Source organism: Plantibacter sp. lyk4-40-MEA-4, assembly GCF_030209415.1.
Classification (GTDB): domain Bacteria; phylum Actinomycetota; class Actinomycetes; order Actinomycetales; family Microbacteriaceae; genus Plantibacter; species Plantibacter flavus_A.
In genome coordinates this window covers 54170-109637 of record NZ_JARVSA010000001.1, presented here as the reverse complement: position 1 = coordinate 109637, position 55468 = coordinate 54170, and the positions used below count along the sequence as shown (strand labels likewise).

The window sequence follows — 55468 nt, the reverse complement described above, 5'->3', positions numbered from 1 at the left end:
ACGCCCATCGTCGCGGCCTTGCGCATGAAGAACGCCTGGACGCCCCAGGCGATGCACACGAGGATCGCGATGATCAGCCACGGTCCTGACGCACCCTCAGCGGACCCGCTCGACACGCTGAAGAGCACGATCGCCGCGAGCGCCGCGACGAGCCCGACGACCGCGATCGCGTTCAGCCGCTCCCGCAGCAGGATGACGGCCATGATGACGGTGATCGCCGGGGAGATCGAGATGATCGGGAAGATCAGGTAGGCCGGGCCGGTCGACAGGGCGTTGAACAGCAGCAGCTGCCCGCCGGCGCCGGTGAGCCCGATCAAGAGTCCGTAGACGGCGGCTCGTGGTCGACGGTCGAAGGTCTGGCCGCGCAGCGCGAACACGGCGGGGATGATCATCACGACCGCCCAGATGACGTAGACCATCTCGTCCGGGTAACCGTACAGCGTGATGGGGAGCGAGGAGAACGCTCCCCAGACGCCCCAGAACAGCACCAACAGTCCGGCGTACAACATCCAACTCTGGGTCTTCTTCACGATGGTCTTCCTTGACTGCTGATTCGGGCAGGAGTGTGCACCCCGGGGTGCTGAGGTGGTGGTGATGGCGTCCGCGGATGCGGGCGGGGCCGAGCGTCAGCGGGAACCCAGGCGGTCCAGGGCCGTCGCGGCCAGTGGCGAGCCGTGCTGCTTCGCCGCGTACAGGGCGGCGCCGACCGCAGGACCGAACATCGGGACGCGGAGTTCGTACGCCGGTGGCAGCGTGTGGAGCGCCTGCTCGAACCCGACACGGATCGCGTCCGCCGTGAACATGCCGCCGGAATAGGACACCGGGACGACCTCGTCGTCCAGGAAGCCGAGCGCGACGCGGGTCGCCTCCACGATCTCGACCAGCTCCCCGCTCGCCTCCCGCAGGATGGTCGCCGACGCCTCGTCATCGTGGTCGGCGGCGTCGACGACCGTCTTGGAGAGGTCGGCGATCAGCGCACGCTGCCCCTTCCACTCGTTGACCACGACATCGATCACGTCGAGATCGCTCGAGATCCCGACCCGCGCCTTCATGAGGTCGTACAGCGGCCCGCGCGGCAGGCGGCCGTCGCTCATCCGCGTGAAGGCGTTCAAACCTCGAGCCGCGATCCAGTACGCCGACCCCTCGTCACCGAACAGCTCGCTCCAGCCGCCGACCCGGTGCCCGCGGCCACGGCGCTCGCCGTAGGTCATCGAACCGGTCCCGCTGATGACGTTGATGCCGTCGACGGCGCCGAGCGAGCCCGCCCAGCCGCACACCATGTCGTTGTCGCACGAGTACCGTCCGTGGCCGAGCACCTCGCCGGGGATCGCGTTCAGGCGGTCGAGGTCGGAACTGACCTCGCCGTATCCCGGCAGACCGAGGAACGCCTGATCGATGTCGGACGCCTCGACCCCCGCCCGCGACGTGACCGCCGCAACGCCCTCGGTGAGGATCCGACCGACGAGCTCGATGCCGTCGTCGAAGTAGTAACAGCTGGCCGTCTGTGCTTCAGCGACGACATGTCCGCCGTCGTCGAGGAGCACGAACGCGGTCTTCGAGCCGCCGCCGTCCACACCGAGGAAGAGTGACACGCCTACCGCTCCTCGGGTGCGGTGCCCGCAGCGCCTGCGGTCGCCGGGTGGATCCGGACCCCCTGCACGACGCGGTTCACCGTGCCGCTCGGGAACGGGTTGTCCGGGGTCGCACCGAGCTGCAGCGAGTAGGACAGGCCGAGCAGCTGCGCGACGAGCACGTAGCCGATCGCGAGCTGCGCGTCATCGAGGCCGGCGAGCTCGGGCAGCACCCAGTCGTACGCCGTCGCGTCGGCGACGGGCTCGGAGGAGATCGCGATCACGCGCTCCGGCGAGAGCGTCTCGCGCAGTTCGGCGACGATGTCGAGGTCGTACCGCCGCGTGTACGGATCGGACGACAGGTAGACGACGACGAGCGTGCTGTCGTCGACGACCGCCTTCGGTCCGTGACGGAACCCGAGCGCCGAGTCGTAGTAGGTGACGATCCGTCCGGCGGTCAGCTCGAGCAGCTTGAGCGCCGACTCCCGGGCCAGACCGGTGAGCGGGCCGCTGCCGATGTAGACGACACGTTCGCAACCCTCGTTGGCGAGCGCGCGGATGTCCACCTCGCGGTGGTCGAGGATCGTCGTCGCGCCGGCCGCGAGCGCCTGCACCGCGTCGTCGTCCGCGCCGCCGAGGATGAGGAGCACCGAGAGCAGCATCGAGCTGAAGCTCGACGTCATCGCGAAGCCCTCGTCGTTCGACCGCAGGGGCATGAGGACGGTGAGCGACGAGGCGCGGTCGTGGTGGCGTCGGTACAGCTCGCCGGTCTCGTCGCACGTGATCACCAGGTGGTGCACCTCGGCGAGTGACTGGTCGGCGAGTTCCGTGGCGGCCACGCTCTCGGGGCTGTTGCCGGAGCGGGCGAACGACACGAGGAGCAGCGGGACGTCCTCGGCGAACGACTCCTGCGGGTTGGAGACGATGTCGGTGGTCGCGACGGCGTCGATCCGGCGACGGAGCGTCCGGGTCAGGGCGGGTGCCGCGATCTCGCCGATGAAGGCAGAGGTCCCCGCCCCGGTCAGGACGATCCGCAGCTCGGGTCGGGCGAGGAGCGGTGCGAGGAACGCGTCGATCTCCTCGCGTCGGGCGGCGATCCCCGTCGACGCCTCGAGCCAGACGTCGGGCTGCTGGGTGATCTCGCGGACGGTGGCTTCCGAACCGACGATGGTGGTGATGGACACGGTTGCTCCTGGGGTGGGTCGAGGTGATGAGGGGACGTTGCGAGGTATCGGAGTTGGTTCAGCGTGTGACGTGCTCTCGCGGCGATGGAGGCGATCCTGCCACGCCGGGATCGGTGCCTACCCCTTGAGGCCGGAGAAGGTCATGGTCGCCACGAACTGCTTCTGAGCGAAGAGGAAGAACACGATCAGCGGGAGCGTGGCCACGACGTTGCCGGCCATGAGGAGCGCCCAGTCGGTGCGGCGCGCGCCCTGGAAGTTCGTGATGCCGAGCTGCAGCGTGAAGGCCTGGTCGTTGTTGATCGCGATGAGCGGCCAGACGAGGTCGTTCCACGAACCCAGCAGGGTGAAGATCGCGAGCGTCGCCAGCGCGGGCTTCGCGAGCGGCAGGATCACCCGGAAGAACACCTGCAGGCGGGTGCAGCCGTCGATGAGCGCGGCCTCCTCGAGCTCCGCCGGCAGCGACAGGAAGAACTGCCGCATGAGGAAGATGCCGAACGCCGACGCCAGCCACGGCACGATCGCCGCCCCGAGGCTGTCGATGAGCCCGATCCGGGAGAACAGGATGTAGGTCGGGATCATGAGCAGCTGCGTCGGGATCATGATCGTCGCGACGATCATGAGGAAGCCCATCGTCTTGCCGCGGAACTTCAGGCGCGCGAACCCGTAGCCGGCGAGCGAGCAGAGCACGAGGTGGGACAGGACCGCGACCGTCGACACGATGACCGTGTTGCCCAGCCAGAGCAGGATGTTCGACTCGGAGAAGAGCTTCGCGAACCCGTCGAAGGTGATGTGCGAGGGCAGGATGCGGGGCGGATAGGTGTTGATCTCCGACTCCGGCGTCACCGAGGTGATGAACATCTGCACGAACGGGATCGCGAAGATGATCGCGATCGGCGCGAGCACGAGGTGCCAGGGGCTGAAGCGGCGACGGGTGCGTCGTTCAGCGGGCGGGGCGGTCACGGACGGCTTGCCGGTGGCGGCGTCACCGCGCGGCGGGGTGGTCAGGACGGTCATCAGAATGCCTCCACGTTGGAGCGGCGGGAGTACAGGACGACACCGATCGTGGCGATGAGCGTCACCACGAAGAGCCCGTAGGCGACCGCGGAACCGTACCCGAACTGCAACTGCTTGAACGCCGCGTCCCAGAGGTAGAACACGATCGTCTGGGTGGCGCCGAGCGGGCCGCCCCTCGTGGTGGTGTACACGAGGTCGAACAGCTGGATCGCCTGGATGAACTGCCAGATGGCGACGAACACCGTGACCGGTCCGAGCTGCGGGAAGGTGATGCGCCAGAACGACTGCCAGGCGTTCGCGCCGTCGATCCGCGCCGCCTCGAGCAGCTCGGAGGGGATGTCCTGCAGGGCAGCCAGGTAGATGACGGTCGTGAACGCCGCCTGCCCCCAGAGCGACATGATCGTGATGACGACCATCGCCTGCCCCTGGTCCTCGAGCCAGCCCTGCGCCGGGAGTCCGAGGAACCGGAACACGGTGTTGAGGAGCCCGAACTGCGGGTTGAAGAGGTAGGTCGTGAGGATGCCGGTCGCGGCTGCTGAGGCGACGAAGGGGACGAAGATCGCCGTGCGGTAGACGCCGATGAAGCGGATCCGGCGGTTGAGGGCCACGGCGAGGAAGAGTCCGAGTCCGAGCGACGCCGGGACGAACAGGAGCGTGTAGACGACCGTGTGGACGACGGCCGCCTGCAGCTCGTCGTTGCCGATCATGCTGGCGTAGTTCTCCAGTCCGACCTGCTCCGGGTCGCTGAACCCGTCCCACTTCTGGAGTGACAGGAAGAACGCCCAGATCGCGGGGAAGATCGACAGGCCCAGCACGATGAGCATCGCCGGGGCGACGAAGCCCCACCCGGTGAGATTGTCGCGAAGTCGGTTCTTGCCTCGCCGAGACGGAGCCGCGAGACGTTCGGGTCGCTCCGGCTCCGTCCTGGGGGTCGTGTCGCGTCCTGTGACCGTGGACATCAGTCCTCCGTCAGGGCGTCGTCGGCGGCCTTCGCGGCATCCTCGAGTGCTTGCTTCGGGTCGCCCTGGCCCTGCAGCACCGAGGAGATCGCCTTGCCGATGGCCTCCGACAGGCCGACGTAGCCGGGCACGGTCGGGCGGGCCTGCTTCGCGTTCACGCCGTTCTCGGCCATCACGTCGAGGCCGGGTAGCTGAGCCACCTGCGCCTGGAACTCGGGGGTGTCGATCTCGCTCGACCGCAGCGGGAGGTTGCCGTAGGCGACGTTCCACTTGAGGTCCTGCTCCGAGTCGGTGAGCCACTTCGTGAACTCGTACGCCCAGTACTCGCGGTTCTTGTCCTTGTGGTCGAACAGCGCCCAGACGTCGGGCCCGGAGACGGTCTGGTGGTCGCCGTCGGTGCCGGGGAGGACGGTGACGCCGTACTTGGTGCCCTTCGTCTGCAGCGTCGACAGCTGCCACGGACCGGAGGTGATCATGCCGATGCGGTCGCTGGCGAACAGGTCGCCGAACTTCGTGTCGGTCTGGTCGAGGTAGACGCTCTTGTCGTCGACCGCCATGTCGCGGAGGAAGGTCAGTGCGTCGACGCCCGCATCCGAGGCGAACTCGGCCGTCTTGGCATCATCGGAGATGATCGACCCGCCGTTCTGCCACAGGTGCGGCCAGAACTGCCAGGTCGTCTCCTCGCTGCCCGACACCGAGTACGCGTAGCCGTAGGTGTTCGTCGACGGGTCGGTGAGCTGCTTCGACGCCTCGCGGAAGTCATCCCAGGTCCAGTCGGCCGTGGGGTAGTCGACGCCGGCCGCGTCGAACACGGTCGTGTTGTACAGGAGCGAGATGTTGTCGACCACGGCGGGGAAGCCGATCGTCTTCTCGCCGGTCGGCTGCACCGTCTTGCGGGCCGCCTCGGAGAACTCGTCCCACTTCACGTCTGGCTCCGCCACCTGGTCGGTGATGTCGAGGGTGCGGCCGGACGCCTCGAGCCGACTCGCCCAGGAACCGAAGGCGTACGAGACGTCGGGGTAGTTGCCACCCGCGAAGCTCGCGGAGAGCTTCTGCAGGAGGTCCTCCGTGGACGGCGCGCCCGAGGACACGTCGATGGTCACGTTGGGGTGCAGCTTCTCGAAGTCGTCGACGAGACCGGTGAGGATCTGCTGGGCCGCGTCGGCCTGCCCGGTCCAGAAGGTGAGCTTCACCTTCGCGTCCTTGTCGAGCGTCGTGGCACCGGACGATCCGCCGGCGCACCCGGAGAGCGCGAGCGCTCCGACGGCGAGGACGGCGGTCGCGGTGATGAGGCGACGTGCGCGGCGGGCGTGCGGGGAGTTGGAAGCGTGGATCGTGGAACGGGGTGGGAACATCGGTGGTCGTCTCCTGTGTCGATCGTTCGGGAACGGTGCGGGGCTGCGGTGCTTCGGGTCGGTCAGATGCGGTCGGCGGGGATGATCTCCCGCAGCGGCTCCGGCAGCAGCTCGCCGTGCGCGGCGACGAGGTCGTTGCACAGCTCCCAGATCTGCTCGGGCGTGAGGGTGGACGAGGCGTTCGGGTCCATGAGGACCGCCTGCCGGATGAGGGTCGGATCACCGGTGCGAGCGGCCTCGATCGTGAGTTCGGCGACCGAGACGTAGGGGCGGTTGAGCGCGGCGCATTGCACGGGCAGGGCGCCCATGGGCTGCGGGGCGATGCCGTTCCCGTCGACCTGGACGGGGACCTCGACGACGGCGCCCTGCGGCAGGTTGTCGATGAGGCCGCGGTTGACGACGTTCCCGTGGATGAGGCGCGGGGTGTCGGTCACGAGGGAGTGGATGAGCTGCGGGGCGTACTCGCTCGCCTCGTCTTCGAGGGTCAGCGGGGTCCCGGCCGCGAGGGCGGCCTTCGTCGCCTCGAACTCCGCGACGTTCTCCTCGCTGATGCCGAGGTACTCGAGCGGCTGGAGGCGGAAGCGCTCGACCTGCTCGGGGGAGCGGAGGAACCACGACAGGTACTCGGACGAGTGCTCGCTCGTCTCGGTGGGGTAGTAACCGATGCGGCGGAACATCTCGACGCGCACGCGGCGGCTGAGCTCCGGGTCCTCACGGATGCGGTCGCGCAGGGCCGGGTAGAGGTCGCGGCCCTCGTGGGTCCACTCGAGCAGCCACGACTGGTGGTTGACGCCGGCGGCGCGGTAGCTCGTGCCCTCGATCGGCACGCCGACGAGCTCGCAGAGGTCGTTCACCGTCCAGAACACGCTGTGGCAGAGGCCGATCGCGCTGATGTCGGGGGCGACGACCGACGCCCACCAGATGTTCATCGCCATCGGGTTGGTGTAGTTCAGCAGGTGGGCGTCGGGGCAGATCTCGCGCATGTCGGCGGTCAGGGCAGAGAGCAGCGGGAAGGTGCGGAGGGCGCGGAAGACGCCGCCGACGCCGGTGGTGTCGCCGATGGTCTGCAGGAGACCGCGCGCTGCCGGGATCTCGAGGTCGGAGACGGTCGCGCGGATGCCGCCGACCTGGACCATGTTGATCACGAAGTCCGCTCCGGCGAGGGCACGACGACGGTCGGACTCCGCCGAGATCGTCGCTCGGCCGTCGAGGCGTTCGTCGACGTGGCGGGCGGTGCCCTCGGCCACGGCGAGGCGTTCGGGGTCGATGTCGTGCAGGACGATCTCGAGGCCGGCGAGGTCGCGGTAGCGGAGGAGGTCGGCGATGAGTTGGCGGGTGAAGACGACGCTGCCCGCCCCGATGAAAGTCACTCGTGTCATGGAGTGATCATCGACTACAGTGATCGAACCGAGCAAGAACTTGATCGGAAATCGACTCAAATGCTCACTTTCGCTGAGCATCTGGTGCGGGATGCGGTGGGTGCGGCGGTCGAGCTCTGGCGAGTCGGTCGACGAAGCACCCGAGGACGGAGGCAGTGATGCGAGCACCCACAGCGGCGGAACTGTCTCGACACGCGCCGTCGGGCAAGCGCAGCCAGCGGATGCGCGACATCCTCGCACTGCTCGCCGTCGACGACGTCGTGGTCTCGATCGACGAGCTCACCGAGCGGCTCAAGGTCTCGGCGCCGACGATCCGGCGCGACCTGGCCGACCTCGACGACCTCGGACTCGTCCTCCGCACCCACGGTGGCGCTCGCGCGATCGAGGCACGCGACGAGGTGCCGGTCAGGTTCCGTGACACGCAGTTCCGCGAGGCGAAGCGGCGGATCGCGATGCGGGTGGCGGAGATGATCCCCGCGGGGCCGTACGCCATCGCCCTGAGCGGTGGCACGACGACCGCGGCGGTCGCGAAGGAGCTGTCGAACCGGTCGGAGCTGACGATCGTGACGAACTCGCTCACAACGGCGACCGAGATTGCCTCCCGGCCGAACCTGCAGGTGATCATGACCGGCGGGCTGGTGCGGTCGACGTCGTTCGAGGCGGTGGGGGCGCTCGCCGAGAACACCTTCAGTGCGATCAACGTGGGTACCGCGATCCTCGGGACCGACGGCATCAGTGCGCAGGGTGGTGCGACGACGCACGACGAACGTGAGGCTCGGACGAACCTGGCGATGGTGCGGCACGCGCAGCGGGTCATCGTGGTCGCCGACGGCTCGAAGGTCGGGTGGGTCACACTCGCGCGCATGGCCGACCTGGGGCAGATCCACGACCTCGTGACCGACTCCTCCGCCGACCCCGATGAGCTCGAGCGCCTCGCGGCCGCGGACATCGCGGTCCACGTCGTCGCCCTCTGACCGTTCCCTCCCTCCGCTGTGGCTGGTGCCAGCGCGGTGCGCTGACGTGAGCGCGGGTCTGCCGCGTGAGCGCGGATCTCCGGAGGGGCGCGCTCACGGTTGTGGGGTGCGCCCGCGCCGAGTGGCGCACACTCGCGTCAGCGCACCGCGCCGACCTCAATCCCACAGATGTCGCGGGCACAGGCGGCATTGTTCTAGTAGCATTGCAAACATGTTGTTCCGCGTCGATCCCACCTCCACGGTGTCGCTCGCCGAACAGATCGCGGTGCAGGTGCGCTCCGGTATCGCGACGGGCGCGCTGGCACCGGGCGAGCGCCTCCCGCCTGCCCGCGACCTCGCCCGAGCACTGCAGATCAACATGCACACGGTCCTCCGCGCCTACGGGGAGCTTCGCGACGACGGACTCATCGGCATGCGACAGGGCCGCGGCGCGTGGGTGAACGAGGACGCAGTCCCGGGCCTCGTCCGGGTCAACGAACTCGTCGCCCAACTCGTCACCGAGGCACGCAAGTTCGGGATCACCCCGAACGACCTCAGCCGGATGATCGAACGCACCTGACGATCGCCGACGCCACCGCACGACCACGTCGATCGGCGACACCGGCGATCAGACCACCTCAGCAGCTCAGGGGGAGCACATGCACGACACCACCACACCGCCACCGGCGGCATCAGCGCGCCGACGAATCGTCCTGGCCGGCCTCGCCATGGCCGTCCCGGCGATCGCGATCGCACTCACCCGGCTCGTCTGGGGCGATGCGATCCCGGCCGACGTCGCCTCGCACTGGTCGGGCACCGGGGCGCCGGACGACTCCATGCCCGCCGCGCGCGTCTTCCTCGTGACGTTCATCATCGCGTCCGTCGCCGCTATCGCAGCGGCCATCCTGCTCGCCCTCCCGCGGCCCGCCATGCGGACCAAGCGCATGATCATCCTCTTCATCGGTATCGCCGCCGGGTCGGCCGCCTCCGTCTGGGTCATCCCGACATGGCTCACGTTGCAGGCCGGCTCGGTCGACGGTGCCGTCCTCGGTTGGTGGGTCGTCCCCCTCGCCGCGTGCTCGCTCTGGGGCGTGATCCCCGCCATGATCCTGCCGGCTCAGCCGCTGCTCGCCGGGGCAGCCGCTCGGCCCGCGCCGATGGACCTCGGCGAGACCGAGGTCGGTGCCTGGAGTCGGAGCGTCACGGCCCTGCTGTTCCTCTGGCTCACCCTCGCACTCGTCGCGATCGGCGCCGTCGCCTACACGCCGATCCTGCTGCGCGGCGAGTCGGGCGTCGCGATGTTCGGTCTGTCGATCCTCGCCGTCGCGACCCTCCTGTGTGCTTCGTTCATTCGCCTCCGGATCAGCGTCGACTGGCGCGGCCTCCGCGTCGTCTCGCTCTTCGGCATCCCCATGAAGCGCATCCCCCTCGACCAGGTCGACGTCGTCGAGGCCACCGACATCCGCCCGATGGACTGGGGCGGCTGGGGCTACCGGATCATGCCCGGTCGCTCGGCCGTCGTGCTGCGCTCCGGGCCCGGACTCGTCGTCACGAGCACCTCCGGCAAGCAGTTCGCGATCACGATCGACGACCCTGAGGAACCCGCCGCACTCCTGCAGGCGCTCGTCGCCCGAGCCGGATCGCGCGCCTGACGTTGCACCGCGTGACGAAGCGGACGTCGAACCTGTCGTGAAGCCGTACGGTGAATCCATGAGCGAAGCGCCCCTGGCCACGGAGCCGACCACGACCGCACTGCCCTCGACCACGATCGGCACGGGTGACACCGCCGCGGAGGTCGGCGCCATCGGGTACGGTGCGATGTCCATCGCCGGTACCTACGGGGCGATCGCCGACGCCGAGGTCACCACCATCCTCGACGCCACCCTGGCGAGCGGCGTGAACCTCATCGACACCGCGAACGTCTACGGCGAGGGCAGGAGCGAGGAGCTCCTCGGCCGGTACCTGACCGGGCGCCGTGATGACGTCTTCCTCGCGTCCAAGGTCGGCATCGTCACCGGTGGCGGCATCGGCAAGCGAGGGATCCGCGGCGACCGTGCTCACCTCCACGAGCAGATCGACGGGACGCTCACCCGCCTCGGCACGGACCACCTCGACCTCTACTACCAGCACCGCGTCGACCCGAACGTACCGATCGAGGAGACGGTGGGAGCGCTCGCCGAACTGGTCGCCGCCGGCAAGGTCCTCCGCATCGGTCTGTCCGAAGCGACGGGCGACGAACTCCGTCGTGCGCACGCCGTGCACCCGATCGCCGCGATCCAGTCGGAATGGAGCATCGTCAGCCGCGACATCGAGACCTACGTGGTCCCGACGGCGGCGGAGCTCGGCGTCACGGTCGTCGCGTTCTCACCGCTGTCGCGCGGGCTGTTCACCGAGGACTTCACGGCCGAGACGGTGCCGCTCGGTGGGACGCGAGCGAACTTCCCGCGCTTCCAGCCCGAGCACCTCGCGGCGAACCTCGAACTCGCGGCACGCTTCCGGAGCCTCGCCCGCCGCATCGGGACGACCGCGGAGGCGCTCGCGCTCGCCTGGGTGCACGACCGCGGGCAGCAGCTCGGCGCACGGGTCGTCTCGATCCCCGGCACCCGGAGCGTCGCGCACCTGCACGCGAACCTCGAGGCGTTCCAGGTGGAGCTGACGGACGAGATCCGGTCCGAGATCGACACCTACGCCGACCAAGTCAGCGGTGCGCGGGCCGCCGACCCGAACTGGGTGTCGGGCGGCCGCGAGGGGCTCATCTGATCGGGACCGAGCTCGAGCACGTTCTCGGTCACGCGGTCAGCAGCCGATGGCGGGTTTGCCGGGTCGGCAGGGTTTGTCGACGCCGATGGTGGAGTTGCGGACGATCTGGACCGTGTGGGGTTCTTCGGTCGGGATCGGCAGGGTTCCGATGACGGGGAGCCACCCGCTGTCGCCGATGCGGTACTCGGCGGCGTACTCGACGTCTACGGTGATGGTCTTGGTTCCGACCGTCGTGTAGCGGTGACTGGTCGGGGTCTTGGAGAACTCCGCGAGTCCGAGGGCGGCCCAGCTGGATCCACCGGTCCGGACGGTCGCATGCTCGCCGTCGCCGTAGTCGAAGGTGAAGCCGACGGGGATGAAGTGCACCTCCGCGACCTGACCGAGGAGCGTGCCGGTGCGGGTGTGTCCGGAAGCACCTGCGATGACGTTCGTGTGGAGCCCACGGACACCCCAGGCGGCGGGTTCGGTGGTGACGGTCGGGGCGGCGGGGGCGAAGCTGGCGACGTCGCGGATCGTGACGGGCTGCGCGGCGGGTGCTGCTCCGAGGTCGGTGCCGAGGTCGCCGGGCGTGAAGGTGTAGCACTCGTCAGGCCGCATGAGGCTGCAGACCGTCCGCTCACCGTTAGGACCGTCGGTCACCCCGGGTGGCAACTCGGCCGAACCGCCACCTCCCCCTCCGCCCGTCCCGCCGCCGGAACCACCGCCTCCACCCGAACCAGGCTGCTCGACACTGCCACCGATGTCGACGGAGCCGTTGCCGATACAAGCGCCGTTCATGTAGTCCACCTCGGTGCAGTTGTTTGCAGATGCCGACGTGACAGGAGTAGTGAGCGATACAACGGCGATCAGAGCGAGCACTAGAGCGCCTCTTCTGATCATGAGCAGATCTCGCTTTCCAGAACAGGCTTCTTCGTTGATATCTGCAGTTCCCCGTCCGTTGCGATGAGCTGAAGCTCCGTTGACCGGAGTTGATCTCGCTCTGGATTGACGACTGAGGTTCCGCTGGAGTCCAGAACATCGACGCCGGTGTAGTCGATGCACGCTTGCGCAATTGCGATCACGCCGACAGCGTCCGGCCGAGGCCACCACTGGACGAGCTCAACGCGTTGAAGGGTGGCTTCGCCGGTAGTCCTCCAGCTCTTCGCAGCCATATCTGCGAATCCTGCAGTCTCTGCATCTCTCAGTTCGGGCGCGAGAAGGTGGTCGAGCCGTTCTGGTTCCTGTCCGCCTTCGGCACCAATTGTGTTCACGACAGTGACAAAGGAACCGACGGTCTCCGTCACCGCGGCCAGGGCCTGTTCCTCGTTCTCGAAGACTGGCGGAGTGCTCTTCGGAGGGGGTGCCGGCGCGGCTTCAGTGCACGCGGTGAGCGCGAGGAGCCCTATCGCGACAGCGAGAGCGGGGGCGATTCGAGGCAGGGAGGTCGTTGACATTCCTCGACGCTACGGCCGGTCGAGGAGGCCCTTCGGGTTATCCACAGAGCAGATATGCCTACACCGACATATGTCGCGAATGAGGCCTTCGCGTCAGCGCGGTGCGCTGACGTGAGCGCACCCCGGGGACGTGAGCGCGGGTCTCCGGAGGGGCGCGCCCACGTCGGTGACCCGCGCTCGCTTCAGCGCACCGCGCTGGCGTCGGACCCAGGGTCAGGAGCGGCCGAGCCACCAGGCGGGGGAGGCGGCGATGACCGTGCGGGCCGCCGCGTCGATGTCGTCGAGGTCTCCGGATCGCAGCCACTCCTCGATCGCTGCGACCGTGCCGGCACCGGCGTAGGCCACCAGCATCCGAACGTGTCGCTCGGGCGTGATGCCGTCCTCGCGGGGTGGCGCGATGTGCGGGTGTCGGTCGAGGTGGTGCGCGAGCGCCTGCTCGATCCGTTCGGTGAGAGCATCGCGCAGGGGTCCGATGAGCCGGGGGTGCATGGCGTTGCGGTAGATCGTCGCGTGCTCGGCGACGTGACGCAGGAGGTCGCGCTCGGACTCGTCGAAGACGCTCAGCGTCGAGTCGCTGTGCGCCGGCAGATCGGCGTGCGCCCGGAGCGTCTCATCCAGTTCCTCGCCGAGCACGTCGGCGAGCAGGTGGACGGGCGTCGCGGCGTGACGGTAGAAGGTGTCGCGCGTGATACCCGCCACCCGGGACACTTCCGCCACGGTCACCTGATCGATGCGCTTCGCCGCCGCGAGGGTGTGGATCGCGTCGCGGAGGGCACTGCGGGTTCGTGCCTGACGAGGGTCCATGCGTTCACTCTAGTGAGGCCCGACTGGGCGGCTCGTGCCGCAAGTTGCACCCCAGACCGGAGAGTGCAATACTGCACTTCGTGATGCAGAGTGCAACTTCGTCGAATCGGCTGTCCGACCGGATGGCCGCCACCGCTGCGCGGCTGACGACCGTGTCGCGTCGGCTCACGGCCACCCACGGGCTCAACGGCTTCACGATCGAGGAACTCTGCGAGGAGGTCGGCGTCTCGCGTCGCACCTTCTTCAACTACTTCCCGAGCAAGGAGGACGCCGTCCTCGGCGTCGACGAGACCGAGGAGACCGAGCGGTTCGCCACCGAGTTCCTCGCCCTCGGCTCGCGGGGGTGGCGCGCCGTGCTCGACGACTTCATGCTCATCGCGGCCGGTCATGCGGAGCGATCCGGGTTCGGTCTGGCCGAGCACGTCGACTTCCACGCCGCCCTCGAGCGCGAACCCAAGCTGCTGGTCCGCTTCATGGGCCTCAACCGTGAGCGGGAGCAACTGCTCGTCGAGCTCATCGCCACGCGGGAAGGCGTCCCGGCAGACGACCCGCGTGCCCGCGCCTGCGCCGACCTCTTCGGGATGGCGATCAAGACCACGATGACGCGCGTCTTCGGCAGCGGCGTCGCCGACCTCGGCCAGAGCGGCGAGTTCGACATCGTCGGCTCCATCCGCGACTGCCTGGCGACCTATCGCACCATCCTCGAGCCCGACGATCCCGACGCCGGACCTCCCGCCGCCGCGCCCCAGAACCCCCACACGAACCCCACTCCCCGAAAGGACCTCCAGTGACCGCCGCCACCGCCGCACCCACCGAGGGCCCGATGCTGCTCACCAAGCGCCGCATCTGGATCATCTTCGCCGCCCTCATCGCGGGCATGCTGCTCTCCAGCCTCGACCAGACGATCGTCTCCACCGCCATGCCGACGATCGTCGGACAGCTGGGCGGCGTCGACCACCAGGTCTGGCTCACCACCGCCTACCTCCTGGCGACCACCATCGTCATGCCCGTGTACGGCAAGTTCGGCGACGTCCTCGGCCGTCGTCGGCTCTTCCTCGTCGCGATCGCCCTGTTCACGATCGCCTCCGTCGGCTGTGCGTTCGCGGGCGACTTCACGCAGCTCATCGTCTGGCGTGCCGTCCAGGGCCTCGGTGGCGGTGGCCTCATGATCCTGTCGCAGGCGATCATCGCCGACATCGTGCCCGCCTCCGAGCGCGGCAAGTACCTCGGCCCGCTCGGCGCGGTGTTCGGTCTCTCCGCCGTCGGTGGACCGCTTCTCGGTGGCTTCTTCGTCGACCACCTCACCTGGCAGTGGGCGTTCTACATCAACATCCCGGTCGGCATCGCGGCCTTCGCGATCGCGTTCTTCACGCTGAAGCTGCCGAACAAGAAGGCGACCGCGCCGATCGACCTCCTCGGCGTGATCTTCCTTTCGGCGTTCACCACCTGCCTCATCTTCTTCACCGACTTCGGTGGCGACGCCGCGCACGGTTGGGGTGCCATCGAGACGTGGATGTTCGGCATCGGCATGCTGCTCGCCGCGCTGCTCTTCGTCATCACCGAGGCTCGCGCCAAGGATCCGATCATCCCGCTGTCGCTGTTCAAGAACCCGACGTTCATCAACGCGACCGCGATCGGCCTCACGCTCGGCCTCGGCATGTTCTCGGCGATCGGCTTCGTGCCGACCTTCCTCCAGATGTCGTCCGGCACCTCGGCAGCCGCATCGGGCCTCCTCATGATCCCGATGATGGTCGGCCTCATCGGTACCTCGATCGTCTCGGGGAACCTGATCACCAGGACCGGTCGCTACCGGATGTTCCCGGTCATCGGCACGCTCATCACCGCCGCCTCCATGGTCGCGTTCACGACGCTCACGGCGGACACCCCGATCTGGCTGATCTGCGTCTTCCTGTTCTTCTTCGGCGCCGGTCTCGGCCTGATCATGCAGGTCGTCGTGCTCGTCGCCCAGAACTCAGTGGACGCGTCGATGGTCGGAACCGCGACCAGCACGAACAACTACTTCCGCGAGGTCGGTGCGTCGCTCGGTGTCGCCGTGTTCGGCACGATCTTCACCACGCGGCTCACCGCGAACCTCAAGGATGTCTTCGCGAGTTCGGGAGCCAGTGCTGGGGACGCCTCCAACGCGGCGGCGACGATCGACCCGCAGACGCTCAGCCAGCTCCCGCCAGGCATCCGCGACGGTGTGGTCACCGCCTACGCCGACGCTCTGGCTCCGGTGTTCTGGTACCTGTTGCCGTTCATCGGCGCGGCCTTCCTGCTGTCGTTGTTCCTCAAGCAGATCCCGCTGTCCGACGTCGCCGGGCTGGTCGCCCGCGGTGAGGCCGTCGGTGGAGACGAGGCCGAGTCGCTCGAGGCTGCAGCGCGCGGCAAGGTGCCTGCCTCGACCAGCGGGGCGCCCTCGCCCGACCGGGCCTCGGGCGGCGACGGCGTCGGGACGGACGCCGATCGCGAGCAGTCGCCGCGGTAGGCCTCAGCGCCACCTGACGCCGGCCCTGGGACGCTTCGTCCCGGGGCCGGCGTCGTCATGCTGAGGGCCATCTGGAACTATCTGACATGTGACTTATAGATGCGTATGCTGGAGATGCTCGCCAGAGCCGGTGAGCAGAACGGAGTGGCATCATGTCGAGTGCATCAATCCAGGGCCGGTTCGCCGGCAAGGTCGCGATCGTCACCGGGGGCGTGTCCGGCATCGGGGCGACGATCACCCAGCGGCTGATCGCGGAGGGCGCCTCGGTCGTCGTCGCGGACATTAACGCCGAGCTGGTCGCGAGCGCCGCCGAGACCTTCGGTGAGCGCGTGTGGGGTCGGCGCACCGACGTCACCGACGAGGCGGACTTCTCCGCGCTGGTCGCCGAGACCGTCGAACGTTTCGGCACGCTCGACGCGCTCTTCAACGTCGCCGGTGGATCACGTGCCGGGACGATCACCGACATCTCCTTCGAGGACTGGGACTTCACGGTCCGGCTGAACCTCTACAGCGCCTTCAACGGCACGCGTCTCGCCGCCCGCCAGTTCCTCGCCGAGGGCAAGGCCGGCGCGATCGTCAACATCGCCTCCCTCAACTCGCTCGTTCCGATGCACTTCGGCGTCGGATACACGGCGGCGAAGGCCGGCGCGGTCATGCTCACGAAGCAGGCGGCACTCGAACTCGGCGAGCACGGGATCCGCGTGAACGCGGTGTCACCGGGCCTTGTCGCGACGCCGTTGACGAAGTCGCTGACCGACATCCCCGGTGTGCAGGCCGCGTACGACGAGCGCATCCCGCTCCGTCGTGCCGCCGCCCCCGAGGAGATCGCCGCTGCCGCACTGTTCCTCGCGAGCGACGACGCCTCGTACATCTCGGGCGACAACCTCGTCGTGGACGGGGCCTGGCAGACCACCGGCTATCCGGACCTGCGGCCGTTCATGAGCTGATCGGTCGCGCTCGCGGTCGTCATCTACCCGCTCGGGGAGACGACCTTGACGCGGGAGTGGCCCGAGGGCCCTCCGGTGGACTCGATGTAGGTCTTGAACGCCTGGAGGGTCCCACGCACGACCCGTCCGGCGAGGCCGAGCGCGGCCGCGGTGCGTTCCATCGCGTTGACCGGCTTCCAGTGCACCGTGACGTCCACGCGGGTCTGCTGCTTGTCGATCGCCTCGAACGCGGCGTCGCCGCTGAACCAGACGTCGCCCTCGATGGTGCGCCAGACCAGGCGCTCCTCCGGGAGTTGCTCCAGGATCTCGGCCAGGAACTGACGCGAGAGCTTGCCGATCGCGACGGTCCAGCGACTGTAGACCTCACCGGTCAGCTTCACCTCGCGCACAGCCGGCAAGAACTCCGGGTACGACTCGAAGTCGACCCACTGCTTGTAGACGGCCGCGATCGGCAGGTCGACGACGATGCTGTGCTGCACGGTCGAGACGCCGTCCTCCGCCGCCCGGGTCCGCTTCGTCGTCTCGTCGGTCTGGGGCTCGTTCGATCCGTCGTCGGGCCCGGCTGCGGTGCTTCCTCGTCGCTTCATTTATCCTTCTTGCCGTTGCCGTTGCCGTTGCCGTTGCCGTTGCCGTTGCCGTTGCCGTTGCCGTTGCCCTTGTCGCCGTTCTTACCCTTGTCCCCATTCTTCCCGGAGTCGTCCCCGTTCCCGTCATCCGTCGGCGTCACCGGTTCGACGGGGGTGACGGGATCGACCGAGCTGGGCTCGGCGGTCGGGGTCGGGGTCGGGGCGGGGGTGGCCGGTGTGAGATCGGCTCGCACCGCCGAGATGGCGGCTCGGATGGTCGTCGCGCGGGCCGCCGAGACAGCCCCGGACGCCTCCGCCTCAGCCAGCTTCGCTTCGAGTGCGTCGAGTGCGCTCAGTGCACCCGTCGTGTCGCCGGCGGCGGCCGCGTTCGCCACCCCGAGCACGCTGCTCTGCAACTGCTGACCGGTCGCGGGCTCGAGGTCGGCTGGCGCCCCGGCGCAACCGCTCAGCAGGGCGACGACGATGAGGGGTGTGGCGATCAACCCGAGTCCAGACCTCCGTCGGTGCCTCATGGCGTCACCTCCCGCAGGAGTTCATCCAGATGCGTCGACAACGGTTCGGGTAGGGAAGGCAGCGTCGGAGCGGGCGGTTGCGCCTGGGACACGAGGATCCAGACGACCGCGACGGTGATCACCAGCAGCACGGCCGCGAGGATCAGCCAGCGTCGAAGGCGCCGCGGCTGGCGCGCTGCGGCCTGGCGCCGTGCACCGCCGTCGAGACGTCGCTCCGAGCGGCGAGCGCCGTCGAGCACCGCGGTCGGGCCGGTCTCGGCGGGCGTGTCCGCCCTCGGCGCGAGCGGTGTCGTCGCCGTCAGGAGCCCCGTCGATCCCTCCGGTGCGGTGGCGGGCGGTGTCGCCGAGTCGAGCCGTTCGGTCGCAGCCGTGGGTTCCGGGTCTGCCGTCACCAGCGGTGCGGAGGTCGCGACGGTCGCATCCGCCGGGTCCAGCGCGGGATCCATGCCACGGACGGCCACCGCCACCTCGAGGGCGGTGGGGCGCTGGGCCGGTTCGGACGCGGTCATCGCGGTGAGGAGCGACTTCCACTGGTACCCGAGCTCGCCGGGGATCGTCGGCGGCGCGTTCAGCCGCGCCATGAGGGAATCGTGCGTGGTGGTCTGCGGATAGGCGCGGCGACCGGTCAGCGCCTCGAGGAGCACGAGTCCCAACGCGTACACGTCGGCTGGCATCGCCGGGTCCGCACCACGGACCAGCTCTGGGCTGAGATAGGCGACCGTGCCCATCAACGAGCCAGGCGCGGTCATCCGGGTGCTGTCGATGAGGTACGCGATGCCGAAGTCAGCAAGCTTCGCGCGATACTCCTGGTGGGGCAGGATCGTCGGTCGCAGCAACACGTTCGACGGCTTGATGTCGCGGTGGACGACCCGCGCCGCGTGCACGGTGTGGAGCGCCTCTGCGAGGTCGACGGCCATCGCGGCGACCTCGGACGACGGAAGCGGCGACCGGGCGATGCGTTGGGACAGCGTCGGACCGTCGACGTGCTCCATGACGAGGTACGAACCGTCGCCGGCGACGACCCTGGCATCGAACAGGGTGACGAGGGCGGGGTGGTTCAGCGACGCCAGCAGGCGCGTCTCCGAAGTGGTCCTGGCGCCGTCGGTCGCATCGGTCGTGCCCGGGCGGAACAGCTTGACCGCCACCTTGCGCCCGAGCACCTCGTCGGTCGCCAGATGGACGGTCGCCATCCCGCCGGCACCGATCGGTCGCTCGAGTCGGTACCGACCGTCGAGGAGCTCGCCGGTGCGAGGCGGCGCGGTAGCCGGGTCGGTCATGGGTGGCGCGGTCGGTCCGGTCGTCAGAGGACGGGGCCGTCGTTGTCGGTCGTGCTGCGGCGGGTGACGCGCTCGCCGCTACCGGGGTCGACGGCGGAGCGCGTGGTCGAGGAGACCTGTCGACGGCGGAGCACGAGCACGAGCGAGATGAGGAACACCACTGCGCCGGCGGCCATGAGGATGTACCCGATGAGCGTGAGGTCCACAGCGGGGACGTCGACGTTCACGGCGAAGGCGAGGATGGCGCCGATGACGATCAGGGCGATTCCGGTTCCGAGACCCATGAGTAGCTCCTCTTCTCGACGACCGTGAGTTCGAGCGGATCGCTCAAGGGGTGTTCACGGACGTCTCAGCCTATTATTGAGTCAATCACGGTTGAGTCAACGGGGGTTGTGTCGGTGGAGTCGCTGGCGGTAAGGGCGTCCAAGTTCGCCGCGCTCTCGGAGCCGGCGCGGCTGCGCATCGTGGACCTCCTGGCGCTCGGTGACCTCTCACCGACCGAGATCCAGCTCGCTCTCGGGATCGGGTCGAACCTCGTCTCCCACCACCTCAGCGTCCTCCAACGAGCGGGGATCCTCTCGCGCTCGCGATCGGAGTCCGATGGACGCCGCAACTACGTGCGGCTCGTCCCGGGGGCGTTCGACCGCCTCGCGCCCGAACCGATCAGCGCCCCGGCGCGGGTCGTCTTCGTCTGCACGGCGAACTCGGCGCGGTCGCAGATGGCGGAGGCGCTCTGGCGGGACCGCAGCGAGGTCCCCGTCGCATCGGCGGGTAGTCGGCCGGCGAGCGAGGTCAACCCGGGCGCGGTTCGGGCCGCGGCGCGCCATGGCGTCCGGATCCGTCCGAGGGTCCCACGCGCGACCTCGGAGGTCCTCCGGCACGGCGACTTCGTCATCACCGTGTGCAACCGGGCGCACGAGGAACTCGAGGGGAGGGACGACCTGCACTGGTCGATCCCCGACCCTGCCGCGCCTGCGACGGACGAGGCGTTCGACGAAGCGTTCCGGGACATCCGTCTCCGCGTCGACGAGTTCGTCAGTCGGCTGGCGCCGGCCGTCGGGTAGGAGCGGGACGCCCTGCGATGGCAGCTGGTCGCGGCACCGACCTCACCCGGCGTCGGGCAGGAGTTCCGGGCACTCGCCGCCGGGCACGGTCGCCAACTCGAAGTGCCAGATCTCGTTCGCGTAGGTCTGGCAGAGGCCGTAGTCGGCGCCGTGCTCGATGAGCCAGTAGTCCGCGTCCGTCGCACCGATGTCGACGGCCGCCCCGCGCGTGTGCGAGGAGCCCTCGGGCGTGGCGACGTACTGCCGGGCGGCCGCCTCACTGCCGTACTGGAGGATCGCCTCGTCGAGCAGGTGCTGCTGGTACGCCGTGCTCCGCCAGCCGGAGCTCACGTACAGCGCGATGTCGTCCTGCGCCGCCGCGTCGGTCGCCTGCTGGACGGCCTCCAGGAGGTCCGCATCGAGGTTTGCGATGGCCGGGAGGTCGGTGTCGTAGGCCGAGTACCGGTTCTCCTCCAGCACACCGTCGTCGGCCCCGAACGCGCCATCCGTCGTGGTCGCGGTTCCGGCATGCGCGTCTCCGGACGGCCGCTCGGCCAGCGCGGTGATCCCGCGGGTGATGGTCGGCGCGACGCCCGTGCACGCGACCAGGGCGATCGCGGCGGTGAGGGCGACGGCCGTGGCGGCGAGGACGACGACGGCTCGGTCGGAGCCTCTGCGGGCGACGGTGCTCCGTCGGCCCGCGCGGCGGTGCGGCTGCTGCTGGTGCTGGATGTCGTGCTGCATGGTTCCTCCTCGGCGGTCGTCGGTGTTCGGCACGCGACGACCGGGCTCCCAGTCCAGCTCGACGGCGGTTGCGCGGGCGTCGGACGATCACCAGACGGTTCCGAAACACGGTGCCGCCTACGATCGACACGACGCCCATCGCGGGCGCCGGAGTGACGCCATCGACGCGTCATCCGTCCCGAACGCCGGAGGTCCCATGCGTGTCCTGATCGCCGAGGACGAGCAGTACCTCGCCGAGAGCATCCTCGAGGGCCTGCAGCACGAGGGGCTCGCCGCCGACCTCGTGTTCGACGGTGACACCGCGCTCGAGCGGCTCGCCGTCAACGCCTACGACGTCGTCGTCCTCGACCGCGATCTCCCTGGCACGCACGGCGACGACGTCTGCCGCTGGATCATCGCCCAGGAACTGCCCTGCCGGGTGCTCATGCTCACCGCGGCCGCCGACCTCGGCGACAAGGAGAGCGGCTTCGAGATCGGCGCCGACGATTACCTGACCAAGCCGTTCGAGCTGCGCGAGCTCGTGCTCCGTCTCCGTTCACTGGCGCGTCGACCCAAGGCCTCGCTCCCACCCGTCCTCGAGTACGCCGGTGTGCGGCTCGACCCGTTCCGCCGCGAGGTGTACCGCAACGGCCGGTACGTGCGTCTGGCGAAGAAGCAGTTCGCGGTGCTGGAGATCCTGCTCGCGGCCAAGGGTGGCGTCGTGAGTGCCGAAGAGCTCCTCGAGCGCGCCTGGGACGAGCACGCCGACCCGTTCACGAACGCGGTGCGGGTGACGATGTCGACGCTCCGGAAGGTGCTCGGCGAGCCGTGGATCATCCACACCGTGCCGGCCGTCGGCTACCGGGTGCTCCCGCCGGGTGAGGGCCCCGCTGAGACGAGCGGCGCGGACGCCGACGACGAGGGCGACGAGGTGGGCGCATGACCGCCGCTCCGGCCGTCGGTGACGACGCCCGGCCGACGTGGATGACCGCTCGCGTCAAACTCACCGCAACCTATGCCGCATTCACCGTCGTGACGGGACTCATCGCGCTCATCGTCATCAACGTGATCATCTGGCGCTTCCCCGACTACCCGCTCGCGCTGGCGAGCGATCCGAGGCAGTTGTCCGGCATCACGCGCGGTGAGATCCGCGATTCGCTCATCAACTACTCGATGCTCGCACTCATCGCGATGGCCGTGATCGGCACCGGCGTCGGCTGGATCGTCGCCGGACGGGTCCTGCGGCCGCTGCGGGACCTCAACGCGGCCGTGCGCGCGGCGGCGGAGGGCTCGCTCGACCACCGCATCGCGATGACGGGTCGCCGCGACGAGTTCCGCGAGCTCGCCGACCGCTTCGACGACATGCTCGCACGCCTCGAGCAGTCGTTCCTGACGCAGAAGCGGTTCGCGGCCAACGCCTCGCACGAACTGCGGACACCGCTCGCGACGATGAAGATGCTCATCGAAGTCGCCCAGGCCGACCCGGAGGGCCGCGACGTCGACCGGGCGTTGCGGCGGCTGCACGAGACGAACGAGCGGGGGATCGCGATCGTCGAGGCCCTCCTGCAGCTGAACCAGCTCGATCGCCGGCCGCTCGTGACCTCGCCCGTCGACCTGACGGCGGTGGCCCGCGACGCGTCGCAGCTCATCTCGCCGGAGGCCGCGGACGCCGGGGTCACGATCTCGTCGACCCTCCGGAGCACGGCGGTGCTCGGTAATCGCGTGCTCCTCCAACAGCTGTTGACGAACCTGCTGTCGAACGCCGTGCGCTACAACAGCGGTCCGGACGGCTGGGTCTCGGTGTGGGTCGGACCCGACCCGCAGGCGCCGGGACGCGCCGTCGTCGTGGTCAGCAACTCGGGGCCGCTGCTCGACGAGGCTGAGGTGGCGCGGTTCGTGGAGCCGTTCGACCGGCGGGACGCCCGGATGGCGCGGGTCGCCGGTCGCGACCGGGGGAACGGTCTCGGGCTGACCCTGGGTGCGCGCATCGTGGAGCTGCACGGTGGGGCGCTGCGGCTCGCGCCGTTGCCGGCGGGTGGACTCGAGGCGACGGTGCTGCTGCCGGCTCAGGACGCCGACCCGGCCTGAGCCTGACCGCGGAACGACAGGACACGGAACGACGGAACGGCCGACCGATCACAGGATCGGTCGGCCGTTCCGGCTGGTGCGGAGGTCACTGCACGGCGCAGGCCCTGGCCTCATCGAACAGGTCCTCCGGCAGGTCCCACACCCCGTTCGCATCCGGGTCCGGGACGTCGAACCCCTGGTCACGCAGGCACTGGGCGCGGAGCCGGAGCTCGTCGGAGATCTCGGCCTTGCTGGGCTGGTCGGGGTTCACCGGCGGCGGGCCGAGTTCATCGGCGCAGGCGTCGTAGGCCGTGTTCATCGCCTCGCCACCGTCGAGGGTGATCGCGGTACCGGGTTCCGGGTCCGGGACGTCGAACCCCTGGTCGCGCAGGCAGCCCGCGAGGGAGATCGTGTAGTCGTCGAACGCCTCGGCGTACGAATCGGCGGTCGAGGGCGATGCGCCGCTCGACGGGGCCTCCGCGGATCCGGAGCAGGCGGTGAGCCCGAGCATGAGGGCGAGGACGGGGGCGGCGAAGCCGATGGCTGTGGGTCGGCGCATGGGTGGTCCTTTCTGACGGGCGACCGGTGTCGGTCATCTGGCCATCCCATCAACCGGCCTGTTCCGTCCTCGTCTCCCGATCACCAGACGTTCCCAACACCCCACCCCTGCCCGCGAACTGTCACCAACGGCTAGTCGGGGCGGCCCGGACTGGCAGCACGTGACAGTTCGCGGGCAAGGGAGGGGTCAGTTCATGCGTGTGACGATCCAGACGATCAGCGTTCCGACGACGAAGGCGACGGGGATCCACCTCCCGGATCGTCGCAACCTGCGGCCGGATGAAGCGACACCCGGCGGCGGGGTGAGCAGCCCGATCGCGGGTGGGCCGGCCTGAGCGCCGGGTGCAAGCGGGTGCTCCGGAGCTCCGGACGTCTGCGGCTGCAAGCGGTCGTCCCGCCACCGAGCCCACTGGTCCAACTTCGTCATCAGCGCGTCGACGATGCCGAACAGCCAGGCCCAGGTGTCGGGATCGAGGGTCGACACCTCCCGTTTCGTGTACAGGAACAGCCAGTCGTCGATGATCTCCACGTCGAGCTCGGCGGCGTGGTCGATGAACCTCGCCATGATGTCCGGCGTGAACAGGTAGAGCGCGTCGCGTTCGTAGCCTTCGGGGCAGTAGAGCGTGAAGTGCCGGTCGAAGTCGCCTTCCAGGGAGAGTCGCTGGGCCCGTTGGAACGCCGCCGGGAGGTTCGAGCCGAACCCGTTGTTGCCGATCGCGTCGAGCACGATGTTCGGCAGGGGGACGTCGAGCTTCACCGCGACGTATCCCCAGTGGTGGGTCGTCGAACTCTTCCCGTGACGGACCGTGTACCGGTAGTTGCCGAACTCAACGGCGCGGGGACGACCACCCCGCAGCACGTCGGTCGACTGCCGCGACGATCCGATCCCGAAGATCATGCCGGGGAACGGAGGGTAGCTGAGGTCTGCGGTGTAGGTCATCCCGTTGGCCGCGGCGAATTGGGAGAGGCGGAAGCGCGTGATGCGCCTCGTACGCCAGGAGAGGACTGCGAACACCGCGACGGCGGCGGCCGCGAGGAGCCCGATCCCGAGCAGCGGCGTCGGGCCGGAGCCGCCTCGTGAGGGCGAGGGCAGCGTTCCCAACAGGACGAACCCGGCGACGGTGACCACGACGATCGCCGCGAGCAGGCCGATGAACAGCCGGGCGGACGGCGCGCGATGGAACGAGGGCGCTTTCGCCATGGCGTCACGGTCGATGGGGTCGATGAGCGCGCGGGTGTCGATCGTGCCGTCCATCCCCTCACGCTACCTGCCTGCGAACGGTCACCAACGGCTCGTCCGAGCGGCCCGGATTAGCAGCACGTGACAGTTCGCGGGCAGGGGGAGAGATCACATCGAGCGGCGGAGCCAGCTCTCGACGCCGGAGACATGGACCGTGACCAGCGCACGGGTGAGTTCGGTGTCGCGCTTCTCCAGGGCGTCGACGATCGCGTGGTGCTCCTGGAGGGTGCGGGCGACGGCCTTCTCCTCGGTGAGGCCGCGCCAGATGCGGGCCCGGACCGTCTTACTGCCGAGGGCGGCGAGCAGACTCGCGAGGTAGGCGTTGCCACTCAGCTCGATCACGCGGGCGTGGAACTGCAGGTCGTGCGCGACGAGGTCCTCGACCGTCGTGGACTCGTCGACCTCGTCGACCATGCTGCGCAGCTCGGCGATCCGCTCGTCATCGAGGTGCTGGATCGCCATCACCGACGCGGAGGGTTCGAGAATGCGGCGCACCTCGAACATCTCGATGAGGGAGGCATCGGCGTGCATGTCGATGACGAACGACATCGCCTCGTGCAACAGGCTCGGCTCCAGCGTCGTGACGTAGGTGCCGTCGCCGCGACGGACGTCGAGCACGCGGATGAGCTCCAACGCCTTCACCGCCTCGCGGAGGGAGCTGCGGGAGAGTCCCAGGGTCTCGCTGAGCTCCTTCTCCGGAGGGAGGCGCTGACCGGGGGTGAGGTCGCCGGCGACGATCATCGCCTGGATCCGCGCGATCGCCTCGTCCGTGACTGCCATGCGACCCCCTGCTCGAGCGAGACGGTCACGTGGAACACCGCCTCGCGCCATGATACATCCGACGTTTCCGCGGGCCGCGCCCCGACCTGCCTCCACGCACCGCCGACACCTGGCCCCTTGTGTTACGTCAGGTTGAGCGCCCTCTCGCGGCCCGTCCGATCACTCCCTACTGTTGCTGCAACCCGACGTCCCGGTGCGCCCCGACCGCGCCGACAGCGGACGCCGGCACGCCCCACTACCCCCTGCACCGTCCCGCACCCCACCGTCATCTGGAGTCCCCATGCGTCGTCGATCGCGCCTCGCGCTGTCTCTTGTCACCCTGGCCGTCGTGGCCGGCCTCGCCACCGGCTGTTCCCTCAAGCAGTCCTCGTCCAGCGAGTCGACGAGCGGCGCCGCTGCCAGCTCCGCCGCCTCCGACGTCGACGTCCCCTCGCTCGAGGGCAAGACCGTCGGCGTCGCCGCCAAGGACGTCGTCCGCGACTTCGGCCGCCTCACCTACCAGGGTGTGCAGGACCGCCTGGAGGAGCTCGGCGCCAAGGTCGTCGCCACCCAGGCCGACGCACAGGACGACAAGCACCTGGCCAACGTCGAGAACCTCGTCTCGCAGAAGGTCGACGCGATCGTCGTCATCCTCGGCGACGCGACCACCCTCGCCCCGGCGTTGCAGCAGGCGAAGGACGCCGGCATCCCGGTCTTCACGATCGACCACGCCAGCGAGAACTCGGTCAACAACATCGGTTCGGACAACTGGCAGATCGGCTCCACCCTCGCCCGCACGCTCGCCGAGGACATCGGCGGGAAGGGCAAGGTGCTCGTCTTCAACGGCTTCTACGACGTCACCCCCTGCCAGATCCGTTACGACGAGTTCAAGCTCGTGCTGAAGAACTACCCGAACATCGAGATCATCGAGCCCGAGCTGCAGGACATCTACGAGGGCACCATCGAGGACGCCAAGCAGAAGACGAACGACGCGCTCACCCGCTACCCCAAGGGCGAGATCTCGGCCGTGTGGTCGTGCTGGGACCTCCCCGCGATCGGTGCCTCGCAGGCCATCGACGCGGCGGGCCGCGATGAGATCAAGGTCTACGGCGTCGACGCCGAGCCCGGAGCGCTCGACCTGATCCAGGACCCCGACTCGGTGTACCAGTTCACGGTCGCGCAGCAGCCGACCCTGTTCGGGACGACGAGCGCGAACAACGTGGCCCTGTACCTCGGTGGCAAGCAGGACGAGGTGCCGCTGAGCACCTACCTCGACGCCGTGTTCATCGACAAGGCGAACGTCGCCGACGAGCGCAAGCGACTCGGCCTGGAATGACGCACGACACCTCGATCGACGGTCAGACCGCCCAGCGCTCGCTGGGCGGTCGGTCCGGTGCCGCCACGACCGAAGCCTCGGCTCCCGCCGTGAGCATGCGTGGCATCGCGAAGGACTTCGGCGGCGTCCGGGTGCTGGACGACGTCGACCTCGAGGTGCACCCCGGCGAGGTCGTCGCGCTCGTCGGCGAGAACGGCGCGGGCAAATCGACGCTCATCAAGATCCTCACCGGCCTCTACACGGCGAGCGAGGGCACCATCGAGATCGACGGCGAACCGGTCGTCATCCGCAATCCGGGTGACGCCGAACGCCTCGGTGTCCGCGTCATCCACCAGGATCGCCACCTGGCCGGTCGACTCACGGTCGCGGAGCAGCTGTTCCTCGGCTCGCGCACCGCGTTCCTCACCGGCCGGCAGCTCGACCGCCGCGCCGAGCGGGAGCTGCTGGACCTCGTCGGGCTCGACGTGCCGGGCAAGACCCTCGTCGACGAGCTGAGCGTCGCCGAGCAGCAACTCCTGCAGCTCGCGATCGCGACGATCACGCGCCCACGGGTCCTCGTGCTCGACGAACCCACCGCGCCGCTCGCCGCCGGCGACGTCGAGCGGCTGTTCCGCACCGTCCGGACCCTGCAGGGCCAGGGCGTCGCCGTGATCTACATCTCGCACTACCTGCAGGAGGTGCGCGACATCGCGTCCCGCGTCGTCGTGCTCCGCAACGGTGAACGCGTCGGTGCGCTCGACCTCGCCGATCCCGAGGCGACCCTCGACGCCATCGTCCAGCTCATGGTGGGGCGGAGCGTCGAGGAGTTCGGCGACCGCGAACGGATCGTCGCCGACGCCGGCGCCGAACCGGTGCTCGCGATCGACGGACTGACGGTCCCCGAACGGCTGCACGGCGTCTCGATCGCCGTCCGTCCGGGCGAGATCGTGGGCGTCACGGGCCTCGTCGGCTCGGGCCTCGAGGAACTGGCCGACGCGGTCACCGGCTTGCGTGCGCACGGCGGAACCGTGCGGCTCGGCCGGGCGACGATCCGCTCGCCGCGCGCCTTCGTCCGGTCGGGTGGGGCGTACGTCCCGGCGAACCGCCACCGCGACGGCATCCTGAACCGTCAGTCCGTCCGCGAGAACCTCACGCTCGCCGCGCTCGACCGCATCACCGGGCTCGGCGGGATCCTGCGGGGTCGACGCGAGCGGGAGATCGCCGCAGACCTCGTCACGAGACTCGACGTCCGGCCCGCGAACGACACCGCGGTGGCCGGGAGCCTCTCCGGCGGCAACCAGCAGAAGGTCGTGCTCGGTCGGTGGCTCGCGGCCGGGTCGACCGTGTTCGTGCTCGACCAGCCGACCTCCGGCGTCGACATCGGGTCGCGTCAGCAGATCTACGCGGAGATCGACGCGCTCGTCGCGCAGGGTGCCGGCGTCCTGCTCGTGAGCGTCGACCTCGAGGAACTGATCGGCCTCGCCGACCGCGTCCTCGTGCTGTACCGCGGGACGATCCGGACGGAGCTGCCCCGATCGCAGGCGACCGCCGACACGATCCTCGCCTGGTCGACGGGCGCCGCCGAGGTCGCCTCCACGCCGTCGGCCCCCTCGGTCCCGCCGGTCCCTGAGCTTGTCGAAGGGCAAGAACCGCTTGTCGACGGGTCCACCTCGTCAACCGATGCGGATCCTGACAAATCAACCGCCCCGGTCCCTGAGCTTGTCGAAGGGCCCACGTCGTCTACGCAGGCTGATCCCCAGAGGTCTGCCCCGTCGGCAGGCCCCGGAGGCGCCACGCCACCCACCCGAGGAGCCTCCGCATGACCGCGCTCTCCGCTCCACCCGCTGCGCCCTCGGCTGCGGCGGAGTCCACGACGAAGCGTCGTCCGGTCTCCCGGTTGGGACTCATCGGCTACGCGATCGTCGTCATCGAGGTCGTCGTCTTCGCGGTCGCCTCGCCCGGCTTCCTCGATCCGGCCAACCTCGCGACGATCCTCACCCAGTCCGCGGTCTACGCGATCGCGGCCTTCGGCCTGTCCATCGTCGTCGTCACGGGTGGTGAGGACGTGGTCCGCGGCGGCATCGACCTCTCCATCGGCGCCGTCCTCGGCTTCTCCGGCGCGCTCGTCGCGGTGCTCCTGCAGGCCGAGCTCGGTCTGCCGCTCGCGCTGCTCATCGGGCTCGGAGCCACGGCGGTCATCGGGCTCGTGAACGGTCTCGTCGTCGTCGCCGGGATCCGCCCGCTCCTCGTCACCCTCGCGATGATGAGCATCGTCACGAGTCTCACGATCGTCATCACGAACAACGTCAAGGTGCCCGTCTCCGACGCCGGGCTGGTCTGGCTGCGGAGCGGACATGTCGTCGGTGTCCCTGCCGCGGTCGTCGTGCTGCTCGTCGTCTTCGCGGTCGCCGCCTTCGCCACCGGGCGGACCAGCTGGGGCGTGAAGAACGCCGCGGTCGGGCAGAACCCGACGGCCGCGCGGGTGGCCGGGATCGACGTCAACCGCCACATCGTCGTCAGCTACGTCCTCGCGGCGGTCCTCGCGGGGATCGCTGGCGTCCTCATGACCAGTCGGTTGTCCGCTGCCCTGCCGGGGATCGGCGAGCAGTCGCTCATCGACATCCTCCTCGCGACGTTCCTGTCCATCGCGTTCTCCCGTCGGCTCGTCGTCACGATCACGGGGACCCTGTTCAGTGCCGTGTTCGTCGCGATCCTCACCAACGGCTTCAGTCAGCTCGGCGTCCCGAGCCAGTGGATCGGCATCACCAAGGGTGTGCTGATTCTGCTGGTCCTCGCGGTCGCCGCGATCCGCGAACGGAGCGTCAAGCGATGAGTGTCGACACGCGCACGCAATCCTCCGCCACCACCGGCGTCTCCGTCCCGAACGCCGGATCGGCTGGACCGGGAGGCGGCGATGACCAGCGTCCCGGCGGCCCGCTCTCGAGGCTGACGGTCCGTGGCCTCGGTGCCGCGGTCCCGCAGGCGCTCGCCCCCGCCGTGCTGGCGGTGTTGCTCATCGTGTTCGCGGTGCTGTCGCCGTCGTTCCTCACCGCCGACAACCTGCTCGGGGTGCTCAACCAGAACGCGCTGCTCCTCCTCGCGGCCGTCGCGATGACGGTCGTCGTCCGCGCCGGTGGCATCGACCTCTCGATCGGTGTCGCCATCGACCTCGCGGCGCTCACCGCGTCGGCGCTCCTCGCCGACGACTACGTGGCCTGGGTGGCGATCGTCGGTGGTCTGGTCGTCGGTCTGCTCGTCGGAGCCGTGAACGCGTTCCTCATCGTGGTGCTGCGCATCCGGCCGTTCCTGGCGACACTGAGCGTCTGGTTCATCGGTGGTGGCGTGCAGCAGGTCGCGACCGACGGTGGGTCGCCCATCTACCTGTCGCGGAGCAGCGTGCCGGACGAGTTCGCGTGGTTGGGTGCCGGCACCGTGCTCGGCGTCGCTGCACCGATCGTCGTCGCCGTGCTCGTGCTGATCATCGTCTGGGCTGCGCTCGAACGGAGTCGCTGGGGTCGGGTGCTGACCGCGGCGGGGGAGCAGCCGACGGCGACCCGGATCTCCGGGCGGTTGGCTGGGACGTCGATGGCGACGGCGTTCATCTTCGCCGCCGGGATCGCGGCCATCGCCGGGCTGATCCTGGCCTCGCGGAGCCAGGGCTTCGTCGCCAACAGCGGCCAGCTCTACGTGCTCGACTCCATCGGTGCGGTGTTCATCGGGACGACGCTGAGTCGGACGGGGCGGCCGAACCTCTTCGGGACGCTCGTCGGCGTGCTCATCTTCGCGCTGCTGACGAACGGGATGAACCTCATCGGGCTGTCCTTCTACTGGCAGGGCCTCGCCCGTGGTGTCGTCCTGATCCTGATCCTGCTCCTCGGCGTCCTCCTGGCGCGCGACCGGTCCCGCAAACCCCTCACCTGACGCCCACCCGACCCTCGCTGTGGCGGTGTGGTTGCGCCAGCGCGGTGCGCTGACGCGAGCGCGCCCCATAGGCGTGAGCGCGGGTCTCTGGAGACCCGCGCTCACGCACATGACCCGCGGCGAGGCCCAGCGCATCGCGCTGGCATCGGGTCCTCCTGAGCGGGCCTCACCCCGCGCTCGGACCAGCGCGGTGCGCTGACGCGAGGAGGAACGACTCGGCGTGGGCGCGCCCCACACGCGTGAGCGCGGGTCTCTGGAGACCCGCGCTCACGTCCATGCCCCGCGGTGACGTCAGCGCACCGCGCTGGCATCACTCGAAGGGACGGATCAGACTCGGAGGTCGAGCCAGGCGACCTGCTCCGGGGTCAGCTTCAGGGACAGGGCGTCGGTCGACGAACGCGTCTCCTCGATGGACCGCGGCCCGATCAGGGCGAAGGTCGGGAAGTCCTGCGCCAGCACGTAGGCCAGGGCGATCGCGGTCGGCGCGACACCCAGCTCGGTGCCGAGCTGACGGGCACGGGCCAAGCGCTCGAAGTTGTCGTCGCTGTAGTAGCAGCGCACGAGATCCGGGTCCGACAGGTCCTCGGGTTCGGCACGCCCGGTGAAGAAGCCGCGTGCCTGCGACGACCACGGCAGCAGCGGCGTCTTCGTCTCCTCGAGCCACGCGCGGCTCGTCGGATCCGTCACCTCCACGCACCCGGCCCACGGTACGTCGAGTGCGCGGGCGAGACCGAAGTGGTTGCTCAGCGCCGCGAAGCCCCGCTTCCCGTTCGCCGCCGCATAGGCGTTCGCCTCCTCGAACCGCTCGATCGACCAGTTGGAGCCACCGAACGCACGGATGCGACCGGCCTCGGCGTGCTCGTTCAGCACGTCGACGAACTCGCCCACCGGCACCTCGGTATTGTCGCGGTGCATCAGGTACAGGTCGAGGTGGTCGGTGCCCAGCCGGTCGAGGCTCTCGAACAGCTGACGCGAGATCGACTCCGGGTCGCAGAACGGCGTGTGCGCACCCTTGCCGATCACCACGACGTCGTCCCGGAGGCCACGGTTGGCGAGCCAGCGTCCGAGCAGCTGCTCCTGCAGGCCGTCGCCGTACAGCCAGGCCGTGTCGAAGGCGTTGCCGCCGCGCTCGAAGAAGTCGTCGAACATCGCCGACGCGTGCGACAGGGTCTGCTGGTTGTCGACACCCATCACGAGCCGGGAGATGTCGTGGTCGATGCCCGCGATGCGGCCGGTCGGCATCGGGAGTTCGGCGCGCACGGCGAGCGGCCGGCCGGAACCGGTCGGGATGTCGGTGTCGATCGACTCGAACGGGTACTCGAGGCCGACCGCCTCGCGCCAGCGGTCGAGGGTCGCCGCGTTGCCGAGCGAGTCCGCCCAGCGCATCTGCGGTGCCTGACCGGCGGCGGCGAACGCAGCGACCGCGTCGGCCTGGATCGCGTACTGCGGCGCCCCGGGGATGTGGATCGACTCCGTGCCCGAGACGGTGCGGACCTCGATCGTCGACCCGTCCTCGACCGACGGCAACCACGGGTCGGACACGATGATCTGGCCCGTCGAACCCGTGACGACGACGCGGTTGTCGTCCTGCATGCGCACGCCGCTCGTGACGTGCGCCGTGATGCCTGACGGGAACACGAGCGACGCGCTGGCCCACTCGTCGACGCCGGTCGAGCCGATGGTGCCGTTCCCGGTGACCTCCGTCGGGTCGGCGAACGGTGCACCCACGGCGGCACCGGCGACGAGCCTCGCGATCGAAACCGGGTAGCCGCCGACGTCGAGGATCCCGCCGCCCGCCAGCTCCGGGTTCATGAGTCGGTGCTCGGCCGGGAGGTTCGCGGCGAACGCGAACGACGCCTCGATGTGCTCGACCTCGCCGATGGCCCCGGACGACACGAGTTCGACGAGCTTGGCGGTCTGCGGGTGGAAGCGGTACATGAACGCCTCGGCGAGGTACACGCCGGCACGCCGGGCGGCCTCGATCGCGAGCATCGCACCGGCGCGGTTGACCGAGAGCGGCTTCTCGCTGACGATGTGCTTGCCCGCTTCCGCCGCTTCGATCACCAGCCGGACGTGTTCCGTGTGCGGGGTCGCGATGTAGACCGCGTCGACGCCGGGGTCGGCCAGCAACTCGGCGACGGAGTCGTACCCGCGGACGGGAGCCGTGCCGTCCCCGAAGCGCTCGCCGAACTCCTCGGCACGCGACGCGTCACGACTGGCGACGGCGGCGAGTCGACCGGTGCGACTCGCGTGCAGCTCGGTCGCGAACCGTTCGGCGATCGTTCCGGGTCCGATGATGCCCCAGGCGACGTGTTCCATATGGTGGTGCTCCTCAACGTTGATCGGCGGTGCGATGGTCTGTGGTGAACGTCACCGTGAACGTTCACGGTGTGAGCGTATCAGTACGATGTGACCATGACCAGGCCGCGCGACGATCACGCTCCAGCGCGAGCGACGATCATCGACGTCGCCCGGGTCGCCGGTGTCTCCCGCCAGACCGTGACCCGAGCGCTCAACGGGATGCGCGACGTCAGCGACGCCACCAGGCAACGGGTCGTCGAGGTCGCAGCCTCGCTCAACTACCGGCCGAACCGCGCTGCGCAGCACCTGGTGAGCGGCCGGACGACGACGCTCGGACTGGTCGTCGACGACCTGCGGAACCCCTACTACCCGGAGCTCGCGGCCGCCCTCGTGCAGCAGGCGGCCGAGCGGGGATGGACCGTGTTGGTCGCCGAGGTCGGGGGAGCGGCGAACGCATCGGGCGACCGGCCCGCCGCCGCGGATCGCGGGCCGGACCTCCCCGACGCGGAACGTGCGCAGCTCGCCGAACTCGCGCGGCAGGTCGATGCGGTCGTCGGGCGCAACGGCGCCGACCACGGAGCGCTCCAGGGCGCCTTCGCCACCATCCCGTTCGTCTCCCTCGGCGACCATCGGCCAGAGGAGTCCGAGGCCGGAGCGGACCCGTCCGACGCCCAGCCCGCGCTGCAGGTGGCGGGCGTCGACATCGACTTCGAGGACGGCATCCGACAGGCGCTCGCCCACTTCGTCGCGACCGGGCGCCGGTCGATCGCGATGATCGACGCCTCGGCGGAACCGTCCGGACGGCGTCTCGCGTACCGGGCGTTCCTCGACGAGCACGGCTTGCCGTGGTCGGAGGCGTCGGAGACCTGGGCGGAGGACACCCACCAGGGCGGGGTCTCGGCCGCCCTGCGTTGCCGCGCCGCGATGCCCGACGTCGACGCCGTACTCGTCTTCAACGACGTCATGGCGGTCGGCGTGCTCAAGGGCCTCGCCCGTGCCGGGGTCGGCGTGCCGGAGGACGTCGCCGTCATCGGCATCGACGGACTCGACCTCGGTCGCTTCGTCACCCCTGAGCTGACGAGCGTCGCCGTCGACAAGGGTGACATCGCACGGCACAGCCTGGAGTTGCTCGACGGCATGATGTCCGGCACGCTCCCGCTTTCGGGGCCGTCCGTCCGACGCTCGGTGGGTGTCTCGCTCGTCGTCCGCGAGTCCGCCTGAGCTGATCCACTGAGCCACTCCGCCTGAGCTGCACCGGCCCCGTCGTCCGGACGGTCGCGGACGACACGGCAGACTGGTCACATGTCTGAACTCCTCGCCCTCTGTCGCGTCGAAGCCCTCCGGGTGGACGACGGGTCGATCGGTGTCACCGCGATCGACAAGCGCCCGGTCGACGAGCCGCTGCACGTGCGGCCGATGGGGCTGTACGGCGACGTGCAGGCCGATCGCAAACACCACGGCGGCCTGACGAAGGCGCTCTACGCCTACGCCGAGGAGGACGCGCGGTTCTGGGAGGGCGAGCTCGGTCGGGAGATCACGCCGGGGCTGTTCGGGGAGAACCTCCGTACGCAGGGGCTCGACGTGAACGGTGCCGAGATCGGTGAGCGCTGGCGGATCGGCGACACCCTCGTCGTCGAGGTGACCTGTCCGCGCACCCCGTGCGGCACCTTCCAGCGGCGCCTGGGCGAGCCGCGGTGGGTGAAGCGCTTCGCCGACGCCGCACGGCCCGGCGCCTACCTCAAGGTGGTCAAGAGCGGGACGGTGCAGGCGGGCGACCCGATCGAGATCGTCCGACAGCCCGGCCACGGCGTGACCATCGCCTCCTGGTTCGCCGCGGCGGACGAGGCGCAGGCGGTCACCCTCGAGCAGTCGGAGCAGTCCGGCGCCGTGGTGCTGGCCCCGGAGATCCATGAGTCGATCAAGCAGCTCCGCCGCAAGCGGCCCGTCTGAGCTTCGCTGTCGCGTCCTCGCACCTGTGCGACCGCTGAGTGCAAGCCCCGCCCGGAACAGTCCGGAAGCGGACGCTGTTGCATACCATGGAGCCGAAGACCGGAGCACGCGGGGACCCCGCACGGTGCTCGGCACGAAGGAGGAGTCACGATGAGTGCAGCAGACGAGCAGAGCACGACGACCGAGCGCGCGGTGCTGGCCGGCGGATGCTTCTGGGGCATGGAAGACCTCGTCCGGAAGATGCCGGGCGTGAAGTCGACGCGCGTGGGCTACAGCGGTGGCGATGTCGCCAACGCGACCTACCGCAACCACGGCACCCACGCGGAGGCCCTCGAGGTCGTCTTCGACCCGAGCAAGCTGTCCTTCCGCGAGCTGTTGGAGTTCTTCTTCCAGATCCACGACCCGTCGACGAAGAACCGCCAGGGCAACGACGTCGGCCTGAGCTACCGCTCGGCGATCTTCTTCACCTCGCCCGAGCAGGAGCGCGTCGCGCGCGACACGATCGCCGACGTCGACGCCTCGGGGCTCTGGCCCGGCAAGGTCGTCACCGAGGTCGAGCCGGTCTCCGAGTTCTGGGAGGCCGAGCCGGAGCACCAGGACTACCTGGAGCGCATCCCGTGGGGCTACACCTGCCACTTCGTGCGCCCGGGCTGGAAGCTCCCGCGCCGCGCCGAGGTCGCGGAGCATGCCACCGCGTAAGTACCTTCGCAGCGCCCGTCACCTCGGTGTCGGGCGCTGTGCCGTGCATGGACCGGCGGGCTCAGACCGGCGGGCTCAGACGCCGTCGGCGCGCGAGGAGTTGACGGCGTCAGAGGCCAGTCGTGGCGCGAATCGCGGGTCGAACTGCAGCGGTGGATCGTCGGGTGACGCGAGCGACGGTTTGCCGAGGCGGACCCACTCGAGGTACTGGAGGTAGGGGTCGGACCCGGCATCGACCGGCGCATCGACGATGCGCTTGCGTCCCCACGGCCACTTCCACCCCACGATCAGCATCCTACGGACGGTTCCTGAGGATCCGCGGACCATCACGGCACGATCTCGCAACGATGCCACCGCCTCGTGCTCGTTTCGTCTGACGGATAGGGGAGTTGTCCATCCCGCGGCCGTGCTGTCATGATGAAGCACGGCGGAGATAGCTAGACAGTCGAGATACTTCGGCGGTTGTCCGGACCCGGTCGTCGCACCCGCCGAGAGAGGTCGTTCCATGGGCTCCACCGGTAGCGAGGCGTCTGAACTCCGCCGTGCGTGGGTGGAGCAGCTCACGGCAGACCGCTTCGGCGTCTTCGTGGGAGACCGGCGCGTCGGGTTCATCGACGTGGACTGGCCACTGCACGTCGCCCTGCGCGGAACCGACTACGAGACGGCGGTCGAGGTCGATCGCGCGATCCGGTTCGATCAGGCGCTGCGTGCCGTCCTCGCCGCCTGAGTGGCCTCCGGTGTCCGGCGGCTATGATCGCAGCACGATTCGGGTGGACGAACGGCCGGGCGATCGTCGTTCGGGCCCGCGAGGCGGAGGGGGACTGACATGACCGACTCCTTCAGTGCCGAGCCGTGGGCATCCGGCCTCCCGGTCCTCGAGCTGCCGATGTTCCCACTCGGCTCCGTGCTGTTCCCACACATGCCGCTCGCCCTGCGGCTCTTCGAGGAGCGCTACCTCACCATGTTGGCGCACCTGCTCGAGGCCGAGGACCCGGCGTTCGGCGTCGTGCTCATCGAGCGCGGCCGTGAGACGGGAGGCGGTGAGCACCGCTTCCGCACCGGGACCGTGGCGGAGATCGTCGAGGTCGACGGCGGCGAGGGCTTCGTCGCGGTGATCGCCGAGGGCGGTCAGCGCTTCGAGGTGACCGACTGGCTGCCGGACGACCCGTATCCACGCGCTGAGATCCGAGCCCTCGACGACCTGGAGTGGGACGATCGCTGGGAGCCGCTGCGGGATGAGACCGAGGCGGCGGTGCGGCGTTCGCTCGCGGTGGCCAGCGAGTTCAGTGAGCAGCAGTGGGCCTCGGTCGTGGAACTCGCCGACGACCCGCTGGAGTCGTCCTGGCAGCTGGCGGGCATCGCGCCGGTGAGCGAGATCGACCAGATGCGGTTCCTGTCGGCCGGTTCGCTCGAAGAGCTGCTGGTCGGCGTGCGCGATCGCGCCACCGAGGCGGGCGAGGCGTTCATCGCGGGTGGCATCGCCGACGCGGACGACGAGGACTGGGACATCCTCGGCGACTGAGCCCCGACGCCGCACCTCGACAGGCTCGGTGACCGGAGTGCTCGTGACCGGGTGCACTCGGTGACCGGTTGGATCCGGTCCCCGGAAGCTCGCCTCCCGCTACACCATTCACCGACCCTCCCCTCCGCCGGTCACTGACCGTTCCCTTCCGCCGGTCACTGACCGTTCCCTTCCGCCGGTCACTGAGCCTGTCGGAGTGCCCTTGCGCATTCGTGGAAACGCTTTACTATTTCCTATAGGATCTTTTTGACCGGGAGCACCAGCCCCGAGCAGTCCCTGAGCGCAATGGAGCATCATGACGGATACGACCGCGACCGCGTCGACCCCCCGATGGACCGCCGACACCTGGCCCATCGCCACCTGCCTGCACGGCATCCCACCCGTCGACCGCAACGGCGTCTCCCTGCACGACGCGGAACCCGAAGCGTGGGACGACCTCTTCGCGCAGGTCGCCGGCGTCGGGTTCACCCTCGCCGAGCTGCCCGACAGCCATGTCCGGCCCGCCGACCTCGAACCGTCCCGTCGCGACGAGTTCCTCGCCATCGCGAAGTCGCACGGCGTCGGTGTCCCGTCCGTCCACCTGCAGCGGCAGAGCGTGATCATGCCGGGCCACGAGGAGCGCAACCTCGAGTACGCGCACCGCACGATCGACGCCGCGGCGGAGTGGGGGATGCAGGTCTTCTCCACCGGCCTGCACCAACCGTTCAACGACGCGCAGCGCAAGGCGCTGTGGTTCTGGACCGCGCAGGGCCCGAAGGACCCCGACGACCCCGAGGTCTGGAACGCCGCCGTCAGTCGCATCCGCGAGCTCGGCAAGCACGCAGCCGAGGTCGGCCTGCCGCTGGCACTCGAGCTCTACGAGGACACCTACCTCGGCACCGCCGACAGCGCGGTCCGGTTCGTGGAGGAGGTCGGGCTCGACAACGTCGGCCTGAACCCCGACGTCGCGAACCTCATCCGCCTGCACCGCCCGGTGGAGGACTGGCGCGAGCTGTTCGCCAAGACCCTGCCCTACGCCAACTACATGCACGTGAAGAACTACACCCGCGACGAGGCGGCCGACGGCAGCTGGGCGACGTCCGTGCCCTCCACCATGGAGGCCGGGCTCATCAACTACCGCCAGGTCTTCCGCGACGCCGTCGAGCTCGGCTTCAACGGCATCATCCTGGCCGAGCACTACGGCGGCGACAGCCTCGGCATGTGCTCCACCAACCAGAAGTACATCAGGACCCTGCTGCCGCAGGCCTGATCCACACGACCACAGGAGAGCCTCATCATGACCACACACACCATCGCCGTCGTCGGATCGGGGTACATGGGCGGCGGCATCGCCCAGGTGCTCGCGCTGTCCGGCGCCACCGTCCGCATCGCCGACATCTCCGAGGAGATCGCGCGCAAGAACTACGACCGCCTCATCGCCGAGGCCGAGCAGTTCGTCGCCGACGGACTCTTCCCGGCCGACGCCGTGGAGCGGATCCGCGCCAACGTCTCGCCCGCCGCGTCCATCGAGGAGGCGGTCACCGGAGCCGACTTCATCGAGGAGGCCGTCCCCGAGAAGATCGAGATCAAGCACGAGACCCTCCGTCGCATCAGCGCCGCAGCCTCACCCGACGCCATCATCGGCTCGAACACCTCGACCATCCTCATCGGTTCGCTCGCCGAGGCCGTCACGAACCCGGAGCGGTTCCTCGGCGTCCATTTCTCGAACCCTGCCCCGTTCATCCCCGGCGTCGAACTCATCCCGCACGAGACCACCGCCGATGCGGCGATCGGGACCGTCGAGGAGATCGTCGCGGCGACCGGCAAGGAGACCGCCCGCGTCAAGGACGCCACCGGCTTCGTGCTGAACCGCCTGCAGTACGCGCTGTTCCACGAGGCGACGCAGCTCGTCGAGGAGGGCGTCGCGACGCCCGAGGACATCGACACGATCGTCCGCACCACCTTCGGCTTCCGGCTCCCCGTCTTCGGTCCCTTCGCGATCGCCGACATGGCCGGACTCGACGTGTACTCGTTCTGCTACGCCTCGCTCCAGACCCGGTGGCCCGAGCGGTTCGCCACACCGGACTCCCTCAAGGAACTCGTCGACGCCGGCAAGTTCGGCACCAAGTCGGGTGCCGGCTACCTCGACGTCCCGGCCGACCGCACCCCCGAGCTGATCGCCTACCGCAACAAGGCGTACGTCGCGATCAAGCGGCTCATGGACGAGCTCGGCCCCGCACCCATCAACTGAGCGCCGCGCCGACCGAACGCAACGTCCGACTCGATCGGACACCGACTTCACCACTCCCACGCAGAAAGGCCGGCCATGACCGCCACCACCTTCCCCGAATCCAAGACCGTCGTCCTCACCGGCGCAGCCTCCCCGCGCGGCATCGGTCGGGCCTCAGCCCATCACCTCGCCGAACTCGGCTGGAACATCGGGATCATCGACCTCGACGAGGCTGCGGCGCAGGCGGTCGCCGCCGAGATCGCGGAGCAGCACGGGGTGCAGGCGGCCGGCGCCGGCGCGAACGTCGCCGACGAGGCGCAGGTGCGTGCCGCGTTCGACGCGCTCGAGGCCGCCCTCCCACAGCTCGTCGCCCTCGTGAACCTCGCGGGCGTCGCCTCACCGGTGCCCTACCTCGAGGTGAGCGCCGACGAGTGGCAGCGCGTCATCGACATCAACCTCAACGGCGTCCACTACACGACCCGCCGTGCGGTCGAGTCGATGGTGTCGAACGGCGTCGGTCGTGTCGTCAGCCTGTCGTCCGTCTCCGCCCAGCGCGGCGGCGGCACCTTCAGCAAGACGGCCTACTCAGCGGCGAAGGCCGGCGTGATCGGCTTCACCCGCAGCGTCGCCCGCGAGCTCGGCCACGACGGCATCACGGTCAACGCCATCTCGCCCGGACCCATCGACACCGACATCATGGGCGGCACCCTCACCGAGGAGCGCAAGACGGCCATGGCCGCCGACGGCGTCCTGCCGCGCATCGGTACCCCGCGCGACATCGCGGCCGCCATCGCCTACCTCATCAGTGAGGACGCCGGCTTCGTCACCGGTCAGACGCTGAACGTCGACGGCGGCCTCTACATGCACTGATCCACCACACGCACCACGAGCGAACGGAGCAGCACCATGCAGCACCTCACCGGTCAGTGGACCAAATCCCGGTTGATCTTCCTCGGTCTCGGCGTCGTCTTCGTCGGCATCGGCCTCTGGATGATCATCCCCTCGATGGTCTCCTGACCACCGCCAGCAGCAGCAGTAACGCCAGTAGCACCCACCCGCACCAGTCATCTCAAAGGAGAGTGTCTTGTCCACACCCAATCCGCCGGCGATCGGATCGACCAACGATCCGGCGCTGAAGTCGGCGATCCGCAAGGCGTCGAAGCACCTCATGCCGATGCTCGTCATCCTGTACTTCGTCGCGTTCCTGGATCGCACGAACGTCGGCTTCGCCGAGGAGGCGCTCAGCGTCGACCGCGGCATCTCGAACGGTGCCTTCGCCCTCGGTGCCGGCATCTTCTTCATCGGCTACGCGATCTTCGAGATCCCGAGCAATCTGCTGCTGAAGAAGTTCGGCGCCCGGTTCTGGCTCGCCCGCATCGCAGTGACCTGGGGCATCGTCGCCGCCCTGTTCGCCTTCACGACGAACGACACGATGTTCATCGTCCTGCGCTTCCTGCTCGGCGTGACCGAGGCCGGGCTCTTCCCCGGCGTCATCATGTTCCTGTCGGAGTGGTTCCCGAACAAGGTCCGCGTCCAGATGTTCTCGATCTTCTACCTGGCACAGCCCTTCTCGCAGATGCTCGGCGCCCCGCTGAGCGGTGGCCTCATCAGCTTCGGTGACGCCCTGACCCCGTGGCACGGCTGGCAGGTGATGTTCTTCGCCGAGGGCATGCTCGCGGTCCTCGCCGGTTTCGCTGCGCTCTACTTCCTCACCAACTCGCCGCAACAGGCGAAGTGGCTGGACCAACAGGAGAAGGACTCGTTGACGGCCGCGATGGAACGCGAGGACACCGTCCGGCAGTCGGACGGCCCGACCGGTATCGCGAAGGCGATGACGAGTTGGAAGGTGTGGTACTTCACCATCATCTACTTCTGCCTGCAGATCGCGGTGTACGGCACGACGTTCTACCTCCCGCAGCAGGTGTCGAACCTCATCGGTCAGGACGTCGGCTGGCAGGTCGGTCTCGTGGCGGCCATCCCGTGGCTCGTGGGTCTGTTCGCCTGCTACTACGTGGGGCGGAACGCGAACACGGTCGTCCGGCGCCGCACCTGGGGCACGTGGTTCTACATCTCCACCGGCGTGTTCATCCTGGCCTCGGCCTGGGCGGGCGCGAACAACCAGCCGATCCTCGGCATCCTGTTCATCACCATCGCGGTGGCGAGCTTCCTCTCGGTCGGGCCGATCACGTGGGCCTACCCGACGGCGTTCCTCACCGGAACGGCTGCGGCGGCGGGCATCGGCCTGATCAACTCGCTCGGTAACCTCGGCGGCTTCGTCGCCCCGATCATGCGCACCGGGATCAACGAGAGCGTGCCGACCGACAGCGGTGTCTGGGGTGTGGTCTCGCTCGGCGTGTTCGCCTTCCTCGCGGCCGCGATGCTCTACTGCACCCGGTTCTTCCGTGGGGCGAAAGCGGACGAGCTGCTCGAGACGACGGCGACCCGCACGGCGCACTAGTCACGACGCAACTCCCGGACGGGGTCGATCGCTCAGGCGGTCGGCCCCGTTCTGCGCCCTTCGACAGGCTCAGGGACCGGAGGAAGGCGGCTCAGGGGCCGGAGGACTCGGTCCCTGAGCCTGTCGAAGGGCGGCTCAGTGCTCGGCGTCGGTGCGGGCGCGGGTGCGCACGAGCTCGATGTGCGAGCGCATGGCCGCCGCGGCGGCCTCGGGGCCATCGGAGAACGCGTCGAGGATGGCGCGGTGCTCGACGACCGCCTGGTCGGCGTCGGTGACACCCGTCTCGACCGTCTGGCGCATGCGGTGCACGCGGGTGGAGATGCCCTCGGACATGTCGAGGAGGAAGGGGTTGCGGGTGCCCTCGAAGATGAGGTGGTGGAAGTTCCAGTCCACCGCGAAGTACTCGCGGAGGAGTGCGACGGGGATCTCGCCGGCCGACGCCGCGGCGCGCACCCTGGCGGTCATCTCGACGTGCTGCGCGAGGGCGACCTCGAGGGCCGGGACGAGCTCGTCGGCGTGGGCGGCGGCCAGCGCGGTGGCGCCGCTCTCGAGCACGATGCGGGCGTCGAACAACGACTCGAGCTGGTCGTCGGCGAGCGGCGGTGCCACCCGGTAGCCCTTGTGGGTGACGCGGGTGACGAGCCCGGTGCGTTCCAACTGGACGAGTGCCTCGCGGACCGGCGTCGGGGAGACGTCGAGGTCACGGGCGATGGCGTCGATGGACAGCCGGGCGCCCGGTTCGATGCCGGAGCTGAGCAGCATGTCGAGCACCAGCTCGTAGACGCGGTCGCGCAGACCACGGCGCTCGAGCGAGGAGGAGGCGCCGAGCGGGAACACGGCATCAACCACGGCAGGCTCCGAAGGGTGTGCTCGAGGCGTCGTCACGGAGGGGGACCTCCGGCCGAGCGGCCGCGATGATCGTCGATGACCAGTTTACGGGGCCTCCAGCTGTCATCGCGGCAGGTCGGAGCCCGCGCGGTCGAGACCGGCCACCTCGTCGAGCACCAGCGCGAGGGCTGCCGGATCGTGGGCGAAGCGGCCGAGGAAGACCCCGTCGACCGCGTCGCCGATCGTGGTGAGCAGGCCGGGTCCGGCGCTCCCGCCGTAGATGACGGACGAGGAGGTGTCGACCACACCCCTCGTGTCGAGGACGTCGAGGTGACCACGCAGCCGGAGGCACACCGCGCGGATGTGGGCGGGACTCGCGGCCTCGGAGGCACCGATGGCCCAGTGCGGTTCGTAGGCGACGATGACGCGGCCCACGATCCCGGCGGCGACCGCCCCCGCCAGGGCGTCGTCGAGCTGTGCGACGCATTCCTCAGCCGCCGTCTCGGCGTCTCCGCGCTCGGTCTCTCCGATGCACAGCACCGGCGCGAGCCCGTTGCGGAGCGCGGCGGTCGTCTTCGCGCGGACGACGTCGGGCGTCTCGCCGAACAGTCGGCGTCGCTCCGCGTGTCCGACCTCGACGACCTCGCAGCCGACCTCGCGGAGCTCCGCACCGCTCACCTCGCCGGTGAACGCCCCGGTGTCCTCGGTCGCGAGGTCCTGCGCCCCCACGGACGCCACGCCGTGGAGCCGCTCGACCGCGCCGGTCACCGAGAGGTATCCGGGGATGACGAACAGCTCAGCCGCGCCGGACCGGAGTGCGTGGTGCTCGGCCGACACCCCCGCGACGACCGAGCACCAGTCGAGCGTCTGCGCGTGCCCGAAGTACATCTTCAGGCTCACGCCGACGAGTCTGGGACGTCCTGACATCAGGACGCTTCGTATGCGCTGATCTCCTGCACCTTGTCGTTCGACGCGCTCGAGGCGTCGAACTCGTAGGTGAGCCACTCGCGCACGTTGCGGCGGGCGAGTTCGATGCCGACGACGCGCTGGCCCATGCAGAGCACCTGGGCGTCGTTCGACAGCACCCCTCGTTCGACGGAGAAGCCGTCGTGTGCGGTGACGGCGCGGATGCCCGGGACCTTGTTCGCCGCGATCGCGACACCGAGGCCCGTGCCGCAGATGAGCAGCGCGCGGTCGGCCTCGCCGCGGGCGACGATCTCGGCCGCGGTCACCGCGACGGTCGGGTAGTTGGTGTGGCCGTCGGCGTCGACCCCGACGTCGACCACGGAGGCGACCAGATCGCTCGCCTCGAGGTCGCGCTTGAGAATCTCCTTGTAGTCGTAACCGGCGTCATCGGAGCCGATGACGATTCGCCAGGTGCGGGTCATGGTGTGCCTTTCGTTGTTGGAGCGGGGCCCGTCGACAGGCTCAGGGACCGGTGCAGGGGTAGCTTCAGGGAGCGGGTTGTGTGTCGGTGGATCGGGCGTCAGCGCTCGGCGAGGAGGGTGCCGACACGCTCGACGATGAGGGCGAGCGAGACGGCTCCGGGGTCCTCGACACCGACGGCCTTCGAGCCGTGCGAGCGGGCGCGGCCCATGCCGGGCATGAGACCGGCCGTGTCGTGGGCCGCGGTGGTGGCCGCTGCCGCCGCCGTGGTCCAGGCGGTGGAGAGGTCGTCGCCGGCGGCGACGCGCTCGGCCAGCGTGTCGGCGAACGGGACCAGCGCGTCGACGAGCGTCTTGTCGCCGACGGACGCCTTGCCGTAGCGCATGACGGCGTCCTTGGCGGCGGTCACGCCCTCGCTCACAGCGGTGGCGGTCGGGCGCTCGGTGTCACCGAGGCGCTCGCCGAGGGTGCGGAGCATGACGCCCCACAGGGCACCCGAGGTGCCACCGGCGCGGTCGGACCAGGCGTCGCCCGCGCGGTCGAGGAGGGTCGCCACGCCGGCTCCGGTCTCGCGCAGGCGCTCGGCCTCGGCGGCGGCGGCGGTCGCCCCGCGGTCCATGCCGATGCCGTGGTCGCCGTCTCCGACGATGGCGTCGAGTCGTCCCAGCTCGTCCGCGTGCTCCGCGAGGAGTTCGTGGATCGCGGAGATCGCGTCGGCCACGACGGCCGCCGACTCCTGCGACTCGAGCGAGGCGTCCGGGACCTGGAAGGCGACGTCCTCGGTGTCGTCGGCGGCCACGGTCTCGAGCGCGCCGGTGTCGACGGCACCCGTGCGGAACGCGGGCGTGTCCGCAGCGGCACTCCACAGTCGCTCCAGCTCCTCGTCCACCCAGAGCAGGGTGAGCGAGACGCCGGCCATGTCGAAGCTCGTGCAGAACTCACCGACCTGCGGGTCGACGAGGGTGATCCCGGCGTCCTCCAGCAGGGAGGCGATGCGGTCGTAGACGACGAACAGCTCTTCGGACTTCACGGAGCCGAGGCCGTTGAGGATCGGGACGACACGCGCTCCCTTCGGCGTGACGCCCTCCGGGATCTCGGCCTCGGCCAGGAGGTGGTGCACGAACAGCTCCGCCAGTCCGTCCGCGGAGGGGATGTCGGTCTCGTCGATACCGGGCTCGCCGTGGATGCCGAGCCCGACGGCCATGCGTCCCTCCGGTACGGAGAACAGCGGTTCGTCGGCACCGGGCAGCGTGCACCCGGAGAACGCGACACCCATCGAACGGGTCCGGGCGTTGGCCAGGACCGCCACGCGCTCGACGTCGTCGATGGAGTACCCACCAGCGGCAGCGCCGCCCGCGACTTTGAAGACGGTGAGGTCGCCCGCGATCCCGCGGCGCTTCTCGAGTTCGGTGGGCGGTGCGCTGAAGATGTCGTCGGTCACGGTGACGGTGCGGCAGTCGATGCCGTCGGCACGCACGGCGTCCTGGGCAGCGGTGAAGTGCAGGACGTCGCCGGCGTAGTTGCCGTAGCTGAGGAGGACACCCCGTCCCTGCTCGCTCGCACGGACGACGCCCTCCACCTGGTGCGCGGACGGCGAGGCGAAGAGGTTGCCCATGGCCGCACCGTGGGCGAGTCCTGGGCCGACGAGGCCGGCGAACGCGGGGTAGTGGCCGGATCCGCCACCGATCACGAGGGCGACCTCCGGTTCCGCGGACTTCGTGGAGCGCGACACCCCGCCGGAGACCTTGCGTACCCAGCGTCCGTTGGCGCGGACGAAGCCGTCCACCATCTCATCCGCGAAGTCGGCCGGTCGGTTCCAGAGCCTGGTCATCTGCATCTCCTCGTCATCGAGTCCGTCGATCCGGCGCAAGCCGGCACATCGCGATAATCCTATAGGATATTGGAACCGACCGGAACCCTGAGCTGCGCAGAACTCAGGAGACCGCAGGCGGGTCGGCACCGTCGGGCGGCGGCCGGAGACGACGCGCCGGAGAGCACCTGAGTTGTGAACGGGTGACTCGAGGGGCACACGTCGACGGCGTCCCGACGGCTGAACCTGCCGAGGCTCGAGTGGGGGAGACCCGGCCCCGGCAGGTTCGGCGATCGGGACGCCGGCGATCAGGGACGCGTGGCGGTCGACTCCGTGTGCGCGGATTCGACGCGTTCCGCACGGCGTGCCGCGAGGAGCGAGGGCGTGATCGCGAAGGTGATGCTCGATGAGCGGCGCGGAGCGGTCGCCCGCAGGAAGCCGAGCCGCTCGGCCAGGGCGATGGACCTGGTGTTCTCCGGCTCGATGACGGCCGTCACGGTCTTCGCCCCGACCTCGCGGAACGCCAGGTCGATCATGGCTGCCGAGGCCTCGCTCGCGAGACCACGTCCGCCGACGGCGGGGTCGAGGACCCATCCGATCTCGACCGAGCGCTCGGCGGGCAGGACGTCGCGGAGGTGCAGGGAGACGTCGCCGACGAGCCGTCCGTCGTGCTCGACGGCCAGGGCGAGGAAGTCGCCCGACTGCCAGAGGCGGCTGTGCCGGACGCGGTGGCGCAGGTGCTCGCGGGACGCCTCCCGGTCGCGGACGGGCCACGGCAGGTGCTCGACGACCTCGGGCAGGGACTGGATGCGATACCAGGCCTCGGCGTCCTCCAACCGGTGGCGACGCAGGACGAGACGGTCGGTGCTGATCGGGTGCGCGTCGACCGGAGCCTCGATCCGCGGCCCGCGGAGGAAGCGAGGACGTGAGACGCCTGCCGGGAACAGGGGACGCAGAGCCCGGACCGCGGCGGCGAGGCCGCTCCGGATCCGGTCCGCGGGCTCGGCCGTCGCTCCGGCCGTCCGGCGACGGCGGGGGGCGAACGACGTGCCCAGGGGCTCTGCTCGGGTCATGCCCTCCACGGTAGGCACCGCACCCATGGGCTCGGCCTGAAAAGATATGAGGCCTCTATGAATCGCCCGTCGCTCCCACGCCTCGCAGCTCGACGACGGATAATCGACCCATGCCCTCCGACCTGCCAACGCAGATCGTCGACTCGGGGCGCCGCCGGGCGGTCCTCGCCAAGCTACCGCGGATGTACCGGGCCGACGGTTCACCCATCCGCGTCCTCCTCGTCGACGACGAAGCGGTCCTGACCGACCTCGTGAGCCTGGCCCTCGGCTACGAGGGGTGGGTCGTGGACGTCGCCACCAACGGTCGCGAGGCCGTCCAGCGCTACCGCACGGAACGTCCGGACGTCGTCGTCCTCGACATCATGCTGCCCGACATGGACGGGTTGAGCGTCCTCCGCCAGCTCCGCAGCTTCTCGCAGGGGGAGCCGGAATCGGGCACCCCGACCCTGTTCCTCACCGCACGCGACTCGGTGGACGACCGCATCATGGGACTCACCGCGGGCGGCGACGACTACATGACGAAGCCGTTCTCGCTCGAGGAGCTCGTGGCCCGCCTCCGTGGTCTCCTCCGCCGTACCGCGCACGTCGTGTCCGACGACGACTCCCGCATCACGATCGGCGGGCTCTTCCTCGACGAACGCAGCTACGAGGTCAGCCGCGACGGCGAGCCGGTGGCGCTCACGACGACGGAGTTCGAGCTGCTCCGCTACTTCATGCGCAACCCGAAGCGCGTGCTGAGTCGCGCCCAGATCCTCGACCGCGTGTGGAACTACGACTTCGCCGGCAAGGCCAGCATCGTCGACCTCTACGTCTCCTATCTCCGCAAGAAGATCGACGCCGACCGGGCGCCGATGATCCACACCGTCCGCGGTGTCGGATACGTGCTGCGGCCGGTCGAATGAGCACCGCTTCGGTTCCGACTGCGGGCGTGCCGACGCCTCGGGCGGACCGGCGGCACCCGTGGACGCTCCAGCGACGGCTGGTGACGGGCATCGCCGCGGTCATCGCCGCGGTCCTCGCGGTGTCGGGCATCCTCACGATCGTCACGGTCGAAGCGTCGGTCACCGCCGTCGTCGACACCCAGCTCACGGGATCGATGGAGGCCTTCGAACACTCCGTGGTGAAGTTCCACGATCAGCAGGCCGGTGGGGGAGCCGTGGTGGACCCCGATGCCACGCGCGGTGAGCCCGGCTACGTCAAACCGTTCGTCGACTACGTCGGCCACGGGCCCGGCACGCTCATCGCGCTCGTCGCTGACGGTGCGGTCGTCGACTCCGCGCGCTTCACCCAGTCCAACGCGACGGCGCTCGACGTGCGGACGAAGGCGCTCATTGAGGAGGCCGTCGCGGCCGACAGCTCCGAGCGACAGAACATCGAGTTGGGGTCGCTCGGCGGGTACCGGCTCGAGTTCCTCGACCATGGCGACGGCGAGACCCTCGTGGCCGGCGTCTCGCTCGCCACCCCGCGAGCGGCCGTGCAGCAGGAGGCGATCGTCATCGCGATCCTCGCCGTGCTCGCGCTCGCGGTCACCATCATCGGGGCGATCATCGTGGTACGCCTCGGGCTCCGACCGTTGTCCCGCGTGGCCGCCGCCGCCGAGGAGGTGTCCACGCTGCAACTCGAGCGCGGTGACACCGGGATCGACGTGCGGGTCGATCAGGCCGACACCGACCCTCGGACGGAGATCGGCAAGGTCGGCGAGGCGCTCAACGGCCTCATCGACCACGTCGACCGCGCACTCGCCGTCCGAGCCGCGACCGACAAGCGCATGCGTCGGTTCGTCACCGACGCGAGCCACGAACTCCGGACGCCGCTCGCCGCGATCCAGGGCTACGCCGAGCTCACCCGTCAGGACAGTGAGAGTCTTCCGCCCATGACGGAGCATGCACTCGCCCGCATCGAGTCGGAGGCGACCCGGATGAGTTCGCTCGTCAGCGAGTTGCTCCTGTTGGCGCGTCTCGACGAGGGCCAGGACCTGCACCTCGACGACGTCGACCTGAGCGACCTCGTCGCCGCCGCCGTGAGCGACGCGGCGGTCTCGGCGCCGGCGCACCACTGGTCGGTCGACGTGCCGGAGCGCGCGATCGTCGTGCGCGGCGACCGCGAGCGCCTGCATCAGCTCGTCGTGAACCTGCTGTCGAACGCCGCCGTGCACACCCCGGCCGGCACCTCCGTGGTCACCCGCATCAGCGCACCGAAGAGTCCCGACGAGCCGCAGCGCGCCTCGCTGACGATCGCCGACGACGGACCCGGCATCGATGAGGCCTTCCTCCCCGAACTCTTCGACCGGTTCGCCCGGGCCGACTCGTCGCGCTCGCGTGCGGCCGGCAGCACGGGTCTCGGCCTGGCGATCGCGTTGTCCATCGCCGAGGGCCACGAAGGCTCGATCGAGGTCGCCTCGTCGTCCGCCGGCACGACGTTCACGGTGACGCTGCCGTGGTCGGGTCCGTCCGAGGAGCACCCCGCGGTCCGGCCTGCGGCCGACGCCACCGGCTCGCTGCCGGAGACGGTCACCTCGACGCGAGGCTGATCGCACGACCGCGGTCGTCGAGTTCGATCCGGTCACCGAGCCGCTCACGGTCACCGAGCTTGTCGAGGCGCCCTTCGACAGGCTCAGGGACCGGAAGGGGAAGCTCAGGGGCCGGACCGGGAGGCTCGCGGATCGGACCGGGAGGGGTGGCGCAGGGACCGGACCGGGAGGGGTGGCTCAGGGGCCGGACCGGATGCCTTCGGGGGCCGATCGGCGGAGCGCGATGAGCTGTTCCGCCGAGCGCGCGAGGTGTGCGCGGAGCTCCGCCTCGCCGCGGTCGCCGATGAGGGCGTCGACGAGTCGGTCGTGCTGGTCGATGAGTTCCTCCGGCGGGAGGACGCTCCGGAGCTGCACCATGAACAGGCCGAGCTCGGCGAGCAGGCCAGCGTGCGCCTCGCTCACTCGAGGGCTGCGGGCCGCGGCGACGATCGCGTGGTGCAACTCGGCGTGCGCAGCCTCGATGGCGCGGTGATCGCCGGGCCGGTCGATGCAGATGCGTCGGAGACTGTCGTTCGCCGCGATGATCGAGGCCGGTGGGCGCGACGACGGCTCAGCACGTGTTCGCAGCAGCCGGACCGCCTCGGCCTCGATCGCCGTCCGGTACTCCATGAGGGCGAGCACATCGGCGTCGCTGAACGACCGCACCCGTGCGCCGCGGTAGGCCTCGAACGTGACGAGGCGCTCCGCCGCGAGCGCCTGCAGTGCCGCCCGGACGGTGTGCCGGTTGACGCCGAACCGGACGGTGAGGGCGGTCTCCCGCAACGGCTCGTCCGCACCGAGTCGTCCGTCGAGGATGTCCTCCCGCAGTGCATCCGCGACGGCGTCGACCGCGGTCATCGGGCGACCTCGCGACGATCGGTGCGCGTGGGCACCACGAGGATCGCGAGTCCGGTCACGAGCAGCGCTGCACCGACGACGGTCGACGGCCCGAAGGACTCTCCGAGGAGCAGGATGCCGAGGAGCGTCGCCGTCAGTGGTTCGAAGAGCGTGAGCGTCGCGACCCGTGACGCGGGCAACCCGCCGAGCGCGTAGCCGAACAGCAGGTACCCCGCCACCGTGTTCACGAGCGCGAGCCATGCGACCGCGAGTGCGCCGGGCACGGTGAGGATCCAGGCGGTCTCGGTGGCGAGGAGGACCGGCACCGAGACGAGCGCCGCTCCGCCGAAGAGCGCCGCCATGGTGCCGAGCGGTGTCCACCCGTGCTCGATGAGCGCCTTGCTGCAGAGCGTGTACAGGGCGTAGGAGGCTCCGGCGCCGACGGACGCGAGCAGCCCGTCCACCGAGACGGTCCCGATCCCGCCGCCCGTCACTCCGGACAGGACGGCGACACCGGTCGCGGCGACGATCGTGGCCAGGAACCAGCGACCGCTCGGGCGCCGGCGGTGGATCGCCCATTCGAGGAGGCCGGTGATGGCGGGTGCGGAGCCGAGCGCCGTGAGGGTCCCGATCGCGACACCGTTGCGTTCCACTCCGAGGAAGAAGAACGGCTGGTACGCGGTGACACCGACCGTGCCGACGATGACGGCGATGATCAGGACGGGCCTCCCGAGTTCCACAGCGCGGGGGCGAAGCGGCCTCGTGGACCCGGAGCGATGGGCGAACGCCGCCCACACGAGGACGAGCAACGCTCCGCCGAAGACGATGCGTGCGGCGCCGAAGGCGACCGAACCCACCTCGATCGGCAGGAGCGCGTGAGCCGTCCCCGTCGTCCCGAAGCACACGGCGGCGAGGATCGCGGCGGCGACGGGCAGGCGCCCCGCGGCGGTGCTGCTGCCGGTCGTCGGGGTCGCCATCGGCGAACGGGTCATGGGGACAGCTTGCCGCAAGATTGTGTAACAATCAACGGCTGCATGGGATGTCCGGTACATACGCCACGACGCCCACCCGCTCGAGGAGCGGACGGGCGTCGGGAGGGAGACCGGGTCAGCCGGCGTAACCGCCGCTGATCACCGACACCCCGAGCAGGAGGGCTGCGCCGGCGGCGACGATCAGGGCGAGCGCCAGCATGGTGCCGGAGATGATGACGGCGGTGAGGGCGAAGCCCTTCGACTTCGGCTTGCGGGCGAGCGCGATGATGCCGAGCACGAGCGAGGCGATCGGCAGGAGCACGAACGACGGCGCGACGACCGCGGCGATCGACAGGGCGAACGCGATGATCGACAGTGTCTGGGTCGAGCTCTCGCGGTCGACGGCCGTCGGGGCGGGTACGGGTGCGAGGGGCACGGGCGTCGTCGGCTGGGTCAGCGCGACCTCCTGCACGGGCGTGGCCTGGGTGAGGGGCTCGGGGCCGAACGCTTCGGTCGGGGCGTCTGCCAGGGTCACGTCCTCGGCGGGCGAGATCGTGGTGGACTCGGTTGTGGCTGAGGCGGACATGAACTGGTTCCTTCCTCCGCGGTGTGCGGAGCTGTCTCCGCGGTGTGCGGAGCTGATCGGTTGATGGTTCCAGCCTGCTCGGACCGCCTCCGTTCCGAATCGCCCGCGCGCCTGATCCCCCGTCCTCCTGCGGAGGTATCCTGCGCGGCCCGTCCGTGGGCCGCTGGTGCCACACACGGCGACTACCACGGCTCGAGCCGACCCCCGTAAACGGGACAGAGGGGTTTCGCAGGCGACGGGTGTCCGTTTATCCTGGCGCCCATGACCCGCCGCATCGGAGCCGCTGTGCTCGCCCTGCTCGGAGCCTCCGCGCTCGCCTTCGCCGCAGCCGTCCCGGCGGCCTCCGCCGCGACCACGTCGAGCTGGGCGACGTGGCCCACGTTCTCCGGTGCATCGGGGTCGTACCAGGGCACCATGACCCTGGCCGGTCAGCCCGCCCTCACCGCGGCGTTGACGAGCGACTCGGTCGGTGGCGGTGGCGTCGGCGTCATCTCCGGCGCCTCGACCTGGCTGGCGGCCTCGACCCCCGTCGGTGCCAAGTACGGCAGCAGCCGGGATCAGCCCTACCTCAACCTCCGCCCGAAGGCGAACAACGCGGCGTCGCCCTCGACCACGACCTACTCCTTCGCGACGCCGACGCCGCCGTCCGGCTGGACCTTCGTCCTCGGCGACATCGACGCCGACCAGGTCACCGTGACGGCGATCGGTCCCGACGGCGCGGCGCTCACCCCTGACGAGCTCGGGTTCAACGGCGGCTTCAACTACTGCGCTCCCGGCCTGGTCGGCAAGCCGTCCTGCACCGGATCCGCAACGGACGTCCCCACCTGGGACCCGACGACGCAGGTACTCCGCGGCAACGACGCCGCTGCGGACACCGCCGGCGCGGCAGGGTGGTTCGAACCCTCCGCCCCGATCTCCAGCCTCACCTTCTCGTTCCGGCAGCGGTCGGGCGCGCCCGTCTACCAGGCGTGGTTCGCGTCGATCGCGCGTGACGTGACCGGCACGGTGACCGACCAGAACACGGGCCCGCTGGACGGCGTCGGCGTCCGGCTCATCGACCGCGACGGCCGGGTGGTGGCGTCGACCACGACCGCGGGTGGCGGCACCTACACCTTCGCCGGCTACTTCGCGACCGACGGCTACACGGTGCAGCTCGTCCCGCCGACCGGCAAGATCGCCGTCGGTCCTGCACGTGCCGCAGTTGACCTCACGGACACCGACGCCGTCGCGGACTTCGCCGTCCGCGACATCGTGCCCGTCGCCGTGTCGGGGACCGCGCTCGACACGGACGGCGTCCCGATCGTCGGTGCCACCGTCACCATCGACGGTGTCGGCAGCGTCACCACCGACACCGACGGGAACTACCTCTTCGACACCGTGCCGGTCGGCGACCACTCTGTGGTCATCACGCCACCGTCCGGGTACGCGGTCCAGACCGCACCGGCGTCGTTCACCGTGCCGGTCGGCAGCGAGACGCCCATCACCGAGCAGGACTTCGTGCTCGTCGCGAACCCCAGCCTCGGCGGCGTGGTCAGCTCCGGTGGTGTCGGTGTGGCCGGCGTCACCGTGAGCGTCGACGGTCCGAACGGTGTCGAGCGCGCCGTCACGGCCGCCGACGGTTCCTACCGCTTCCCGCTCCTGCCCGCCGGGTCCTACGAGGTCTCGGTCGTCGCCCCCGAGGGGTACGTCGTCTCCGGAACCGCAACCCGGGCGGAGGAGCTCGCCGGCGCCGATCTGGACGCGGTCGACTTCGAGCTCGCTCGGCTCGGCACCGTCATCGGCGACGTCCGGACGGACACCGGCGCCCCGGTGCCCGCCGCGACGGTCACGGTGACGACGCCGGGCGGCCCGGTCGCCCTGACCACGACGGCCGAGGGGTCCTACGGGCTCGCCGACCTGGCGCCGGGCAGCTACGAGGTCACGCTGACCGTTCCGGCCGGGTACTCCGTGCCCGCGGGTGGCGCCACGACCGCCACTGTCGTCGTCGGCACCGACGGCGCTGTCCAGACGGTGCCCACCTTCGTGCTCGTCGCCGACGCCGTGTTCGGCGGCCTCGCCGGAACGGTCGAGACGGACGCCGGTGCTCCGATCGCGGACGTGAGCGTGACCGTCGAGACTCCGGCCGGCCCGGTCGACATCACGACTGACGCCGACGGCGCCTATGGCCTCGACGGACTCGCGCCCGGCTCCTACGAGGTGTCCGTGGCGGTCCCGGCGGGCTACACCGCCGAGGGGGCCACCACGGCGACCGCGGTCGTCGCCGCAGACGGTTCCGTGGTCTCGGTGCCGGCCTTCGTCCTCGTTCCCGACGCCGTCGTGCCCGTGCCGTCGGCGAATCCGAGCGACCCCGCCGTTCCGGGCAACTCGGGTCGCCTGCCCTCGACCGGTGCGGACGCGATGCCGTGGATCGTCGCTGCCGGAGCGCTCTTCGTGCTCGGCGCCGCCGGTGTCGTCACCGCGGCCGTCCTGCGTCGTCGACGCGCGAATCGGGACGAACTGTCCGGCGAATGACCGTTTGAACGACCTCTCGGGGATGGGAGGGCGCGGCTCGTCCGTAGACTTGGGCGAGCCGCGCCCCACCCAGGAGTGCGGATCGCACTGCTGAACGGGGATCCGTGGACATCATCGGGTGGGTGAACGACGCCGCGACGGCGCTGCCCGATCCGCTGATCTGGCTCCTCGGGCTCCTGTTCACGACCGCCGAGTCCGGCCTCTGGCTCGGCCTCGTCGTCCCCGGTGAACCGGTGGTGCTCCTCCTCTCGGCCATGCTCGACTCCGCCCCCGGCGCCCTCGTGCTGTTCCTCGCGGTCGCCCTCGGCGGGTCGCTCGGGGACCAGCTCGGCTACCTCGTCGGTCGTCGTTCCGGTGGCCGCCTCCGTGACTCGGCCGTCATCCGGCGCCTCGGTGTCGACGGCTGGGACCGCGCGGTCGAGGCGCTCGAGCGACGCGGGGCCCAGGCCGTCTTCCTCACCCGGCTCGTGCCCGTGCTCCGATGCCTGACACCGACCGCCGCGGGGGTCGCCCGCGTGCCCTACCGGTCGTTCCTCGCGGCATCCCTGCTGGGCTCCCTCCTCTGGTCCGCCGTCTACGTCGGCGTCGGCTCCCTCGTCCGTGCCACGCTCGACACGGTCCGCCAGTACCTCGGCGCCACCGGCTGGGTGCTGCTGTTCGCGCTCGTCGTGGTGGTCACGATCGTCGCGATCGCCCGATTCCGCCGCGGTGCCGCGATCCCCGGTGACGAGGCGATGATCCCGGTGACGCTGCACGAGAAGACGCCGCTCGCGCGCCTCCGGACGCAGCTGTTCTCCGACGACGACTGGAAGAATCTGCCGAACGCGATCACGGCGGGACGTATCGTCCTCCTACCGGTCTTCGCCGCCCTCGTGATCACCGGCTCCTACTGGGCCGCGCTCGTCGTCGGTGCGGTGGTGTTCCTGAGCGACGTCGCCGACGGGCAGATCGCGCGCCGCATGGGCACGG

Annotated in this window: 55 protein-coding genes (2 of these 55 cut by a window edge); 27 read left to right on the top strand and 28 right to left on the bottom strand. The window is 69.8% G+C overall.

Going from position 1 to position 55468, the window contains the following annotated elements; all coding sequences use genetic code 11:
* From QRN44_RS00575 to QRN44_RS00545, 7 genes are all read right to left on the bottom strand, one after another.
* On the bottom strand, positions 1 to 530 hold the 5' portion of the coding sequence (locus tag QRN44_RS00575) for a DMT family transporter (RefSeq protein WP_285038017.1). The gene continues 397 nt to the left of window position 1, outside the view; 530 of the gene's 927 nt are visible here — the first part of the coding sequence; it begins with the start codon at positions 528 to 530; the stop codon falls past the left edge of the window.
* Positions 531 to 626: 96 nt separating this feature from the next.
* Positions 627 to 1592, bottom strand: coding sequence for a BadF/BadG/BcrA/BcrD ATPase family protein (locus QRN44_RS00570; protein ID WP_285038016.1), 966 nt, complete (start codon positions 1590 to 1592; stop codon positions 627 to 629).
* 2 nt (positions 1593 to 1594) lie between these two features.
* On the bottom strand, positions 1595 to 2755 hold the full coding sequence (locus QRN44_RS00565) for an SIS domain-containing protein (protein ID WP_285038015.1): 1161 nt from the start codon (positions 2753 to 2755) through the stop codon (positions 1595 to 1597).
* Positions 2756 to 2872: 117 nt separating this feature from the next.
* Entirely contained in the window at positions 2873 to 3769 is an 897-nt protein-coding gene (locus QRN44_RS00560; RefSeq protein WP_079003358.1) for a carbohydrate ABC transporter permease, read from the bottom strand.
* Positions 3769 to 4728 (bottom strand): carbohydrate ABC transporter permease, encoded by a 960-nt coding sequence (locus tag QRN44_RS00555; protein WP_285038014.1) that lies wholly within the window; start codon positions 4726 to 4728, stop codon positions 3769 to 3771. Before QRN44_RS00555 ends, QRN44_RS00560 begins: the two co-directional genes overlap by 1 nt.
* Positions 4728 to 6083, bottom strand: a complete 1356-nt coding sequence (locus QRN44_RS00550) for an ABC transporter substrate-binding protein (RefSeq protein ID WP_121292524.1) — start codon at positions 6081 to 6083, stop codon at positions 4728 to 4730. Before QRN44_RS00550 ends, QRN44_RS00555 begins: the two co-directional genes overlap by 1 nt.
* 62 nt (positions 6084 to 6145) lie before the next feature.
* The gene (locus tag QRN44_RS00545) at positions 6146 to 7462 is read right to left on the bottom strand and encodes an alpha-glucosidase/alpha-galactosidase (protein ID WP_285038013.1); all 1317 of its coding nucleotides are present in this window, start codon (positions 7460 to 7462) and stop codon (positions 6146 to 6148) included.
* Positions 7463 to 7620: 158 nt separating this feature from the next.
* Between QRN44_RS00545 and QRN44_RS00540 the strand changes: the two genes are divergently transcribed.
* The 4 genes from QRN44_RS00540 (at position 7621) to QRN44_RS00525 (ending at position 11175) form a co-directional block, all read left to right on the top strand.
* The gene (locus tag QRN44_RS00540; RefSeq protein WP_285038012.1) at positions 7621 to 8436 is read left to right on the top strand and encodes a DeoR/GlpR family DNA-binding transcription regulator; all 816 of its coding nucleotides are present in this window, start codon (positions 7621 to 7623) and stop codon (positions 8434 to 8436) included.
* 211 nt (positions 8437 to 8647) lie between these two features.
* The gene (locus QRN44_RS00535) at positions 8648 to 8995 is read left to right on the top strand and encodes a GntR family transcriptional regulator (RefSeq protein ID WP_285038011.1); all 348 of its coding nucleotides are present in this window, start codon (positions 8648 to 8650) and stop codon (positions 8993 to 8995) included.
* Positions 8996 to 9074: 79 nt separating this feature from the next.
* Complete coding sequence (locus QRN44_RS00530) at positions 9075 to 10067, top strand: hypothetical protein (protein ID WP_285038010.1); 993 nt, start codon at positions 9075 to 9077, stop codon at positions 10065 to 10067.
* A 58-nt stretch (positions 10068 to 10125) separates the two neighbouring features.
* On the top strand, positions 10126 to 11175 hold the full coding sequence (locus tag QRN44_RS00525; protein ID WP_175117883.1) for an aldo/keto reductase: 1050 nt from the start codon (positions 10126 to 10128) through the stop codon (positions 11173 to 11175).
* A 36-nt stretch (positions 11176 to 11211) separates the two neighbouring features.
* Here QRN44_RS00525 and QRN44_RS00520 read toward each other — a convergent pair whose 3' ends face one another.
* From QRN44_RS00520 to QRN44_RS00510, 3 genes are all read right to left on the bottom strand, one after another.
* Positions 11212 to 11952, bottom strand: coding sequence for a hypothetical protein (locus QRN44_RS00520; protein WP_285038009.1), 741 nt, complete (start codon positions 11950 to 11952; stop codon positions 11212 to 11214).
* Positions 11953 to 12050: 98 nt separating this feature from the next.
* On the bottom strand, positions 12051 to 12608 hold the full coding sequence (locus QRN44_RS00515) for a hypothetical protein (RefSeq protein WP_285038008.1): 558 nt from the start codon (positions 12606 to 12608) through the stop codon (positions 12051 to 12053).
* 213 nt (positions 12609 to 12821) lie between these two features.
* A complete protein-coding gene (locus tag QRN44_RS00510) occupies positions 12822 to 13412 on the bottom strand; it encodes a TetR/AcrR family transcriptional regulator (RefSeq protein ID WP_079003343.1) in 591 nt (196 codons plus the stop codon).
* A gap of 83 nt (positions 13413 to 13495) precedes the next feature.
* Here QRN44_RS00510 and QRN44_RS00505 point away from each other — a divergent pair, with 83 nt between their 5' ends.
* The 3 genes from QRN44_RS00505 (at position 13496) to QRN44_RS00495 (ending at position 16847) form a co-directional block, all read left to right on the top strand.
* On the top strand, positions 13496 to 14203 hold the full coding sequence (locus tag QRN44_RS00505; protein WP_285038007.1) for a TetR/AcrR family transcriptional regulator: 708 nt from the start codon (positions 13496 to 13498) through the stop codon (positions 14201 to 14203).
* A gap of 32 nt (positions 14204 to 14235) precedes the next feature.
* Positions 14236 to 15900, top strand: coding sequence for an MDR family MFS transporter (locus QRN44_RS00500; RefSeq protein ID WP_285038164.1), 1665 nt, complete (start codon positions 14236 to 14238; stop codon positions 15898 to 15900).
* A gap of 152 nt (positions 15901 to 16052) precedes the next feature.
* Positions 16053 to 16847 (top strand): SDR family NAD(P)-dependent oxidoreductase, encoded by a 795-nt coding sequence (locus QRN44_RS00495; RefSeq protein ID WP_285038006.1) that lies wholly within the window; start codon positions 16053 to 16055, stop codon positions 16845 to 16847.
* Positions 16848 to 16870: 23 nt separating this feature from the next.
* Here the strand turns inward: QRN44_RS00495 and QRN44_RS00490 are convergent, their stop codons facing one another.
* From QRN44_RS00490 to QRN44_RS00475, 4 genes are read right to left on the bottom strand one after another with little or no spacing between them, the layout of a single operon-like run.
* A complete protein-coding gene (locus tag QRN44_RS00490; RefSeq protein ID WP_079003340.1) occupies positions 16871 to 17434 on the bottom strand; it encodes an SRPBCC family protein in 564 nt (187 codons plus the stop codon).
* Positions 17431 to 17916: a hypothetical protein gene (locus QRN44_RS00485; RefSeq protein ID WP_285038005.1), complete on the bottom strand. Its 486-nt coding sequence runs from the start codon at positions 17914 to 17916 to the stop codon at positions 17431 to 17433. Before QRN44_RS00485 ends, QRN44_RS00490 begins: the two co-directional genes overlap by 4 nt.
* Positions 17917 to 17942: 26 nt before the next feature.
* The gene (locus QRN44_RS00480) at positions 17943 to 19223 is read right to left on the bottom strand and encodes a serine/threonine-protein kinase (protein WP_285038004.1); all 1281 of its coding nucleotides are present in this window, start codon (positions 19221 to 19223) and stop codon (positions 17943 to 17945) included.
* A 23-nt stretch (positions 19224 to 19246) separates the two neighbouring features.
* Positions 19247 to 19507, bottom strand: a complete 261-nt coding sequence (locus QRN44_RS00475; protein ID WP_064295666.1) for a DUF6458 family protein — start codon at positions 19505 to 19507, stop codon at positions 19247 to 19249.
* Between the two features lie 114 nt (positions 19508 to 19621).
* Between QRN44_RS00475 and QRN44_RS00470 the strand changes: the two genes are divergently transcribed.
* Positions 19622 to 20287 carry a metalloregulator ArsR/SmtB family transcription factor gene (locus tag QRN44_RS00470; RefSeq protein ID WP_350310082.1) on the top strand — a complete coding sequence of 222 codons (666 nt, stop codon included), beginning with the start codon at positions 19622 to 19624 and terminating at the stop codon, positions 20285 to 20287.
* Positions 20288 to 20329: 42 nt separating this feature from the next.
* Here the strand turns inward: QRN44_RS00470 and QRN44_RS00465 are convergent, their stop codons facing one another.
* A complete protein-coding gene (locus QRN44_RS00465; RefSeq protein ID WP_285038002.1) occupies positions 20330 to 21010 on the bottom strand; it encodes a M15 family metallopeptidase in 681 nt (226 codons plus the stop codon).
* A gap of 196 nt (positions 21011 to 21206) precedes the next feature.
* On the opposite strand from QRN44_RS00465, the gene QRN44_RS00460 reads away from it, so the two are divergent.
* Positions 21207 to 21932: a response regulator transcription factor gene (locus QRN44_RS00460; protein ID WP_285038001.1), complete on the top strand. Its 726-nt coding sequence runs from the start codon at positions 21207 to 21209 to the stop codon at positions 21930 to 21932.
* Positions 21929 to 23077 (top strand): sensor histidine kinase, encoded by a 1149-nt coding sequence (locus QRN44_RS00455; protein ID WP_285038000.1) that lies wholly within the window; start codon positions 21929 to 21931, stop codon positions 23075 to 23077. Before QRN44_RS00460 ends, QRN44_RS00455 begins: the two co-directional genes overlap by 4 nt.
* Before the next feature lie 85 nt (positions 23078 to 23162).
* Here QRN44_RS00455 and QRN44_RS00450 read toward each other — a convergent pair whose 3' ends face one another.
* The 3 genes from QRN44_RS00450 to QRN44_RS00440 form a co-directional block, all read right to left on the bottom strand.
* Entirely contained in the window at positions 23163 to 23615 is a 453-nt protein-coding gene (locus QRN44_RS00450) for a hypothetical protein (protein WP_285037999.1), read from the bottom strand.
* 186 nt (positions 23616 to 23801) lie between these two features.
* Complete coding sequence (locus QRN44_RS00445) at positions 23802 to 24869, bottom strand: hypothetical protein (protein ID WP_285037998.1); 1068 nt, start codon at positions 24867 to 24869, stop codon at positions 23802 to 23804.
* 93 nt (positions 24870 to 24962) lie between these two features.
* Positions 24963 to 25634, bottom strand: coding sequence for a FadR/GntR family transcriptional regulator (locus tag QRN44_RS00440; RefSeq protein WP_064295672.1), 672 nt, complete (start codon positions 25632 to 25634; stop codon positions 24963 to 24965).
* Between the two features lie 280 nt (positions 25635 to 25914).
* On the opposite strand from QRN44_RS00440, the gene QRN44_RS00435 reads away from it, so the two are divergent.
* Genes QRN44_RS00435 through QRN44_RS00420 form a run of 4 tightly spaced genes read left to right on the top strand, consistent with a single transcriptional unit; the run spans position 25915 to position 30849 of the window.
* The gene (locus tag QRN44_RS00435) at positions 25915 to 26949 is read left to right on the top strand and encodes a sugar ABC transporter substrate-binding protein (RefSeq protein ID WP_064295673.1); all 1035 of its coding nucleotides are present in this window, start codon (positions 25915 to 25917) and stop codon (positions 26947 to 26949) included.
* Positions 26946 to 28751 carry a sugar ABC transporter ATP-binding protein gene (locus tag QRN44_RS00430; protein ID WP_285037997.1) on the top strand — a complete coding sequence of 602 codons (1806 nt, stop codon included), beginning with the start codon at positions 26946 to 26948 and terminating at the stop codon, positions 28749 to 28751. Before QRN44_RS00435 ends, QRN44_RS00430 begins: the two co-directional genes overlap by 4 nt.
* Positions 28748 to 29761 (top strand): ABC transporter permease, encoded by a 1014-nt coding sequence (locus tag QRN44_RS00425; protein WP_082916100.1) that lies wholly within the window; start codon positions 28748 to 28750, stop codon positions 29759 to 29761. Before QRN44_RS00430 ends, QRN44_RS00425 begins: the two co-directional genes overlap by 4 nt.
* Entirely contained in the window at positions 29758 to 30849 is a 1092-nt protein-coding gene (locus QRN44_RS00420) for an ABC transporter permease (protein WP_121292563.1), read from the top strand. Before QRN44_RS00425 ends, QRN44_RS00420 begins: the two co-directional genes overlap by 4 nt.
* Positions 30850 to 31176: 327 nt before the next feature.
* Here the strand turns inward: QRN44_RS00420 and QRN44_RS00415 are convergent, their stop codons facing one another.
* On the bottom strand, positions 31177 to 33168 hold the full coding sequence (locus QRN44_RS00415; protein WP_285037996.1) for an aldo/keto reductase: 1992 nt from the start codon (positions 33166 to 33168) through the stop codon (positions 31177 to 31179).
* 96 nt (positions 33169 to 33264) lie between these two features.
* On the opposite strand from QRN44_RS00415, the gene QRN44_RS00410 reads away from it, so the two are divergent.
* From QRN44_RS00410 to msrA, 3 genes are all read left to right on the top strand, one after another.
* Entirely contained in the window at positions 33265 to 34371 is a 1107-nt protein-coding gene (locus QRN44_RS00410; protein ID WP_121292567.1) for a LacI family DNA-binding transcriptional regulator, read from the top strand.
* A gap of 81 nt (positions 34372 to 34452) precedes the next feature.
* Positions 34453 to 35100, top strand: coding sequence for an MOSC domain-containing protein (locus QRN44_RS00405; protein ID WP_175117241.1), 648 nt, complete (start codon positions 34453 to 34455; stop codon positions 35098 to 35100).
* A 150-nt stretch (positions 35101 to 35250) separates the two neighbouring features.
* Positions 35251 to 35799 (top strand): peptide-methionine (S)-S-oxide reductase MsrA, encoded by a 549-nt coding sequence (gene msrA, locus QRN44_RS00400; RefSeq protein WP_285037995.1) that lies wholly within the window; start codon positions 35251 to 35253, stop codon positions 35797 to 35799.
* Positions 35800 to 35874: 75 nt separating this feature from the next.
* Here msrA and QRN44_RS00395 read toward each other — a convergent pair whose 3' ends face one another.
* Positions 35875 to 36084: a hypothetical protein gene (locus QRN44_RS00395; protein ID WP_124767435.1), complete on the bottom strand. Its 210-nt coding sequence runs from the start codon at positions 36082 to 36084 to the stop codon at positions 35875 to 35877.
* 220 nt (positions 36085 to 36304) lie between these two features.
* Here QRN44_RS00395 and QRN44_RS00390 point away from each other — a divergent pair, with 220 nt between their 5' ends.
* The 6 genes from QRN44_RS00390 to QRN44_RS00365 all read left to right on the top strand — a co-directional run bounded on the left by QRN44_RS00390 (position 36305) and on the right by QRN44_RS00365 (position 41988).
* Positions 36305 to 36526, top strand: a complete 222-nt coding sequence (locus QRN44_RS00390) for a hypothetical protein (RefSeq protein ID WP_121292571.1) — start codon at positions 36305 to 36307, stop codon at positions 36524 to 36526.
* 99 nt (positions 36527 to 36625) lie between these two features.
* Positions 36626 to 37321 (top strand): LON peptidase substrate-binding domain-containing protein, encoded by a 696-nt coding sequence (locus QRN44_RS00385; protein ID WP_254628336.1) that lies wholly within the window; start codon positions 36626 to 36628, stop codon positions 37319 to 37321.
* Between the two features lie 295 nt (positions 37322 to 37616).
* Positions 37617 to 38570 carry a sugar phosphate isomerase/epimerase family protein gene (locus QRN44_RS00380; protein ID WP_079003326.1) on the top strand — a complete coding sequence of 318 codons (954 nt, stop codon included), beginning with the start codon at positions 37617 to 37619 and terminating at the stop codon, positions 38568 to 38570.
* Between the two features lie 27 nt (positions 38571 to 38597).
* Positions 38598 to 39551: a 3-hydroxyacyl-CoA dehydrogenase family protein gene (locus QRN44_RS00375; protein WP_285037994.1), complete on the top strand. Its 954-nt coding sequence runs from the start codon at positions 38598 to 38600 to the stop codon at positions 39549 to 39551.
* 75 nt (positions 39552 to 39626) lie between these two features.
* On the top strand, positions 39627 to 40400 hold the full coding sequence (locus QRN44_RS00370) for an SDR family NAD(P)-dependent oxidoreductase (RefSeq protein ID WP_064295682.1): 774 nt from the start codon (positions 39627 to 39629) through the stop codon (positions 40398 to 40400).
* Positions 40401 to 40614: 214 nt separating this feature from the next.
* Positions 40615 to 41988, top strand: a complete 1374-nt coding sequence (locus QRN44_RS00365; RefSeq protein ID WP_064295683.1) for an MFS transporter — start codon at positions 40615 to 40617, stop codon at positions 41986 to 41988.
* 135 nt (positions 41989 to 42123) lie between these two features.
* On the opposite strand, the gene QRN44_RS00360 is transcribed toward QRN44_RS00365, so the two are convergent.
* From QRN44_RS00360 to QRN44_RS00340, 5 genes are all read right to left on the bottom strand, one after another.
* Complete coding sequence (locus QRN44_RS00360) at positions 42124 to 42837, bottom strand: GntR family transcriptional regulator (protein ID WP_240555556.1); 714 nt, start codon at positions 42835 to 42837, stop codon at positions 42124 to 42126.
* A 102-nt stretch (positions 42838 to 42939) separates the two neighbouring features.
* Entirely contained in the window at positions 42940 to 43716 is a 777-nt protein-coding gene (locus QRN44_RS00355) for a triose-phosphate isomerase family protein (RefSeq protein ID WP_350310081.1), read from the bottom strand.
* A gap of 26 nt (positions 43717 to 43742) precedes the next feature.
* Positions 43743 to 44204 (bottom strand): ribose-5-phosphate isomerase, encoded by a 462-nt coding sequence (locus QRN44_RS00350; protein ID WP_285037992.1) that lies wholly within the window; start codon positions 44202 to 44204, stop codon positions 43743 to 43745.
* A gap of 98 nt (positions 44205 to 44302) precedes the next feature.
* A complete protein-coding gene (locus QRN44_RS00345; protein WP_285037991.1) occupies positions 44303 to 46033 on the bottom strand; it encodes a dihydroxyacetone kinase family protein in 1731 nt (576 codons plus the stop codon).
* A 287-nt stretch (positions 46034 to 46320) separates the two neighbouring features.
* A complete protein-coding gene (locus QRN44_RS00340; RefSeq protein ID WP_285037990.1) occupies positions 46321 to 47085 on the bottom strand; it encodes a GNAT family N-acetyltransferase in 765 nt (254 codons plus the stop codon).
* A gap of 110 nt (positions 47086 to 47195) precedes the next feature.
* Here QRN44_RS00340 and QRN44_RS00335 point away from each other — a divergent pair, with 110 nt between their 5' ends.
* Both QRN44_RS00335 and QRN44_RS00330 read left to right on the top strand, forming a co-directional pair.
* Positions 47196 to 47987 carry a response regulator transcription factor gene (locus tag QRN44_RS00335; protein ID WP_064295688.1) on the top strand — a complete coding sequence of 264 codons (792 nt, stop codon included), beginning with the start codon at positions 47196 to 47198 and terminating at the stop codon, positions 47985 to 47987.
* An 80-nt stretch (positions 47988 to 48067) separates the two neighbouring features.
* Positions 48068 to 49615: a sensor histidine kinase gene (locus QRN44_RS00330; protein WP_199687191.1), complete on the top strand. Its 1548-nt coding sequence runs from the start codon at positions 48068 to 48070 to the stop codon at positions 49613 to 49615.
* 177 nt (positions 49616 to 49792) lie between these two features.
* Here the strand turns inward: QRN44_RS00330 and QRN44_RS00325 are convergent, their stop codons facing one another.
* The 3 genes from QRN44_RS00325 to QRN44_RS00315 form a co-directional block, all read right to left on the bottom strand.
* Positions 49793 to 50452 carry a GntR family transcriptional regulator gene (locus QRN44_RS00325; RefSeq protein WP_285037989.1) on the bottom strand — a complete coding sequence of 220 codons (660 nt, stop codon included), beginning with the start codon at positions 50450 to 50452 and terminating at the stop codon, positions 49793 to 49795.
* Positions 50449 to 51423 (bottom strand): DMT family transporter, encoded by a 975-nt coding sequence (locus tag QRN44_RS00320; protein ID WP_285037988.1) that lies wholly within the window; start codon positions 51421 to 51423, stop codon positions 50449 to 50451. Before QRN44_RS00320 ends, QRN44_RS00325 begins: the two co-directional genes overlap by 4 nt.
* Positions 51424 to 51538: 115 nt before the next feature.
* A complete protein-coding gene (locus tag QRN44_RS00315) occupies positions 51539 to 51988 on the bottom strand; it encodes a hypothetical protein (protein WP_285037987.1) in 450 nt (149 codons plus the stop codon).
* Between the two features lie 261 nt (positions 51989 to 52249).
* Between QRN44_RS00315 and QRN44_RS00310 the strand changes: the two genes are divergently transcribed.
* Together QRN44_RS00310 and QRN44_RS00305 are read left to right on the top strand one after the other, a co-directional pair.
* Complete coding sequence (locus tag QRN44_RS00310) at positions 52250 to 54499, top strand: carboxypeptidase regulatory-like domain-containing protein (RefSeq protein ID WP_285037986.1); 2250 nt, start codon at positions 52250 to 52252, stop codon at positions 54497 to 54499.
* Positions 54500 to 54603: 104 nt separating this feature from the next.
* Positions 54604 to 55468 carry the 5' portion of a CDP-alcohol phosphatidyltransferase family protein gene (locus QRN44_RS00305; protein WP_285037985.1) on the top strand. The gene runs 413 nt beyond the window's last position, so the window shows 865 of its 1278 coding nt (coding positions 1-865); its start codon is at positions 54604 to 54606; the stop codon falls past the right edge of the window.

Coding starts and splice junctions, on each gene's coding strand:
- QRN44_RS00315 (WP_285037987.1), bottom strand. CDS start 51,988: ATGTCCGCCTCAGCCACAACCGAGTCCACCACGATCTCGCCCGCCGAG.
- QRN44_RS00460 (WP_285038001.1), top strand. CDS start 21,207: ATGCGTGTCCTGATCGCCGAGGACGAGCAGTACCTCGCCGAGAGCATC.
- QRN44_RS00495 (WP_285038006.1), top strand. CDS start 16,053: ATGTCGAGTGCATCAATCCAGGGCCGGTTCGCCGGCAAGGTCGCGATC.
- QRN44_RS00475 (WP_064295666.1), bottom strand. CDS start 19,507: ATGGGTCTCGGAACCGGAATCGCCCTGATCGTCATCGGCGCCATCCTC.
- QRN44_RS00325 (WP_285037989.1), bottom strand. CDS start 50,452: ATGACCGCGGTCGACGCCGTCGCGGATGCACTGCGGGAGGACATCCTC.
- QRN44_RS00515 (WP_285038008.1), bottom strand. CDS start 12,608: ATGTCAACGACCTCCCTGCCTCGAATCGCCCCCGCTCTCGCTGTCGCG.
- QRN44_RS00385 (WP_254628336.1), top strand. CDS start 36,626: ATGACCGACTCCTTCAGTGCCGAGCCGTGGGCATCCGGCCTCCCGGTC.
- QRN44_RS00560 (WP_079003358.1), bottom strand. CDS start 3,769: ATGACCGTCCTGACCACCCCGCCGCGCGGTGACGCCGCCACCGGCAAG.
- QRN44_RS00380 (WP_079003326.1), top strand. CDS start 37,617: ATGACGGATACGACCGCGACCGCGTCGACCCCCCGATGGACCGCCGAC.
- QRN44_RS00390 (WP_121292571.1), top strand. CDS start 36,305: ATGGGCTCCACCGGTAGCGAGGCGTCTGAACTCCGCCGTGCGTGGGTG.
- QRN44_RS00445 (WP_285037998.1), bottom strand. CDS start 24,869: ATGGACGGCACGATCGACACCCGCGCGCTCATCGACCCCATCGACCGT.
- QRN44_RS00550 (WP_121292524.1), bottom strand. CDS start 6,083: ATGTTCCCACCCCGTTCCACGATCCACGCTTCCAACTCCCCGCACGCC.
- QRN44_RS00320 (WP_285037988.1), bottom strand. CDS start 51,423: ATGACCCGTTCGCCGATGGCGACCCCGACGACCGGCAGCAGCACCGCC.
- QRN44_RS00350 (WP_285037992.1), bottom strand. CDS start 44,204: ATGACCCGCACCTGGCGAATCGTCATCGGCTCCGATGACGCCGGTTAC.
- QRN44_RS00415 (WP_285037996.1), bottom strand. CDS start 33,168: ATGGAACACGTCGCCTGGGGCATCATCGGACCCGGAACGATCGCCGAA.
- QRN44_RS00425 (WP_082916100.1), top strand. CDS start 28,748: ATGACCGCGCTCTCCGCTCCACCCGCTGCGCCCTCGGCTGCGGCGGAG.
- QRN44_RS00430 (WP_285037997.1), top strand. CDS start 26,946: ATGACGCACGACACCTCGATCGACGGTCAGACCGCCCAGCGCTCGCTG.
- QRN44_RS00450 (WP_285037999.1), bottom strand. CDS start 23,615: ATGCGCCGACCCACAGCCATCGGCTTCGCCGCCCCCGTCCTCGCCCTC.
- QRN44_RS00440 (WP_064295672.1), bottom strand. CDS start 25,634: ATGGCAGTCACGGACGAGGCGATCGCGCGGATCCAGGCGATGATCGTC.
- QRN44_RS00370 (WP_064295682.1), top strand. CDS start 39,627: ATGACCGCCACCACCTTCCCCGAATCCAAGACCGTCGTCCTCACCGGC.
- QRN44_RS00555 (WP_285038014.1), bottom strand. CDS start 4,728: ATGTCCACGGTCACAGGACGCGACACGACCCCCAGGACGGAGCCGGAG.
- QRN44_RS00410 (WP_121292567.1), top strand. CDS start 33,265: ATGACCAGGCCGCGCGACGATCACGCTCCAGCGCGAGCGACGATCATC.
- msrA (WP_285037995.1), top strand. CDS start 35,251: ATGAGTGCAGCAGACGAGCAGAGCACGACGACCGAGCGCGCGGTGCTG.
- QRN44_RS00490 (WP_079003340.1), bottom strand. CDS start 17,434: ATGAAGCGACGAGGAAGCACCGCAGCCGGGCCCGACGACGGATCGAAC.
- QRN44_RS00520 (WP_285038009.1), bottom strand. CDS start 11,952: ATGAACGGCGCTTGTATCGGCAACGGCTCCGTCGACATCGGTGGCAGT.
- QRN44_RS00375 (WP_285037994.1), top strand. CDS start 38,598: ATGACCACACACACCATCGCCGTCGTCGGATCGGGGTACATGGGCGGC.
- QRN44_RS00540 (WP_285038012.1), top strand. CDS start 7,621: ATGCGAGCACCCACAGCGGCGGAACTGTCTCGACACGCGCCGTCGGGC.
- QRN44_RS00480 (WP_285038004.1), bottom strand. CDS start 19,223: ATGACCGACCCGGCTACCGCGCCGCCTCGCACCGGCGAGCTCCTCGAC.
- QRN44_RS00345 (WP_285037991.1), bottom strand. CDS start 46,033: ATGACCAGGCTCTGGAACCGACCGGCCGACTTCGCGGATGAGATGGTG.
- QRN44_RS00510 (WP_079003343.1), bottom strand. CDS start 13,412: ATGGACCCTCGTCAGGCACGAACCCGCAGTGCCCTCCGCGACGCGATC.
- QRN44_RS00310 (WP_285037986.1), top strand. CDS start 52,250: ATGACCCGCCGCATCGGAGCCGCTGTGCTCGCCCTGCTCGGAGCCTCC.
- QRN44_RS00535 (WP_285038011.1), top strand. CDS start 8,648: ATGTTGTTCCGCGTCGATCCCACCTCCACGGTGTCGCTCGCCGAACAG.
- QRN44_RS00500 (WP_285038164.1), top strand. CDS start 14,236: ATGCTGCTCACCAAGCGCCGCATCTGGATCATCTTCGCCGCCCTCATC.
- QRN44_RS00505 (WP_285038007.1), top strand. CDS start 13,496: ATGCAGAGTGCAACTTCGTCGAATCGGCTGTCCGACCGGATGGCCGCC.
- QRN44_RS00465 (WP_285038002.1), bottom strand. CDS start 21,010: ATGCAGCACGACATCCAGCACCAGCAGCAGCCGCACCGCCGCGCGGGC.
- QRN44_RS00340 (WP_285037990.1), bottom strand. CDS start 47,085: ATGACCCGAGCAGAGCCCCTGGGCACGTCGTTCGCCCCCCGCCGTCGC.
- QRN44_RS00335 (WP_064295688.1), top strand. CDS start 47,196: ATGCCCTCCGACCTGCCAACGCAGATCGTCGACTCGGGGCGCCGCCGG.
- QRN44_RS00525 (WP_175117883.1), top strand. CDS start 10,126: ATGAGCGAAGCGCCCCTGGCCACGGAGCCGACCACGACCGCACTGCCC.
- QRN44_RS00455 (WP_285038000.1), top strand. CDS start 21,929: ATGACCGCCGCTCCGGCCGTCGGTGACGACGCCCGGCCGACGTGGATG.
- QRN44_RS00530 (WP_285038010.1), top strand. CDS start 9,075: ATGCACGACACCACCACACCGCCACCGGCGGCATCAGCGCGCCGACGA.
- QRN44_RS00435 (WP_064295673.1), top strand. CDS start 25,915: ATGCGTCGTCGATCGCGCCTCGCGCTGTCTCTTGTCACCCTGGCCGTC.
- QRN44_RS00420 (WP_121292563.1), top strand. CDS start 29,758: ATGAGTGTCGACACGCGCACGCAATCCTCCGCCACCACCGGCGTCTCC.
- QRN44_RS00545 (WP_285038013.1), bottom strand. CDS start 7,462: ATGACACGAGTGACTTTCATCGGGGCGGGCAGCGTCGTCTTCACCCGC.
- QRN44_RS00405 (WP_175117241.1), top strand. CDS start 34,453: ATGTCTGAACTCCTCGCCCTCTGTCGCGTCGAAGCCCTCCGGGTGGAC.